The organism is Acetobacter musti (assembly GCF_011516835.1).
In the GTDB taxonomy this organism is placed as follows: Bacteria; Pseudomonadota; Alphaproteobacteria; order Acetobacterales; family Acetobacteraceae; genus Acetobacter; species Acetobacter musti.
The window spans coordinates 1-56,799 of sequence record NZ_WOTB01000011.1; the positions used below are offsets into that span (position 1 = coordinate 1).

Below are 56,799 nucleotides of genomic sequence, written 5' to 3' on the forward strand. Positions count from 1 at the left end.
GAGATTGTCATCGACCTCTGTCCGGGCGCTAAGGATGACAGCCTGTTAATCCGTAACCGCACCGGTCAGGGTGAAACCTCCATGACACTGTCATGGCACTTTTATGACAACGCTTTGCCCCGGCCTTCCGCCGGAAATGCTTTATGAGAAGAGCTCAGGCGAATGTGGCGCTGTCACGGTCCCAGACCCGCCGGCCATTTGCCCAGGTCGCCCGCACGCAGCGTTCGTCGCCCAGCGTCATCAGCACAAAAAGCAGCTCCTCAACGCTCTCGCAGCGCTCCGTGCGCCAGGCCAGAAGCGGTGTCGCACGCGGGTCGAGGATGCAGAGATCGGCTTCATATCCGGGAGCGACCGTGCCGATCATGTCATCCAGATGAAGAGAGTGCGCCGCACCTGCGGTGGCCAGCCAGAAAGCCTGTGCGGCATGGAGACGGTGGCCCGACATCAGCGCCACTTTATAGGCCTCTCCCATGGTGCGCAGATGCGAGAGCGATGTGCCGGCGCCGACATCCGTGCCGAGCCCGGTCCGCACCGGACGGCGCGGATCCAGCGCGTCGAACAGACGGAAAGCGCCACTGCCGAGGAAGAGATTCGATGTCGGGCAATGCGCCAGCGCGGCATCACTCTCGTGGCACCGGCAGAATTCCGTCTCACCGATATGCACGGCATGACCAAAAACACTGCGCGGACCAACAAGGCCGGCATGATCGTAGACGTCGAGATAGGAGGAACGTTCAGGGAAAAGGCGGCGGACCGTTTCGATTTCCTCCGTGTTTTCCGCAAGATGAGTCTGCATGAAAACGCCGGGATGACCGCGAAACAGCTCCCCGGCCGCCTCGAGCTGCTCGGGTGTGCTCGTAATCGCGAAACGGGGCGTGACGGCATAGAGCTGCCGTCCTTTGCCATGCCACCGTCCGATCAGAGCCGCGGAGTCGTCATAGCCCTGTCTGACAGTATCACGCAGGTTTTCAGGCGCATTGCGGTCCATCAGGACCTTGCCGGCGATCATGCGCGTGCCGACCCGCTCTGATTCGGCGAGAAAAGCATCCACTGACCGGGCGTGAACCGTGCAGTAGACGGCTGCCGTGGTGGTGCCGGAACGCAGGAGTTCGGCCATGAACCGCTTTGCAGTGTCTTTTGCGACTTCCGGATCGGCGAAAGCGGCCTCGGCAGGAAACACATAGCGTTCCAGCCACTCCAGAAGCTGCTCTCCCCAGGAGGCGATGACCGGGAGCTGCGGGTAGTGGACATGGGTATCGATGAAGCCGGCGGAGATCAGTGAATCGCCGTAACTGATCACCTTCGTGTCGGGCGGGAGCGTGTCCGTCAGAACCGCCGCCGGGCCCACGGCGCTGATTTTCCCATCGACGATCAGCACCAGCCCGTCTTCTTCAGTAAGCAGACTGTCGGATGGCGCCACCACGAACGGACTGGCGCGAAATGTGACAACACGGCCGCGCAGAGCGACCGGACGGGATGCGGAATTCACGTGACACACGCTCCATGGAAAAATCCGCGCGCTGGCGGGACTGAAAGACACGATGCGTTGAATGGTCGCCTGTTAGCCTGAACAAACGCGGGTGTTCCATGCATAAACGACCCGTGGTCGGTATTTTAACCGCCGCCTAATGGAGAGACCGAAAGCAGACCTGTCGGAAAAGGCTCTGCACGACGGGAGAAGAGACGGTGAAGCGGATCTGGCGGCGCCTGAATACGCAGCAGGCAGCATCTCATGGCAGAGGCAGGGAGCGGACTGACAGGACGGACGCGGAAGATCAGACGGAAACCGGCGAAACGCAAAGTGCCGCGGATGGGAAAAAGACACGCTCGATCACCACGAAAGAGGCTGTCCGCCGGTTCAGGACACATGGTCTCAACGGCAGGGAGGAGGCACATGACAACGTCGTCAGAGTCGGGCTTAAAGATGCCCTGTGGTCCGATCTTTACCATCACGCTCTGACCGCAAACTGGGTCACATTCACACTCTGGGCCGTCGGTTCTTATATAGCGATCAATCTTTTCTTCGCCTTTCTCTACGCCATGGTGCCCGATCAGGTCTCGGCGCCCCATCCGCCCACTCTGGCCGATCTGTTCTTTTTCAGCGTACAGACGCTTTCCACCGTAGGTTACGGCGTCATGGCCCCGTCAGGTCCGGTGGCGAATACGATTGTCTCGGCGGAAGTGCTGATCGGGATGATGATCAATGCACTCGCCACCGGCGCGGTCTTTGCAAGAATTGCGCGTCCGCGTGCCCGGATCATCTTCAGTAACAAAGCGGTCATTTCAGATGAAAACGGCGTGCCGGCCCTGTGTATCCGGATCGCGAACTGCCGCCGGAGCGTCATTCTGTCGCTCGACGTGGAAGTGGCGCTTTCACGTCTGACAGTGACGCAGGATGGCCATCTCGAACGCCAGTTCGAACCGCTGCTGCTGGTGCAGGCGCATGTTCCGGTCCTGCGCCATGCCTTCGTTCTTGCGCATGTCATCACCGGGATCAGCCCGTTGCATGTGCACAGCATCCAGGAGCTGGATGCCGAGGAAGGCGAGATCATCGTCACCGTGACCGGAACGGACGAGGCGATGGGCCAGACAGTGTTCGCCCGGACGTCCTATGCCTTTGACCGTGTCATGAATCATCATCGCTTTGTCGACATCGTACACAGCACCCCTGGCGGCACGATCTCAGTCGACTATTCACGCTTCCACGATATTGAAACACATGCGCCAAAAGCCGACGCAGAACCGGCGCACGCTGATTAAGAGACTGTTTCAGAAGCCTGATCGTGAACCTTCTGGTTAATTATAAAGAAGTTTCAGAAGACGCCGCCTTTTTGAAAAAAGGCGGCACCCAAAAACTTTTGTTATTTCGTCAGAGATTTATTGCTAAGCGCCCTTTGATCCTGCTGAGGTGAGCAGAGCTTTTCAGATCAGCAAACCGGGATCAAAGGGACCGCGTCCCTTTGCGGGGCCGGAGCAAAGCCCCGAAACCTCGGACGCCCTGATTAAAACATCGGGAGAACCGGGTTTAATCCTGTCCACCATTGCCTTCAGGCGGGGCTTCGGAAAAAACATCCTCCGGCAGCAGTCCGGAAAGCGGGCCGTCCGGTCCTGGCTCCGAAGAGGCCGGTCCATCGCCGGCAGGCACACCATAAACCTCCACCTGTTCCAGGCTCAGGGAATCCCGGCTTTCAAGGAAGACCTTCACCCAGCGTGCCGTAATCCTGCTTTCCCTCCGGTGGCTCGCGGGCTCACGGAGGTGACCCGGCCGCCAGACAAGCGGGGCACCATCCGCTCCGCCAAAAAGGCCGTGATCGGTCGGGGTCATGATCGTGGTCCAGTCCGTGCCATTGCGCGAGACTGCAATGCCCAGCGCCGCAACCCGCGCCATCACATCGGCCGTGCCCATCCGGTTGAAAAGCCGGATTTCCCGCAGATCGAAAAGACCGCCGAGATCGACCTGCCACCAGGGGCCGTTTTCCACCTTTGTCTGAAAACAGTTCTTCCCGCTGATAACGCCGTTGACGCCCTGAGCGGCGTCCTCTTCCCGCGTGGGCGCCACCGACCAGAACGAAATGGAACTCTGCATGGCCGGACGGTGACGGGCTATGTTCGGGCATTCTTCGTTTTCCGCCGTCAGCGTCTCCTTCCGGAAATTGGGATGGCTGAACTGCTCGTCGAGACAGGCACGGAAAGGGGGAGCATCGAACCTGATCCCGGTCGGGTCATCCGGCACGGATTTTCCGAAAATATAGCCCGTGATCTGCCCGATGCGCTCGCTGATCCCGGATTGCAGAACATCGAATGTCTGGGGAAGCTGCGCGTGAATGGCGGCGACTTTCGCGCCTGGCCGGCTGAAGATCGAGGAATGGAGCGCCGATCCGTAGGGACCGACGATCTCCCGCGCTCCCCGGAACAGGGCGATCTGTTCGGAGATGGGCAGTTCTTCAGGCCGGACGATCGTGAAATCGTGCGCGCGGGCAATCTCCTCGGCCTCCACGATCCCGTAAAGCCGCCGTCCGAACTGGGGACCCCGGGTGACGAAAATCCGCCGCAGGGACGCATCCGGCACGGCGCGCGTCCGGTCGATCATCTCATTGATGGTGGCAACGGCATCCGCATACATCGGATGGCAGCGTCCGGCCTGCCGCAGGGTGGTCGGCACAATCAGCGTCCGGCACTGAAGCACTTCCGCGTCGGGATCGTGCTCCAGAAGCTGGTCTTCCCGGATGCCCATGGTCAGCATCATGTCGCGGGCAAACGCGCCCATATTCGTGGGCAGAAGAATGCGCACTTCGTTCAGGCTGATCCCGGCGAGGGCCAGGAGATGGAACTTGGGAAGGAAATCCACCAGCCAGTGGCCGAAAATCTGATGACCGTTCGTGGCCAGCAGCACAACGGGTTCGTCGATCGCGCGCAGCACGCGATTGCCCGCGCGTCGCTCAGCGATGTCCTCGCTGAATCGCTCAAGCGAGGCTTCATCCTCCGGATTGAGCGCAATATCGTTGCATTTCAGCCGGATGCCGTTCTGCACCAGCAGCGCGCCCGACCGGAACCACGGACCGATCACCGTCACGTCGCGCAGGCCATAGACGTACACGTCCGGCATGCCGTCCTGGCCACGATAGTGGCGCAGCGACTCCTCAGGAAATTCACCGTAAATAAAGGCCGGATCAGGGCGCGGGCTGCGCAGTCCGCGGGCCAGAAGCAGACTCTCCGCGACCGGCGGTTCCGCCTGGCGGGGTGGCCGGGTACCGAAATGAATCTGGTTGTCTCCGGCGACCTCGCGGATATCGGCGACCCCTTCGAATCCTTCCGTCACAGATTTTCTTTCCCTGTTGTTACGGTCTTCCCGCGGACCATACCCGCCGCAGGACCATCACCCGATATGGGGGTTATATGTCATGCCCGGTGTGATACGTCACCGGGCCGCGGCCCCAGGCTTTCCCCAGGCTCAGTTCTGCCATCCGCCCATCTGGCACAGCAGATTCCAGTGTTCCGGTGAAACCGGCACGACGGACAGGCGTGACTGACGGACGAGCGCAAGATCGGCCAGGGCAGGCTCAGCCCTGATCCCGGCCAGCGTCACCGGACGGGGCATCGGTCCGACGGCCTTCACATCAACGCAGACCCATGAGCCGCTTTCCGCCGTCGGGTCCGGGTAGCCCTCGCGGACGATTTCCACCACGCCGACAATCTCGCGTCCCTCATTCGAATGATAAAAGAAGGCGAGATCCCCCTTTTTCATCGCCGCGAGATTCTTTTTCGCCTGATGGTTCCGGACCCCGGTCCAGGGTTCAACATCATTGGCAACCTGCTCATCCCAGGAAAACGCGTCGGGTTCCGATTTGACCAGCCAGTATGACCGTGAAGCGGCCTCGCTCATTCAGCAAGAGCCCCGTCACGGAAGACGGTGCGCAGAGGCCGGACGATCACGCTCTCGAACAGCCCGACTTTCGCATAGGGATCGCTCTCGGCAAAACCCTCAGCAGAGGCCTTGTCGGGAGCCTCCAGCAGAATCATGCTGCCCGACGGCCTGCCGTCCGGCCCCATCATCGGTCCGGCGAACTGAATCCGGGCTGCGTAAGTCTTGAGATAGGCCAGATGGTCCCCACGTGTGGCGGACCGGGTTTCGAACAGGCCGGGTTTGTCGGTGCAGATGATTGCGAACAGCATATCGGGCTCCGTGTTGAGATCAGGGAGGGCCGCCTATGCGCCGGACGACCCGTGCCAAACGTTTTATGATAGTGTAGGAGAAGCCTCCGCACGACCCCCGGCCCTGTTCACGTTCCGTCTTTCGCGTCTGCGGGCGGTCCGCCATACAGGAACAGCATTCTAACGGGCGTCCTCTCTCGCCCAGGCAGGAACGGACAGATTTTGAGCGCGACGCCGACACTGACAGAGCGGGCAGGAGCCCTGTTTCACCGCTATGCCAATCCCGGTCGTTTCCTGCGCCTGGGAGTGAAGCTGCAGCCCTGGCTGACATGGCCGGCTCTCATCCTTAGCGTGACCGGCCTCGTCTGGGGCCTGTTTTTCTCTCCGGCTGACTGGCAGCAGGGCGATTCCGTGCGGATCATGTATGTCCATGTCCCCTGCGCCTGGCTCGCCTCCTCGGGTTATTTCGCCCTGGCTGTCTGTTCGGTGCTGTCCCTCGTCTGGCGTCATCCGCTGGCCGATCTGGCCGCCATGGAAATCGGTCCGGTCGGCGCCTGCGTCACCGCGACCTGCCTTGCGACAGGATCTCTCTGGGGGAAACCCATGTGGGGCACCTGGTGGGTGTGGGATGCTCGGCTGACCTCCGTACTGGTGCTTTTCTTCCTCTATCTCGGCCATATCGCGCTGATCCGCGCCTTCGATGACCAGCAGCGCGGCTACCGGGCCGCCGCCATCCTGGCTCTCGCCGGCGCCGTCGATCTGCCGATCATCAAATTCAGCGTCCAGTGGTGGAACACCCTGCATCAGCCGGACAGCATCACCCTGCGCGGTGCGCCGACCATGTCGCACGCCATGCTCTGGCCCCTTCTGGTCTGCACGCTGGGCTTTACGCTCGGCTTCGCCGCCATCGTCGTGGCCCGTCTGCGGGCCGGCGTGATGGAAAGCCGGATTCGCAGCCTCCTCTCAAGCCCGCGCCGGGGCATGCAGTCCTCCTCCGGCAGCGCCGTCGGGGAATACGCGGCATGACCCATCTGCCTTACATCGTCGCCTCATACGGCCTTGCGATCGGCCTTGCGACTTTTCTCTCCGTCGGCGCGGCTGTGCGTCTGCGCCGTGACCGGGTCCGCCTCGCCACCCTTGAGGCTGCGCGCGGCGGTGATCGCCGCTCCGCACGGGAAGAGACGGTATGAAGCGCAAAACCCGTCGCCTCTGGCTGGTCATCGCCTGCGTCGGTGCGCTCGGAACAGCCGCCGGCCTTACCCTGACGGCCTTTTCCTCCAACATTCAGCTTTTCATGACCCCTTCGCAGGTCGCGGCGAAACCGCCGCCGGCCGACCGGACGGTCCGTCTCGGCGGCATGGTCGTGGCCGGGTCCGTAAAGCGGGACCATAAGGGCGATACCCCGATCAACCGCTTTGACGTGACCGACGGCCAGTCCGCCGTGACCGTGAGCTTCGAGGGAATTCTGCCCGATCTGTTCCGCGAGGGACAGAGCGTGGTGGCTGTGGGGTCCATGGCGCCGGACGGGGGCTTTACCGCCTCCGAAGTGCTGGCGAAGCATGATGAGACCTACATGCCGAAAGAAGTCGCCGAGGCCCTGCAGAAATCCGGCAAATGGGACCCGAAATTCGGCCCGCCGCCAGATGCCGCCAGCTGGAACACGATGACGCAGAAAGAAGCTTCAGCCACGGTGCAGGGTAAATGAGCCTGATGATGACTGCTCCTGTGATTTCAGTGCTCCGGAAACGGAATTCAGCCATATGAGCCCTGAACTCGGCCGGTTCGCCCTGTCTCTGGCCTGCGTCTTCGCACTGGCTCAGGCCATCCTGCCCCTCATCGGTGCTCAGCGCCGTGACCGGCGCCTGATGGCCATCGCGCCGGGGCTGGCCGTCGGTCAGCTGGTCGCCCTCGCGGCCTCGTTCCTGTGTCTGGTCAACGCCGCGATCACCAACGATTTCTCGGTGTCCAACATTCTCGAGAACAGCGCCGTCGCCAAGCCGCTGCTCTACAAAATCACCGGCGTCTGGGGAAACCACGAAGGCTCGATCCTGCTCTGGGCCATGATCCTCGGCATCTGCGGCGCCGCCGTCGCCGCATTCGGGCGCAACCTGCCTTCCGCTCTCAGAGCCCGCGTGCTTGCCGTGCTCGGCGGTGTGGCGGCCGGATTCGAACTGTTCTGCCTCACGACATCCGATCCGTTCGACCGTGTCTGGCCCGCGCCACTGGACGGGCAGGGGATGAACCCGCTGCTCCAGGACCCGGGCCTGGCCTTCCATCCCCCCATTCTCTACACCGGTTACGTCGGATTCGCCGTCCCCTTCGCCTTCGCCATCGCCGCCCTGATCGAAGGCCGTGTCGACGCCGCCTGGGGCCGCTGGGTCCGTCCCTGGGCCGTCGCCGCCTGGGCCTTCCTGACCTGCGGCATCGCGCTCGGCTCCTGGTGGTCCTATTACGTGCTCGGCTGGGGCGGTTACTGGTTCTGGGATCCTGTGGAAAACGCATCGCTGATCCCATGGCTCTCCGGCACCGCCCTGATGCACTCCGCCATCGTGGTCGAGAAGCGCGAGGCGCTGAAGATCTGGACCGTGCTGCTCGCCATCGGCACGTTCTCCTTCTCTCTGTCCGGCACCTTCCTCGTCCGTTCCGGCATCCTCAACTCCGTCCATGCCTTCGCGCAGGACCCGGCCCGCGGCATCTTCATCCTCGGCCTGCTCGGTCTCGTGATCGGCGGATCGCTGGTCCTGTTCGCCTGGCGCGCCCCCTCGCTCACGGCAGGCGGCCTGTTCGCGCCCGTTTCGCGTGAAGGCGCGCTGGTGCTGAACAATATCCTGCTCTGCTCGCTCTGCGCCGTGGTGCTGACCGGCACGATGTATCCGCCCTTCATGTCGCTGCTGTTCGGCAAAACGATCTCAGTCGGCAAACCGTTCTTCGACGCCGCCACCATTCCGCTGGCCATCCCGCTCTTCGCGGTCATGGGCTTCGGCCCGATGCTTCCCTGGAAGCGCGCGCAGCTCTGGCCCGTCATGCGTCGCCTCTGGGTCGTCGCTCTTGTCACGCTCGCGGCTTTCGCCGTCAGTCTGTGGGGTCTCTCCGGCGTCCTGCCGGTCCTCTGTGCGACCTTTGCCGTCTGGGTTATCGCCACCAGCGCCACCGATGTCGCAAACCGTATCGCCCTGTTCCGTGAGCCGTTCTCACGCAGCCTGCAGCGCGCCCGCTCCCTGCCGCGTTCGGCTTTTGGCGCGGCCCTGGCTCATGCCGGCGTCGGTGTAACGGTGCTCGGGCTGGCGGCGATGTCTCAGGCGCAGCATCGCGTCGTCGAGGTTCATATCGGGCAGACCGAACGCCTGGCCGGATATGACTGGACCCTGACGAACGTGCAGACCGAGCCCGGCCCGAACTATGTTGCGATGGTGGCGACCATCGAAATTCGCCACAACGGCCATATCGTGACGGTGATGCATCCCTCGAAACGCAGCTTCAATTCCCAGAATCAGACCACGACCGAGGTGTCGATTCACACCAACGGCCTGTCCGATCTGTACGGCGTGATCGGCGACAGACACGGTACGGATGCAGATCCGACCTATGTGCTGCGTCTGCATTACAATCCGCTGGCGCCATGGATGTGGTTCGGCGCCCTGATCATGGCGATCGGCGGTGCCCTCTCGCTCTCCGACAGGCGGATGCGCATCGGAGCGCCCCGTCGCGCCCCTCTGGCTGACGTGGTGGCCGCGGAATGAGCAACGATATCTCCCCGTCAGACAAAATCTCCCCGTCTGGCAGATCGGGCGGCGTCACACGACGGCGCGTCATGATGGGGCTCCCGCTCGTCGGTGCGGGCGTGTGCGGCGTCGCGTTCTGGAAGATGCTGGCCGGAATGCAGACGGGCTCCTTTAATCCGCATGACATCAACGCGCCGGTCACAGGCCGTCCGGTTCCCTCCTTCACCCTGGCCGATCAGCCGCCGGGAGCCGGTTTCACCGCCGCGGACCTGAAAGCGCTGTCGAAGCCGGTTCTGATCAATTTCTTCGCGTCCTGGTGCATCCCCTGCATCGCGGAAATGCAGGCTCTGCTCACGGTGCAGAAGCGCCTGCCCGTCTGGGGCGTGGCCTATAAGGACAAACCCGACAATGCGGCCGGCCTGCTGAAACATGCCGGCAACCCCTATGCGCGGATCGGCAGCGATCGCGAAGGCCGCGTCGCCATCGACTGGGGCGTCTCCGGCGTGCCGGAAAGCTTCCTGATCGCCCCCGGCGGCACGATTATCTGGCACAGCGCCGCGGGGCTGGATAATGACGAGGTCATGGCCGGTCTGGACGCGACGCTGAAAAGGATCGGCGGGTGAAGACCGCCTTACGTCTTCGCCGTTTCGCGGCACCGTTTCTCGTGGTGGCGCTGACCGGCGCTCCGCTGGTGGCGCTCGCCGTCGATGACCCGGCCGAAATGCTGCCGGACCCGAAGCAGGAAGCCCGGGCCGAAGCCATCGGGTCCCAGCTCCGCTGCCTCGTCTGTCAGAACGAGTCCATCGAGGACAGCAGCGCCAGCCTGGCAAAAGATCTGCGCAAGGTCGTGCGGGAGCACGTGGCCGCCGGTGAAAGCAATAAGCAGGTCGTGGACTGGATGGTCGCCCGCTATGGCAACTTCATCCGGCTCAGCCCCCCCGTCACCGTCGCCACCCTGCTGCTCTGGGGAATGCCCGTGCTCGCGCTGGTGACCGGCCTCCTCGCCGCGTTTCTCGTGTTTCGTCGCCGGCCGCAGGTCGCGCCCCTCAGCGATGCCGAACGCGCGCGTCTCGACGAGCTGACGCGTGGCCGCTGATCGCCACTGGCCGCACTTCCTCCCTATGGTTTCCGGACTGCTTCATGATCTGGCTTAGTATCGCCTGCCTGAGTCTTCTCGCTCTGCTTCCCGCCGCCTTCATTCTCTGGCGGCGTGCTGTCGCGCGGGATGAGCGCAGCGCCGCGCTGGAACTGCATGAGGCCCAGCTTGCCGAACTCGACAGAGATCTCGCCTCGGGCATGATCGCGCCGGCGGAACATGCGGTCGCACAGCTCGAAATCCAGCGGCGTATTCTCGTCGCGGACCGTGCGCCGGCTGAAATGGCTGATCGCTCGGCCAGAAACCGGGTCATCATCGCCCTGGTCCTGCTGCCGGTCGTCGCGACCGGCCTTTATCTGGCCGGCGGCGGTCATCCGCGATTCCCCGCGCAGCCCCTGGAGCCGCGACTGAAGGAAGTCCAGGCGCGTGACGCGCGGGCCGCGAAAGCGATCGCCCAGCTCAGAGAGGCACTCGCCACGATCCCGCCGGGAGACCCGAGCCTGCGCCAGGGGTATCTGCTTCTGGGCCAGGCCGAGGCATCCCGTGGCCATGACGCCGATGCGGCGGCCGCCTGGCGAAAGGCGCTCGATCTCGGATTCGATCCCGAACTGGCTTTGCAGGTCGCGGAAGAGCAGGTCCGGTCCGAAAAGCACATCAGCGCCGACAGCCTGTCCCTCTACCGGCGCGCCCTTGACGCGGCTCCGAAGGACGCGCCCTGGAAACAGGCCGTTCAGCAGCGCATCGCCCAGGGTGAACACGATCAGGAACAGCCCTGATGGAGACCGGTCCTTCAGACCCCGGCGGCAATCCTCAGCCCGGACGACCCTCCCTGCCGATGAGGGCGCCGGAGGTGTCCGGTATCCAGCTCTGCCCCGTCTGTCACGGCAAGATGCGTCAGACCGCTGAAATCTGCCCACATTGCGGTGCCGAGAAACATTTTGGCGCCACACCGTGGGAAGCGGTCCGTTTCACGCTGGGTGGCCTCGTAATCGGTATTCTGTTCACGATTGTAACACGAGCCGGCTGGGCCGTCGGAGCGGTCGCAATCCTGGCCTGCGTGACCATCGCATTCATCGTCTGCCAGAGCCGTCACGGGCATCGCTGGATGAAACGGCCATAATCCCACTGACGTTTCACTCTGGCCGGAAAGCGGATGCCAGCGGCTGAATGCGAAACAGTGAAGACGCTGACGGAAAATCAGGTCAGACGCATCAGGACTGCCGAAGCCCGGCCGGCTCCGCCGCGGCGACCGGATTGTCCGTTCCGGCAGGCCGCGCGGGCGCATCCGTGACGGGTGGTCCAGGCGCGAAGTGCCGCGCCACGTCCTCAAGATAGGCCTTCTGGCGTTTCCTGAGTGTCCTGTCCGGCCTGACGACATCATGGATCAGCCGGTGAATGCGGCTGATCTCAGCCAGATGCGCGTCCGGCGCCAGCTTCCCCGTTGCCGATCCCTGATGACGACGATGCACGTTCAGGGTATCCGCAACGTAAGCCACCTGCGTTCCGGGCTGACTGAGCAGTTCGATATAAAGACGCCAGTCGCCCGCGATCCGGAAGCTTTCAAGATCCGCGCATCGTGCCAGCGCCGCCCGGAGCGCGTCACAGCGGAAAAGGACAGCACTGGCATTGAGAATCAGATTCCGCTCCCCGAGACAGCCGGCCACGAAGGCGGGGCCGTCATGAATGCCGTCATTCTCAAGCGCTGAGGCCACAGCAGCCGCATAATAAGGCTTGTAACTCTCATAAAGCGGCGCACCGTCAGCATCGATGGCGCGGCTGTCGCAGAACGCCATGACGGCCTGTGGCGCAGCATCGAGCGCCGCGCCGAGACGGGTCAGAAAGGCCGGCTCGGCGATATCGTCGGCCTCCGCAATCCAGATCAGGTCGCCACGCGCCATATCAGCCGCGCGCCGCCACTGCGCGAAGACAGAGCCGGAACCCCTGCGCGAGGAAACGATGCGGACCTGCCGGTCCCATTCCGCCGCCGTCGCCTTCGCGACCGCCACGCTGTCATCCGTGGACGCATCATCGAGAACGATGATCTCCTGCACAGGACTGGTCTGGGCGAAGACCGAACTGAGCCGCGCCGCGAGATAGCGGGCGTAATTCCATGACAGCACAACAACCGAGATCCGTCTGCGGTCGGGGACGGCCAGATCAAGCAGGCGCCCGGCATAGTGATCGAACGGGAAAAGTCCGGCTGTCCGCCGCGCAAGGCGACCCCGCTCGCGCAACCCGTCATTCAGACTGCGGGTCGCCAGCGCCACCGCCCGTCGCGTCAGGCGGGTCGTGTCGGCAAGCGGCACGACCGCCGCGATATCGTCAGTGCCCAGCTCATCCGCGACCCTGGCAAGAAGATCCGGCGTGCCGCCGGTTCCCTGGAAAGCAACGCAGGGAAGCCCGGCGGCGAGCGCTTCCATCACGACGGAGGGGTATGGATCTTCACGCGACGTCAGCACGAACACGTCGGCGGCGGAAAGATAATCCTGCACGATATCCACATGACCAGGCAGGTGAAAGCGGCCGCTTTCAAGAGCCCGCCCGATCTCCGGTCCGAGCCAGTCCCGCAGGCCGGGATCTGTCTCGCCCAGCCAGACCAGATGGGTCACGCCCCGGATGTTTTCATCGACGGAATCGGTCTGACACCAGAGCTGAAGGAACAGATCGAAGCCCTTGCGCATGTCGCCATAGCCGGACCCAAGAATCAGCCGGTCCGCCGGCCCGATCCCCAGCGCGTTCCGAATGGCCTGACGTCGTTTCGGAAGGAACTGTACCGGCGTGCAGAGTCCCTGAGGAAGAATCTCAGTGGCTCGCGGCGTGGCCGGCAGCATGTCCAGGACGCGGGCCGCGACATCCGCCGCAGGAAAGACGGTCACGCGCGCGGCCGCGACAGAGCTGGCAAGAGGTTCGGTCAGCCGACGGCTGGCCAGGATCGCCGGCAGCTCATGCACAAGCTGGACAAAGCGGATGCCCGCCTCCGTCAGAGCCTCCGCCAACGGCGAGGCGCCGGCGGTATTGACGATCGCACTGACGTAACCTTCCCTCGCCAGCTGCTCCAGCCGGCAGGGCGTGGCCGGGTCATCGGGTGAGAGGAACTCCACGCCGCCGACCTCGCGGTAGCGCCCGGTCAGAGCCCCGCCGTCCAGCAGCACAAAAAGAATATCCAGCCCGTGATTGCGGCGCAGGGTCCGGCCGATCTGCAGAAGCAGCATCTGCGCGCCCGCCGGGAATGTATCGTGACCGACAAGCATCAGCCGCCGTGGCGCGGCATCCGCAAAAAAACCGGTCACAGCCCTGGCCGTTGCATTCAGATAAGCCGCCCCGAAATGCTGATCGGGTTCGAGATACGCTCCTTCGGCCCATTCGTTCCAGGCGTTGATGCAGACCAGAGGCTGCCCGAAAAACGGCGTCCGCCGGGCCTGTTCGATCAGCCCGGACAGCCATCGCTCGTACTGCGCCGGCGTGGAGCCGTGCAGGACCAGCCCTTTCCCCTCACGCCGCGCATCGTTGTCCCATGACGGGGCCGCGGTGCGGATCAGCGGGAAAGACGGCGCGGGCATATCGAGAGCGTTGTCGACGACCTGGCTGTAATCGTAGATCTGCCCGGTAAACTCCGTATCGAACAGCGCCATCTGCGGGTTGATGCAGGAAAGGCCGCCAACGACCTTATGCGGCGGAAATTCAATGGCGCCGTCAATGCCGAATTCACCCGGATCGTGATCGCCGAAAGACTGACTCATCACGAAAACCGGGTCTGCGCCACAGGCTTCGCGGAACAGGCGTCGCCAGCGGGCGATGGTGATCGCGCAGTCGGGAATGACTCCCGGCCGGTAGAGCATCAGCAGCGGCCGGCCATCAACATGGATGTAGCGCGGGTCCCGGAAATGGCGAACGAAACACGCGATGAGCGCCGCTTCGTCACCGGCCCGGAAATCCTGGGCGATCAGCACATCGTCCTCGGACCCGTCCCAGCGCCGGCTCCAGTTCTCATTCGCCCACATCAGACAGAAAGGCAGATCGATGTCCGGGCTGGCCAGCAGCATTTCCAGCGGGCTTTCGAGCAGCCGCGTCCCGTTGAACCAGTAAAAGTAAAAGACGAATCCCCAGATCCCGGCTTCACGCGCCATTTTCGCCTGCTCACGCAGAATGTCGGGATTGTCCAGAGTGTAATGCCCCAGATCCCGGGGAATGCGTGGCTGATAATGTCCCAGGAAACGCGGCATTCCGCGCGCCACATTGGTCCATTCCGTAAAGCCGGTGCCCCACCATTCGTCATTCTGCGAAATCCGGTGGAACTGCGGCAGATAGTAAGCAAGGACACGCGCCCGCCGGACCGCGGAGGATGGCAGCGGCCGGCGTGTTTCGAACAGCGGCCTCGGTCTTGTGTTGCGCCGCTGTTCACTGAACACGCTGGATTCGTCGGGCGGCGCGCTGGCATGCACGCCCGGACGGTGGCGATGCTCCAGATAATGCAGCAGCGGGTTGGCGTCCGGATCGGTGGCCAGGTAGCGCGCGCGATAGAACAGCGGATCGAATCCGGCGAAGGGCCGCCGCGCCTCACGGAAACCCTGGACCATGTAATGCTCAAGCGGGTCCACGCCCGCCTGAGCGATATCGGGATAAATCCTGAGATAAAAGGCCGGATCAAATCCCGGCAGCGGGCTGACATCGCTCCGGTGCCTGTTCAGCAGATAGTGCCGCAGAAGCAGCATGCCGTCGGGCACCGGATATGTGTCACGATACCAGACCGGATCAAACCAGGGGATCGGGCGCCGTCCTTCGGCCTCGCCCGTCGTGATGTAGTGCAGCAGAGGATCGCCGGTCACGTCCGGGTTTTCGGCGACATACCAGTGCGGATCGAAATATGGATTGGGGCGTCGCCCCTCGCGCCAGCCATGCTCGATATAGTGCGTGAGAGCGCCGGTGCCGAGGTCGGAAAGATCAGGATATGTGCCGGTGTAATACGCGATATCAAAGAGTCCGGAATGCCCGATGATCCGGAGAAGCGTGATGTCCGGCTCCTGCTGCGGAGATCCGGAGGCATCCGCGGTGTCGCGGGACTCACTCATTGTCGCTCACAATCGCGCCAGTTACAGGCGGTCTCTGTAAATCGTTAATTAACCGTTAAGCAAAAAGCGGTCAATCAGCCCTCTCCGAGCGAAAAAATGCTTCACTCCCTGTTGTTCTTGATCCTGACGGCGTTCGCCCGTATGTCGCTCTGTCTCAAGGGGTCGCCGGGTTTATGGACCAGACTGACATTTCCGCGCCGGTCGAGCATGATCGCGCCGTGTTTCCTGATGGACTGATGCTCGACTGCGGCACCGTTCTGGCGCCCGTCGAGATTGCGTACCGCACCTATGGCGTTCTGTCCCCGGACCGGAATAACGCCATTCTGGTGTGCCATGCCCTGACGGGCGATCAGTATCTTGCCGAAACGCATCCGGTGACAGGCCGCAAAGGCTGGTGGGACCGGATGGTCGGTCCGGGAAAGCCGATAGACACGAACCGTTTTTTTGTCATCTGCTCGAACGTGCTGGGCGGCTGCATGGGGTCCACCGGCCCGCGTTCGCCCAGGCCTTCCGCCATCGGGGCGCAGGACGACAGCGGGGCCGCTCCTGTCGCTGAACCGTGGGGAACGGATTTTCCCCCCATTACGATCCGCGACATGGTCCGCGCGCAGAACGCGCTCGTGCGCCATCTCGGCATTGAGCGGCTCTTCGCTGTCGTCGGCGGATCAATGGGGGGTATGCAGGTGCTCGAATGGGCCGCGACCTATCCGGACATGGTTTTCGCGGCCGTGCCGATCGCCACCGCGCCTTTTCACTCCGCCCAGAATATCGCCTTCAACGAAGTCAGCCGTCAGGCCATCTTCGCCGATCCGGAATGGCACGGCGGCCGTTACTGGGAAGTCGGAGCCGTCCCGGCCCGCGGACTGGCGGTCGCCAGAATGATGGCGCATATTACCTACCTGTCGGAAGAAGCGCTGACCCGGAAATTCGGCCGCCGCGTCCGTCGGGAGAGCATGCCGCCCGCGACACCCTGCACGGTCGCGGAACCGCAGTCCCTGTCTCTGTTCGGTGAGATTTTCGAGGTGGAGTCCTATCTGCGCCACCAGGGGTCCAGCTTCGTTCGCCGTTTCGACGCCAATTCGTACCTGACCATCACCCGGGCCATGGACTGGATGGACCTCGGCGCAGAGCATGACGGCGATTATGGCGGTCCGTTTGCCGGTACCCGGACGCGGTTCTGCGTCATCTCGTTTTCCTCGGACTGGCTGTTTCCGACATCCCAGTCGAGGATTCTCGTCCGGGCTCTGAACCGTGCCGCCGCCAACGTTTCCTTCGTGGAAATCGAAAGCGATAAGGGGCATGACGCCTTCCTGCTCGACGAGCCGGATTTTGACCGGACCGTGCGTGGCTTCCTGTCCGGAGCGGCGGAACATGCCGGGCTGGAATGCAGTGTTGCGAAGGCAGAGGGCATAAGAGGCGACGGTGTTGTCCTGCCGTAAGGGAGCGTTCTGACATGCGGCTTGATCAGCGCCTGATCGCCGGGATGATCACACCGGGCACACGGGTCCTGGATATCGGCAGCGGCGATGGCACGCTGATCGATCATCTGTTCCGGACCAGAGGATGTGACGCGCGCGGCATCGAAATCGACATGGGGGAAGTGACACGCTCCGTGGCGCACGGTCTGCCCGTTGTGCATGGCGATGCGGATCACGATCTCGCGCATTATCCCGATGGCAGTTTCGATTATGTCGTGCTGCAGCGGACTCTTCAGGCCGTCGAACGCCCGCGCGAGGTTCTGCGGCAGATGCTCCGTATCGGTCGTTACGCCATCGTGTCCTTCCCGAATTTCGGACACTGGGAACTGCGGCTGAAACTGCTGACCAGTGGCCGCATGCCCAATACGGCCGTGTGGAACACGCCCTGGTACGCCACACCCAACATTCATCCCTGCACAATCAGGGATTTTCTGGCTCTGTGCACGGAAGAAGGATATCGCGTCCATAACTGGATGGCCGTTGACGAAGAGGGAGAGCGGGCGCCGTGGCGGCGCTCGATCCGTCTCGCCAATCTGTTTGGTGAGCAGGCGCTTTTTCTGCTCGGCAAGGAATCCGGAGAGACGGATGAAAATCATCATCGCGTGAACACGTCCCGGCCAGACAGGGCGAAGAAAAAGTGACCATCCCGTCGTCCCTGTCATCGGTTTCGGGAATTCCGACACTTCTGGCGGCCATTGACGGCGGCGCCACGAAAACAATTCTCCGCCTTGCCCTGCCCGACGGGTCGGTAATCGGAGAAGGCCGCGGCGGGGCTGGCAATATCGCAAGCGATATCGACATGGCCCGCGCGTCAGTCCGGACGGCGCTTGACGACGCGCTCCGTGCTGCCGGACTGTCCTGCGCCGATCCTGCTTCCGGCGCTGTCCGGATTTTTGCCGGAGCCGGCATGGCCGGAGCGGAAGCCGCGGACTGCGCGCAGCGATTCACCCGTCTGTGCGATGATTTCGCGAAGCTTGAGGTCAGAAGCGATTCCTATACCTCCTGTCTCGGTGCGCACGGCGGAGAGGATGGCGCTGTCATAGCGGTCGGAACCGGAAGTGTTGCTTATGCCATCTGCGGTCCCGAGGAGCGCCGTGCCGGCGGATGGGGATTTCCTCAGAGCGACGAAGGCGGAGGTGCATGGGTCGGTCTTGAGGCCATACGCCATATGCTGGCTGTGCAGGACGGCCGGGTTTCCGAAACCGGCCTGTCCCTGGCGCTGCGTGCGCATCTCATCAGCGCGGGTCATGATCCGTTGTCCTGGAGTGTGGGTGCGTCCGCCACGCGTTTTGCCTCGCTGGCGCCGGTGCTCGTGAAGGCCGCACAGGCAGGGGATGCCGCCGCCATGGATATTCTGAATCGCGCCGGGGACGAGCTGGGGGCTCTTGCGGATTCGTTGCTGTCGGAGAACAGGTTTTCGGCATTGCCCCTTTGCCTGCTTGGCGGCCTGGCGCCGGTGCTGATGCCCCGTCTGCCCTGCGGCGTGCGTGAAAAACTGGTTCCGGCGCAGGGAAGCGCCGTCGATGGCGCGATGATGCTGGCACGCAGAGTCTGTGGAAACCCGCTCTGAAGAGTGGCCCCGCGTGTTGCGCTGACTGAAAAGTTTCGTTGGATTCACAGGATAAATAGCAACGCCCTGCGGCGTGTAAAATAAAATATATGAGACCAGGCCCGTCAGAGGGCAAAAACCCCTGGCGGAGCGCTTGAAAATCATGCCAATTCGGCATAGGATAAATGCGTTTGGCGAGGTCGATATTCTTGCCGGTTCGGAAAATCCGGCTCTGTTTCTAAAATTGGTAATGTCGCACAAGGATCAGCATTCGCGCCGGAACAGGCTGTGACTGCTGTCAGCCTCGCAAAGCCGGGCTACAGACATAACCCTACTTTGAAAAGGTGAAGGCGTCAGATAAGCCTCGCCGTTTCTTGCGCACCAGGAGGCGTTCTACCTAAATGACGACGTTTGCCGATCTCAAGCTTGCCGAGCCGTTGCTGCGTGCCCTCAATGAGGAGGGGTACACGACCCCGACCCCGATTCAGGCACAGTCTATCCCTTATCTTTTACACGGCCGCGACCTTCTGGGACTTGCCCAGACCGGAACAGGCAAGACGGCTGCGTTCGCGCTGCCCATTCTGCAGCATATTCTGACGCACCGGCATGCCCCGACCCCGAAGGGCGCGCGCGTGCTCGTGCTCGCGCCCACCCGCGAACTCGCATCACAGATCGATGCCAGTTTCAAGGCTTATGCGCGTCATATGAAGTTCTCGCATGCCGTCATCTTCGGCGGCGTGGGACAGGGGCGTCAGGTCGAGGCGATGCGGCGCGGGGTCGATGTCCTTGTCGCTGCTCCGGGGCGTCTGCTGGATCTTATGGGCCAGGGCCATATCGATCTGCATAGTCTGGAAATTCTCGTCCTCGACGAGGCCGACCGCATGCTCGATATGGGATTTGTGCGCGATATCCGGCGCATCGTTGCCGCTCTGCCACGCGAGCGTCAGACATTGCTGTTCTCGGCCACCATGCCGCGCAGCATCTCCGAGCTGGCGAATTCGCTTCTGCGGGACCCGGCCACGGTCGAGGTCACGCCTCCGTCCAGCACCGTCGACCGCATCCGTCAGGCTGTGATGTTTGTCGAGCAGGACAAGAAGAAAGACGCGCTCCTCCTGCTGATGAACTCCCCGAAGGTCGCCAGAGCCGTCGTGTTCACGCTGATGAAGCATGAAGCAAATAAGGTATCGGAATTCCTCAATAAAAACGATATTTCCGCGGAAGCCATCCACGGCAATAAGTCTCAGGGCGCCCGTGAGCGCGCGATGTCCGGCTTCCGTTCAGGCAGCGTAAAAGTTCTCGTTGCGACGGATATCGCGGCACGCGGTATCGATGTTGACGATGTCAGCCACGTTTTTAACTACGATCTTCCGAATGTCCCGGAAAGCTATGTGCACCGGATTGGGCGGACAGCCCGCGCCGGCCGGGAAGGCTGGGCCGTCTCGTTCTGTGACCCGGAACAGCGTGCATGGCTGCGCGATATCGAAAAGACGATCGGTAAAAACGTGCCGGTCGTAAGAGATCATCCGTATCATTCCGATGCCGCCGAAAACTCGACGATGCGGCCACCTGTTCTGGGTGGCGGCGGCCGGGGTCGTGGTGGTCCGCCAAGAAATGGCGGCCGTCATGGCAGATCCGGCGGCGGAGCACGTCGCGTCGCCTGATCCGAACAGACCGGCGGCCCTGTGCCGTCCGGCTGTATTTCGGTAAATATCCTGAAGACTGTTTCAAAAATCTGCCCGTAAGATCTCCTGCAGATTACAAAAGTTTTTGGTGAAGCTTTTTTCAAAAAGCTTCAGAAGACGCCGCCTTTCTGAAAAAAGGCGGCACCCAGAAACTTCTGTTTTTAAGAATCTGTCACTAAAAGCTCTCAGATCCTGACTGAAACGAACAGGTGCCGGGACTCAAAAACCATAACATCGTCAGTTTGTTAAAAAAATTTTTGTCCATTGAGACTGTTTAAACCAGTCTCTCTATATAATCAGAGGTTCACAAGGGCGCCCGCTGTTTCAGCGCGGCGCCCTTTTCTGTTGTGAAGACAGGCAGAATGTCGCCTCGTGTTCACAGGATCTGACAGTTACATTTGTGTATCATCCCCGAATCTCATTCGTTATTTTTTCGTTTTTATGCTGTCTGATCTGTAGCGGCTGTACCCCTTTCCTGCCAGAGCACGCACGCACCGCGCTGGTCGCCATGCCATTGCCCGATCTTCTGTCATGTGCAGGAAAACCATCTCATACAATGCAGATTTCGGAAGCAGACTGGATTCTGTCCTACGATCAGAGCGAACCCGTGCAGCCAGCCATTACTCTTTCTTCCGTGCTTCCCGGCGGTATCACGCCAAGCATCTCCCTTGGCGCAAGCGGCACCTGTCATACGATCATCCGCGTTCACGGCGGTTATGTCGCGGCAGTACATTTCACCGGTGTGACGCTGACCATGGCAGGTCCGACAGCCGCCTGCGTGCCGCTCATCCGTGAGTGCGTCAGAAATGCCGACAGAACATCCATGCCCGCCGGTTACGATGCCGGGAGATGGCTGCGATGACGTCCTGGTGCACGGGCGGCTGGTATGCCTGGCGAACTCCCGAAGGAAAGAGAGTCCTGCTGCGCTACGTCGCCGGAGACTGGTCGGATGAGCATGGCAGACTCTCTGACGAGCCGGCTCTTCTGGCGCAGGGATGGCGGCCCGAAGCCTGACTGCGCGTTCCCGGCCAGGCTTTGCCGGAACGGACAGTGTGATACGATGTCCGCATGACGAAGACCACGCCCGCGACAGCTTTTCTCAGACGCAGGAATATTGCCTTTGAGACCTTCGTCTATGACTATGACCCGTCCGTGGAGAAACTCGGCGTGCATGCCGCCGCAGCCGTGGGCGAACCCCCGGAGCGGGTGTTTAAGACCCTGATGGCCGAAGTGGACGGAAAACCCGTCTGTGTCGTCATCCCGGTAGCCCGGGAACTCAGCATGAAAAAACTGGCCGCCGCTTTTTCGGGCAAGAGCGCGAAAATGATGAAACCCGCCGATGCCGAACGGATCACCGGATACAGGGTGGGCGGCATCAGCCCGTTCGGGCAGCGAAAGCAGATCCCCACGGTCCTGGCGCAGGAAGCGCTGGAACTGCCTTATATCCTGACAAACGGAGGCGGCAGAGGCGTGCAGGTGAAACTCTCTGTTTCCGACGCGCTGACCGCCATGGACGGAAAGACAGCCGATCTTCTGGCTTCCGCGGACTGACACTCCGTCATTCCTGTCCGGAAAAACACTTTTCTGTAAAGGACATAACCCGGAGACCGGGGACAGTTACGATCGGGCTTCGACGACCGGCGCACCGTTAAAACGGTGCGCCGGTCATCCCAGCCAGATCCGGAGATTCCCCTTTTGACCGGCCAGAATTTTGATGCCTGCCTCGATTTCGTGCGCACCGCGGAAGGCGGGTACAGTGATGATCCTAAAGACACGGGTAACTGGCTGCCCGACGAAAAGGGTGAGGACACCCTGATCGGGAGCTGTTACGGCGTATCCGCCCCTCTGCTCGCGGCATGGATGAAACCTGCGAAAGTTACCGCAGAGGACATGAAGAATCTCGATCTCGGGACATTCGACGCCATCGCGCGCTCCCGTTTCTGGAATCCGCTGTCCTGCTCGGCCCTTCCCGCCGGAATCGATCTCATGGTGTTCGATTTCGGATGGAACTGCGGCGTCGGGACATCAGCGCATCTCCTGCAGCGCATGGCCGGCACGACACCGGATGGCCAGATCGGCAACCGGACCCTGGAAGCGCTGAACCAGGCGGAAATCGACGACATCCTGCCCCAGATCGACCCGGACGCCCTCTCGGTCCTTCATGCCCGCCTCGGCCTGCCTCCGAGCAGCGGCATCGGACCCGAAGTGCGCCGCGCCCTCGCCCGGCGGGGCGGGATGACTCTCCTCATGGTGCTGGTGCTCTCCGGGATGCAGGAGCGCGAATATCGCGCGCGCGCGGATTTCAGACGCTGGGGAAAAGGATGGCTGGCCCGCACACGGCGTCGCACCGAGACGGCGCTCGCCATGGTGACAGCCGCCGCCGTGCGTGACGCCCAGCCCTCCTGATTTCGAAACCGATATGATACGCGGTGCGATTGACCGCACCGCCACCCCCTCGTCATGATGCTGCCATGACGAAGCCCGCCACAGATGCCGCCGCACGCCTCACGACCCTGCTGACCCGTCTGGCGGAGGACGTCAGGGCAGAAGACGTCAACGCAGAAGACGGAAGGACAGCGGACGCCAGGACAGACGACAGGCCTGGCGCCGCCGCCGGGTTCGGGGCCGTCTCCGTCGAATGCGCCATTGCAGCGGTCGCGGGGGATCGTCCCGGCGTCGTGCGCGGCAGCGCCGCCTTTATGGAGGCTCTGTTCAGACTCTGGGCCGAACAGGACCTCGATCCCGAAGCCGTATGGAATGAACTCCACGCACGGATCGAAATGGGCGAACTCAGTCTCCGTCTGAGCCGCGCGCCCGGACGGCACCGGACAAGACGGGTCGGGCCATGGAGAGTGGCGACAAGTAAACTTCCTTAAAGGGTTTATGTGGCATTAGCTGTCTCCTGATGGCATAAGCGGCCCCGGCGCGGAGGTCGCCGGCTTTGTGTAGCGACACGATGCGTCGTGTCGGAACCGTCCTGCGCGCATGGACACTGTCGTAGCTGCGAATATCGTGAACATGTGGTCTCGTTTTGTGCCGGACTGGGCCTCGGTGGGAGCCGCGGCTCAGTATTCCATAACCGTCATCAGGACGGACCCGACAGGCGCGCCATCCGTTTTTATCTGCCTCATTCTGCTCGTTTCCATCTTCTTCGGCGCAAAGCGGGGACTGTCACGTGAACTGATTTCAGCGGCGGGCTGGATTTTCGCGCCATTCGCATCCATGTACTGGCAGAAGCCTTTCGCACAGTGGGCCTTTCCCGGAATCCAGCCTGCCATGATGGCTGATCTGATGGGCTTCTGTTCAGTGTTCGTGATCGTTCTGGTCGTCTCGTCCCTGCTGAGCAGTCTGTTTTCGCGGATGATCCGCAAATCGGTCCTGGCCAGCACCGATGTCTTTCTCGGAGGCGTATTCGGAGCCCTGCGGGGCTCTGTCATCGTTGTGACGCTCTATTTCGTCAGTGCCTGGATCACACCGGGCGGCGCGCTGCTCTCCAGCCTGGAAGGAGACACGTCCACGGCGGGGCTCTCCACGGCGCTGACCTATCTTGCGCCATTGTTGTCCAGAATCGTGCCGTCTGATCTTGCGCAGCAGGCCGGCACGCGTCATGACCTCGACGGGCAGCAGGACCTGCCCGATCCGGCGCATACACAGAACCCCTGACGTTACTGACGCGTGATGCGTGGCAGACGGTCAGGGAGGGATTAATGATCAATGTCCGACACGCTTTCCTCCAGGCATGCTCTGACCACTCATCCCTGGTCCGGCGCCACAGCTGACGGTGACGACAAATTCCACGAAGAATGCGCCGTCTTCGGCGCATGGAACGTGGCGGACGCATCCGCGATCGCGGCACTGGCCCTGCATGCCCTGCAGCATCGTGGCCAGGAGGCGTCCGGCATCGTCAGTTATGACGGAGAGAAATTCTCATCCCATCGCGGGCTCGGCCTGGTCGGCGACGTGTTCAGCGATCCGCGGGTCATGGCCGGACTGCCCGGCTCTAACGCCATCGGCCATAACCGCTATTCGACGACCGGCGACACCCTTCTGCGAAACGTACAGCCGCTCTTCGCCGAATTCGAGTTCGGCGGTCTCGCGGTCGCCCATAACGGCAATCTGACCAACGCCAATACACTCCGCCGGGCTCTGGTCCGCCGGGGCTGCCTGTTCCAGTCGACAACCGACAGCGAGGTGTTCATCCACCTCATCGCCATCTCGCTCTACGCCACCGTCGAAGACCGCCTGATCGACGCGCTCAAGCAGGTGCAGGGCGCCTATTCCCTCGTCGTCCTGTCACAGAATGCACTGATGGGCGTGCGCGACCCGCTCGGTGTACGTCCGCTGGTGCTCGGCAAGATGCCCGGCGCCGCCGACAACGATGCCTCCGGCTGGATTTTCGCCTCCGAAAGCTGCGGCCTGGACATTGTCGGCGCCGAGTTCGTCCGCGATGTCGAACCCGGCGAACTGGTCATCATCGACCGCGACGGAATCCGCTCGGTTCGTCCGTTCTCCGCTGAACGCCCCCGGTTCTGCGTGTTCGAATACATCTATTTCGCCCGCCCCGACTCGGTGCTGGACGGCGTCCCCGTCTACAGCGCCCGCAAGCAGATCGGCGTCGAACTGGCCCGCGAAAGCGCCGTGCCGGCGGATGTCGTCGTACCGGTGCCGGATTCCGGCGTGCCCTCCGCCATGGGATATGCGCAGGAAAGCGGCATCCCCTTCGAGCTCGGCATTATCCGCAACCACTATGTCGGGCGCACCTTCATCGAGCCGACGGATCAGATCCGCAATCTCGGCGTGCGCATGAAGCACTCCACCAACAGGCCCGTGCTGGATGGCCGGCGCGTCATTCTTGTGGACGATTCCATCGTTCGCGGAACCACGTCCCGCAAGATCGTCGATATGGTCCGCGCCGCCGGAGCGAAGGAAGTCCACATGCGGATTTCCTCACCTCCGACCCGTCATTCCTGCTTCTACGGAATCGATACGCCGGAACGCAGCAAACTGCTCGCGGCCCAGTACGATATCGAAAAAATGGCCGAACTGATCGGTGTCGACAGCCTGGCGTTCATCTCGCTCGACGGGCTCTATCGCGCGCTCGGTCACAAAGGCCGCGACGCGGAGCGTACCCGCTACTGCGATGCCTGTTTCACCGGCGATTATCCCATTCCTCTCGTCGATCACGATGCCGAATTCGGACCCGGAACAGCCTGACACAGTCATGCCCGGTCAACCCGGTCATGACAGCAGCGCTCCTCTCTCCGGCCGTGTGGCGCTCATCACCGGCGCAAGCCGGGGGATCGGGCGCGCCACCGCGATCGCCCTCGCCGGATACGGCGCGCACTGCGTCCTCACAGCCCGGACAGCGGGCGGTCTTCATGAAACGGATGACCTGATCGCAGCCCGGACCGGACGTCGCGCGACGCTGCTGCCGCTCGATCTGGCCGACGGCGCGAAAACCGATCTGCTCGGTCCATCCCTCGCGGAACGTTTCGGCCGGCTCGATATCCTCATCCATGCCGCCGCGCATTTCACAACACCCACACCCGTCGCCCATATCCGCGACAGCGACTGGACGCGCGCGCTGACAGTCAATGCCGGCGCCACCATGCGGCTGCTGCGGACCACCACCCCGCTGCTCCGGCAGGCGCCGGCAGGGCGGGCGATCGTTCTGACGAACGACAGCCTGAACAGACCGGCCCCCTTCCACGCCATCGGCGCGGTATGTGGCGCGGCGGTGACGGCGCTGGTCAGCACATGGCGGCTGGAAATGGCCGACTGCCCGTCTTTCGCGGCGCATCTTTTTGATCCCGGCCCGACGGCAACGCGCCTGCGGGCTCAGGCGTTTCCGGCGGAAGAGAACGATACCCTGGCCACACCCGAAAGCGTCGCCCGTCATATCGCCGGTCTCTGTGTCGAAACAGTTCCGGGATAGCCCTGCCCGGAGGAAAGAGGTCACATGTTCCTCCGACGTCTCGCCGCCGATATTCCGATTATTCAGGCGCCCATGGCCGGCGTTTCCAGCCCGGCTCTGGCGGCCGCCGTGTCTGACGCCGGCGGCATCGGCTCGCTCGGCATCGGCGCCATGACGGTGGAGACGGCCCGCGCGGCGATCCGGGAGACACGCCGCCTGACCAGACGCCCTTTCGGCGTCAACGTCTTCTGCCACCGGTCCGTCACGCCGGACGCGGAATGCGTGACGCGCTGGCTGGACTGGCTGCGACCGGAATTCGCGCGTTACGGAGCATCCCCTCCGCAGACGCTGCGCAGGATTTACCCGTCATTTTGCGACAGCAACATCCCGTGTGACATGCTGGTGGAGGAACGCCCGGCGCTCGTCAGCTTCCATTTCGGACTTCCCGGACCCGCCGCGATTTCCGCCCTGCGCCATGCGGGGATCATGCTTGCGGCAACAGTGACATCGCCGGCGGAGGCGCTTCAGGCGACGCAGGCCGGCATCGACGCCCTGATCGTGCAGGGTTATGAAGCCGGCGGCCATCGCGGAATATCTGACCCGGCTGCGGAAGATCTCAGGTCCGACACCCACACCCTGCTGCGACAGGTCGCGGCCTGCACAGCGCTGCCTCTGATCGCCGCGGGCGGTATCATGGACGGCCATGACATCGCCGCCGCCCTGCGGAGCGGTGCCGCCGCAGTGCAGATGGGAACGGCGTTCGTCGCCTGCGATGAGAGCCTGGCCAGCCCCGCTTACCGCGCCGCGCTGCTGACCGCCGGACAAAACGGAACCGCCATGATGTCCGCCATTTCCGGCAGGCCGGCCCGCGGTCTCATCAATCGGTTTACGATGCTCGATACACGACCGGACAGACCGGCGATCCCGCCTTATCCCTATACCTATGATGCAGGGAAAGCCCTGGACGAAGCCGCACGCGCCGTCGGCGAGACAGGTTATGGCGCATTCTGGGCAGGACAGGGCACCGGGCGCGTCCGGCCGATGCCCGCCGCGCGCCTGATCGCCCTTCTCGCCGCGGAGACCGGAACGCCATAAAGACGGATCGTTTTCTGAGACGATTAAGACCCGATCCGGCTGGACGATGTTATCAGAATGTTGAATATCCGGAGCTTAAATCGCTCCTCCGCGGGTGTTGTTGCACCCTGGTGCTAAAGGCAATAAAGATCAGATCATGGCAGCTGAACCTTCTGAACCGGCAACATACCTGACGCTTCCGATCGAAAAGACTTCCGATTTTACACTGGAAGACTTCGCCGGCAATCATCAGGCGATGAATTATTACCACACCTATAAAGCAGACACGCTTCAGCATGTGTTTACTCTCGCAAATATTCTGCACATGCATAAACTCGTCAGAGAGGCCGCGAATTTTTACGGCCTCGCCTATAATATGCATTCGAAAAAGCCGGATGATTATCCACTGGCCTCCTCACTGCTGCAGGTCCGGCTTCTCTGTCTCCTAAAAGCGGGAATGGAGCCGCCACGGGATGAGCTCGAACAGCTCCGCGCGCTGTCGAAGACCATGTACGACTACATCAGCGGCATCGAAATCGCCTGGCGCGGCCATGATCCCGTCGCCGCGCTGAAGCGTATGGATAACTGCTTCGAAATCTTTCACACAGGCGAGGAAGTCGACGTCCTCTATCTTGAGACGGCGCTGTCGGTCCTGCCGCCCGCCACGCCAGCAGAATCCCAGCCTGAAGCTCAGAAAATTCCGCGCAAAATCTACATGTACTGGGATAAAAACCCGCCGCCGGAAGTCGAGGAAAATTACGACTATCATTGCGACCTCGGGACGTTCGACGTCCATCTCTTCGACCGCGAGGAAGGGGCCGAATGGATCTGGGATTATTACGGCAAGGAAGCGCGGGATCTGTTCCTGGGCGCGAAACACGCGGCCGAGGCCGCGGACTTCCTCCGCGTTCATGTCATTCAGGAATTCGGCGGATGGTGGCTGGACGCCGATATCCGGATCACATCGCCCGAAACGCTTGAGAACTACATCGCCAGAGACCCGTCACATCTGTTCTTCGTGACGGACAATTATTACGTCCATAACGATTTCTTCGGAAGCCGGCGTAACAGCCCGATCCTGCAGGACTGTCTCCTGTCGCTCTACCGGAACAGTTACCTGCATCACGGGCTGTATATCGCCTACAAAACCGGTCCCGGCGTCTTCAACCGCGCCCTGAACCGAAAACTGCATACCGCCTTCCGGACCGGCAAACCGTTCGATCCGACGGTCATGATTCAGCGCTCGCCGGAGTTCGACAGCATCATCCAGGACATGGATATGGCATATAAAAAGGGCGGCGGCTGGCACGCGGCCTGATGCTTTAGCTGACGCGGGATGGTTTTCCGGCTATAGGGCGCCCACATCAGCGGGTACAGCGTTCCTGCGCTGAACCCCAGGCCCCTGTTCAAGAGCAGAAAGACCTTCTCATGTCCGGTTACCGTTCCCGCACGACCACTCATGGCCGCAACATGGCCGGGGCCCGCAGTCTGTGGCGCGCCACCGGCATGACGGACAGCGATTTCGGCAAACCGATCATCGCCGTCGCCAATTCCTTCACCCAGTTCGTCCCCGGCCACGTCCACCTGAAGGATCTCGGCCAGCTCGTCTGCGGCGCCATCGCCGAAGCCGGCGGCGTCGGGCGCGAGTTCAACACCATCGCCGTCGATGACGGAATCGCCATGGGCCATGGCGGCATGCTCTACAGCCTGCCATCGCGCGAACTGATCGCCGACGCCGTGGAATACATGGTCAATGCCCACTGCGCCGACGCGCTGGTTTGTATCAGCAACTGCGACAAGATCACTCCCGGCATGCTGATGGCCGCGATGCGCCTGAACATCCCGACCGTCTTCGTCTCCGGCGGCCCGATGGAAGCCGGCCGCGTGATGGAAGGCGAGATCGAGAAACACGTCGATCTCGTCACCTCCATGGTCGCCGCCGCCAGCCCCGCCGTCAGCGAGGCCGAATCAGAGATCATCGAACGCTCCGCCTGCCCGACCTGCGGCTCCTGCTCGGGCATGTTCACCGCCAACTCCATGAACTGCCTCACCGAAGCCCTGGGCCTGTCCCTGCCCGGCAACGGCAGCCTCGTCGCGACACACGCGGACCGGAAAGAGCTGTTCCTCCGCGCCGGCCGCCTCGCCGTCTCCCTGGCGAAGCAGTTCTATGAGAATGGCGACAGCCGCGTCCTGCCCCGTTCGATCGCCACATCAGAGGCGTTCGAAAACGCCATGACCGTGGACATCGCCATGGGCGGCTCCACGAACACGGTCCTGCACCTGCTCGCCGCCGCGCATGAGGGCGAGGTGCCCTTCACCATGGCCGACATCGACCGCCTCTCCCGCCGTGTCCCCAATCTCTGCAAGGTCGCACCCTCGAAAGCCGACGTGCATATGGAAGACGTGCATCGCGCCGGCGGCGTTCAGGCCATCATGGGTGAACTGGATCGTCTCGGCCTGCTGCATCGCAACGTCCCGATGGTCCATGCGCCTTCTCTGGCGAACGCCCTGGTCGAATGGGATATCGGCAGCGAGACCGCCACGGATGCTGCAAGAGACTTCTACCGCGCCGCCCCCGGTGGTGTTCGCACAACGGAGGCTTTCTCTCAGGCCAGCCGCTATAAAGAGCTGGATACCGACCGGAAGTCCGGCGCCATCCGCACCGGCGAACATGCTTTCAGCAAGGATGGCGGTCTGGCCGTTCTTTACGGCAACATCGCCGAAGACGGCGCCATCGTAAAAACCGCCGGCGTGGCGCCAGACCTTCTCACCTTCTCCGGTCCTGCCCGCGTCTTCGAAAGCCAGGACGCCGCTGTCTCCGCCATTCTCGGCGGCCGGATTATCGCGGGCGATGTCGTCGTCATTCGTTACGAAGGCCCGAAAGGCGGTCCGGGGATGCAGGAAATGCTTTACCCGACCAGCTACCTGAAATCGAAAGGTCTGGCCGAATCCTGCGCCCTGATCACCGATGGCCGCTTCTCCGGCGGCAGCTCCGGTCTCTCCATCGGCCATATCTCGCCGGAGGCCGCCGAAGGCGGCGCCATCGGCCTGATTGAGGAAGGTGACATCATCGAGATCGACATTCCGTCCCGCGTTCTTCGCACTGCCGTGCCAGACTCAGAACTGTCCACCCGGCGAGCCAGAATGGATGATCGCGGCACTGAAGGCTGGAAACCGGTGCGTGACCGGGTGGTGTCAACAGCGCTGCAGGCTTATGCGGCTCTGACGACCAGCGCCGCCCGCGGCGCCGTGCGGGACCTGGCCCAGCTGGCCCGACGCACACCCCGGTAAAAGGAATCCGGGCTCTCGCCGGCCTTGGCAAAGGTCAAAAACCTTTGCCAGCCATTTTATTAAACAAACCGGGATCAAAGAGGCTGCGCCCCTTTGCGTGTTTCAGGGCAGAGCCCTGAAACACCCGGACAGGATCAGCTTCTCCTCAGACAGCGTGAACCTTACTCTCACGCTCCCAGAACCGGACCGCACGACAGGTCGTAATAAATCCGGCCGCATCGCCCGGCGCCGTAAGAGTGACAAAGCCCTTATCCATATCCGACGGCTGAAGCCCGGCGCGTGCAATCAGCGGGGTCGCATCCGGACCGACACCGATAAACTTGGCATGCGCATAGGCATCGTTGATGAAGTCCCGCGCCGTCGCCTCATGACTCAGCAGCTTCGCCCCGGCAGCGGAAGGCAGCAACACCACGGCATCGTAAAGAACCGAAGGACCACCGTTGATCTTCTGACCGAGCGGTACCATCGAACCATCCGACAGCTTCACACCACCAACCTGAGGTCCGACCAGCTCGACATTGGTTCCCTCCGCTTTCGCAGCATCGCAGACAGCTTTCAGCAGCGCCGCATCCGTTCCGTCCGTCACCAGAATGCCGATCTTGCGCCCGGCAAAGGTCTTCGGACCATTTTTCAGAATACTGAGCGCCGGAGACGGAGGCAGATCATCGATCACCGGGCGGGCAGGGGGAGCCGCTTCGGGCAGCTTCTCAAGTCCGATCCCTTTCGCCACAGTCAGAGCCAGTTCCTTATCGATATTCAGCAGATGTGACACAACCCGCGAACGGATTGCCGGCGTCTCCACCTTGCTGAGCTCGAACGTATAGGCCTGCTGGATATGCACCTGCTCGGTCTTCGTCTGACTGATGTAAAACTGCCGTGTCTGACTGTAATGATCGGCAAAGAGTTCCGCCCGTTCCCGCCGCGTCTCACCACTCTCCTGAGCGACATAAGATTTGTAACCCCGCGCCGGGTTCTCACGCGCTCCGCCGACTTCCGGACCCCAGGAGTTCGGTTCGTAGTTCGCCCGCCCTTTCGGATTATGCATCGCCGCATGACCATCCTGCTGGAAGGTATGGAACGGACATTTCGGAGCGTTAACCGGAATATGCGTGAAGTTAGGACCACCAAGCCGTTTCAGCTGCGTGTCGAGATAGGAGAAATTCCGGCCCTGCAGCAGCGGATCATTGGTGAAATCAATCCCGGAAACGACATTCTGGGTGCAGAACGCAACCTGTTCGGTTTCCGCAAAGAAGTTATCGACAACACGATCCAGAACAAGGCGACCGATCCGGCGCACGGGAACCAGCTCTTCGGGAATCAGCTTGGTCGCATCCAGAATGTCGAAATCGAAATTGTCTGCGAACTCGTCATCGAAAAGCTGAACGCCGAGTTCCCATTCCGGGAAATCACCGGAGGTGATCGCATCCCACAGGTCACGACGGTGGAAGTCCGGATCAGCGCCGTTGATCTTGAGCGCTTCATTCCAGACTACGGACTGGAGACCGGCTTTCGGTTTCCAGTGGAATTTTACAAAAGTCGAATTGCCTTCTTTGCTCACAAACCGGAATGTATGAACCCCGAACCCTTCGATAAACCGCAGGGAACGCGGAATGGCCCGGTCGGACATCGCCCACATGATGGCATGCATCGATTCCGGAGAAAGCGAGACAAAGTCCCACAGATTGTCATGCGCGGACTGCGCCTGCGGGAATCCGCGATCCGGCTCTTCCTTGATGGAATGCACAAAATCCGGAAACTTAATGGCATCCTGAACAAAAAAGACCGGAGCATTATTGCCCACGATGTCCCAGTTGCCCTCTTTCGTATAGAGCTTTACGGCAAAGCCCCGAATATCACGGGGAAGATCCGAAGACCCTCTGCCGCCGGCAACAGTCGAAAGCCGCACGAACGCCGGAACACGCTCACCCGGCCGCTGCAGCACATCCGCAGTCGTAATATCGGACAGCGAATCCGTCAGCTCGAAATAACCATGCGCCCCATAACCGCGCGCATGCACCACACGCTCCGGAATCCGCTCGTGATCAAAATGAAAAATCTTTTCCCGGAAATGGAAATCCTCGAGCAGGGCCGGCCCGCGCGACCCGACCCGAAGCGTGTTCTGGTCGTCGGCAACCGGAACGCCCTGCGCCGTTGTCAGCGTCGGCACCTCTCCCGTCGCCGTCTGATGGGTCTCCCCGCCTTCACCCCGTCCGAATGACTGATCGCCCACGGTTACCTGCTCGTAATCCGGTTTTTTCTCTTTTGTGCTCATGATGCCCTCCACTTCCGAAAGGCAACGCGAGCCCATGTCGGATGGTTCCGGTTCCGGAGGGGGCAGCAGATCTGTGAGCGGCAGATCTTTTTTCCTGAAAGAAAAAACGCTCCTGAGTCTCCGGACTTTGCACAGAGGCTGTGGCTTTCCATCCGGCCTTTACGCGGAACTTCCGTCCCATGAGCCAGCGGCTTCTCCCGGGTCCGTACTCTCCGGGATCAGTCGCTCAGCGCCCGCAGCAGACTTTCGGAAAACCGTTCCGGCGAAAACTCCGCCCGGATCAGGCGCCTGCCCTGATCCGAACGCTGCCGCCAGAGCGCATCATCCCGGATCAGGCTGATCAGGCCGGCGGCGAAATCTTCCGCCGTATCCGTGACGGTGCAGACGGCGCCGATCCCAGTCACCCCTTCCGCGCCAGTCGGCGTCGTGACAAGCGGCAGACCGTGATGCAATGCCTCCAGCACCTTGTTCTTCACCCCGGCTCCGAAGCGCAGCGGCACGGCCGCAACACGCGCGGCGGCATAAAGACGCTCAAGCTCCGCCTCGCTGACCGAACCGGTCACGACAGTCCGCTCATCCGCCAGCGCAAGAACGGCGGGAGCCGGATCCGACCCCGCGAGAACAAGCCGGACATCCGGCACATGCGTCCGGACCAGAGGCATGATCGTGTCTTTCAGCCAGAGCGCCGCGTCGACATTCGGCGGATGTGCGAATCCGCCAACAAAGAGAACGGTCGTTCCTTCGGTCACGGCTCTGGGTTCATGATCGGGAGCGAAGCAGAACGGCACGACAGTGCGTGCCGGCGCGCCGGGAACAAGCTCCCTGACAAGGTCGGCCTCATAACCGGACAGATAAATGACAGAGCTGAACTGCCGCCAGAGCCACGTTTCGAGACGCTGCATGGACTGCGCCTCATGGCGCACGCCCTCGTCCCCCGTCACCTCCGCCTCACGCATCATGCGCAGGAAATGAATGTCATGGCCGTAATAGGACCGCCGGGCGGCAGTGCCGGCCACGACAGCCGCCAGAAATTCCCGAGCAACAACCGGACGCATGATCATGACATGATCGAGATCCCCGCCATTCCGCTCCAGCCATTCCGGAAAAGACAGCGGGCAGGTGTGATCCAGCACCTCGACGCCGGCGCGTTCGGAAATATGCGCCTGTCCCGTGCGGCCACGATCCAGAGGCCAGAACTTCACCAGCCAGCCCGCCGCCACCAGAGCGCGGATGACACAGAGTGTCGCGCGCGATCCGGCATCCCGGTCCGGTTCGGGAACATAATGGTCGATAATCAGGATGGTGCGCCGGTGGCGGGCATGCGCGCCGGCCCGGAGCATATGAACGCCCGGCGGATAGTGGTCCCTCTCCAGAACAGTTTTCCATCGCCGGAACATGATATCCCGGTTGCGCGCCTGGTAAGCCTTGACGCCGCTGCTCTCGTCAGTGCCGTGCGAGACGCCTTCATGGTGAATGACAACCGAATCCGGCTCGAACACCACCCGGTATCCGGCGGCGCGCACACGAAAAGCCAGATCCGTATCTTCGTAATAAGCCGGAGCAAAGAGTTCATCGAACCCGCCAAGCGACCGGAAAAGCGCGCCCGGAATGGCGATCGAAGCTCCGGAAATATAATCGACCTCCCGCCGCCAGCGATAGGCAGCCCGGTCCGGATCGGAATCACCGCGCCCGAAATTCATGCCGGATGCGTCGGCCCAGACAATCCCGCCCGCTTCCTGCAGAGTGCCGTCCGCAAACAACAGTTTCGATCCTGTCAGCCCAATGGTCGGATCTGAGGCAAGGAGATCCACAAGCGCGTCAAAAGCGCCGGGCAGAACCTCCGTGTCGTTGTTAAGAAAATGCAGATACGTGCCTGCTGCCGCGCCGGCCGCATCATTACAGTTCCGCAGAAAACCGAGATTGGTCTGCCGTTCCAGAAAGATGAGCCCCGGAATCGTCGCGAGCACGGCAATATCGGGATCGCCCGAGGCATCCTCCGCGACAAGAACCTCCCAGGCGCAGGATGGCGGGTTCAGCATGATCGAGCGCAGACAGCGCAACAGCACCGGAACCTGTCCATAACTCGGAATGATGATGCTGAGCACCGGATCGGCATGACGGGGAAACTGCAGAAGACCGGCATTCTCAGCGCCATCTGGCCCAACAGCCACCGGATCTGGCGACGATGCCGCCGGCGCCCCGTCATCCGTGTTCCGCGCGGAGACAGGAGCACGGCTGAAGCGGGCCGCGACGCCCCGCAGCCTGCGCATCTGCCCGACCGCCACACGCGCCGGATAACTCAGACGCCAGAACGTGCTGCGCTCATAGGCTTCGATGCGCCGGCGCAGATCCGCGATCGTCGCCTCAGGATCAGTGCCGGAAGTGTCCGGATTGAAGTCGGAAGAAACAGTCACCAGGAGCGGCCCGTCTGTCAGAATACGGAAATCATGCTCCCGGCCGCCCTTCTCCAGGCGTCACACCGGCTGTGTTGCCCGGCGTGACGGAAGCACCGGAACGGGCAATACAACGACAGACCCTGATGGGGAAATACCGGAGACCGGGCCAGAGCCCGGCCGTCAGGCCGTGCCGGCGCGTCCGTGACAGTGAGTGATGAGTTCCAGTTCGATCTTCACATCGGGAACATCGAAATCCTCGACGACCATCACCGTCGCCGCCGGGCGGTTGGCGCCCAGCGCGTTACTGACGAACGGCGCGCACGATGTCAGCTGACCGGCGTCCTTGACGACGTAGATAACGCGCACCACGTCTTCCAGCGAAGCGCCGCGCGCGAGGAGAGCGGCGCTGCCCGCCGAGAAGGCCAGCCGGCACTGATCGGCAATCCGGGCGGGGAAACATCCGGAATGGCGGTCATATCCCCGGACCCGGCGAAGACGCAGACCTCCGCGCGCCTGCTCGCAGCAGGGCAGGATCGATTCGGTCGTCCGGGCCGGATCAGACGGATCGCGGCTGTTTCCGGCTGCTGTTTCCATGGCTGGTCGCCCCTTCCGGAAGGTCACGGAATTGTCATAATTCCCGCCGGTCGAAAATGAAAGATGTTTCTCTGCGGTAATGCTTCAGGGTCGTAACGGTCTGGTGAGGAGTCTCCGATGTCACTTACGCGACTTCATGCCTGCTGCGCCGCGCGCGATGAGGCCGGCGTGCTGATTTCCGGCGTTGCGGGAGCCGGAAAATCCGACCTGCTGCTCCGGCTGATCGGGCGCGGTTACAGGCTGGTGGCGGATGACAGGGTGGAGCTGGAGGACGGCCTTGCCCGTGCGCCGGCCGCCCTGCGCGGGCTGATCGAAATACGTGGATGGGGTGTTATTCGTCGCCCGTTTATCGAAGCCGTCCGGCCGGTTCTGATGGTCAGGCTGGTCAGAGCGGGCGCCGGCGTGCCGCGCCTCCCGGACTGCCGCGAGGCGCATGACCCGGAAACGGATCTGCCGGTGCTCTGGCTGGACGGCATGCTGGCCTCGGCTCCGGACAGAATCGACGCCGCTCTGGACTGCCTGACCGGCCGGGCTTTTCGTCTCCCGCAGGGGGCCATGCTGACCGGCGATGACTGATACAGACAAAAGAGTGTCAAAGGTATCCGGATCTGATATATTATGTCCAAACATTACGGTATGCGTTATCGTGGCGCGGCCTCATGACAGGGTGCCGTATGCGGTTTGTCTCTGAAACCCGGTGAGTCATGCGGCTGCCGGTCCGGCTCAGACCGGGTTCCCAGTTTTTGTTCCTCGTGCAGAGTGCCTGTCCGGTTCATGGTGATACCTCAGACTGCTGACGATACACTGACGCCACGCCATATTCTGCTCGTTACCGGTCTGTCCGGTGCCGGTAAATCCTCGATTCTCAGGATACTCGAGGATCTCGGGCATGAGGTGATCGATAACCCGCCTCTCGGCATGCTTGACGAGATCGTAACCCGCGGCGACCGGCCGATTGCGATCGGTGTCGATTCACGGACCCGCGGCTTTGACGCGTCAGCCGTTCTGGCCGCCATCGCGCGGTTGCGGCTCAATCCGCATCTGCGGACGGAACTGCTCTATGCCACCGCGGATAAAGGGACGCTGCTGCGACGGTATACGGCAACCCGTCGCAGGCATCCTCTCGCGCCGCATGGCAGCGTCAAGGAAGGGATTGAAGCCGAAACCCGGCTGACCGCCGAACTGCGCGGCTGCGCCGATATGGTGATCGACACATCGGACCTGTCGGCCCCGGAACTGAGACGTCTGGTCGAAACCCGCTTCGGAACATGGCACGGCGGTGCCGATGAAGGTCTTACGGTAGTGCTCATGTCCTTCGCCTTTCCGGCAGGACTGCCCCGCGAGGCGGACATGGTTTTTGATGCCCGTTTCCTGCGTAATCCTTATTATGATCCGGATCTGGCCCCCATGACAGGGCTGGACCGGCCGGTCTCCGCCTACGTTGCCGCTGATCCCGATTACGAGCCCTTTCTGCGCCAGATCAGCGATATGCTTCATCTCGTGATCCCGCGTTTCGTCCATGAAGGAAAAAAATACGCCACCATCGCCATCGGATGTTCCGGCGGCCGGCATCGTTCGGTCACGCTGGTCGAGGCTCTGGCGGGAAAGCTCGTTGCCCCCGGGGCCAGCGGAACGGATGGTGAGTGGCCGATCGCGGTTGTGCATCGTGAACTGGCGCGGCAGGGAATTGCCGGACCCGGTGCGGCCGCCTGGCGGTGGGTCAGAAAACCATCCGAAACCGTGTCCGGGGAGCCGGTCGCGGACAGGATGAACGGGAATGATTTAAAGGTAACCGACGCGGCCGGAGAGGCCTCAGACGAAAGGAACGGGCACCTTTCAATGGTGCGGGGAGACGCATGATAGGAATTGTTCTGGTAACGCAGGGCGCACTGGGTGTGGCCCTGCGGGAGACCATGGAGCATGTTGTCGGTCCGCAGACGCAACTCGCAACTGTCAGTGTCGGAGCGGACGACGATCTGCAGCAGCGCCGGCTTGAACTCGAGGCGCGGATCGCCGAGGTCGACCATGGCGACGGCGTGATGCTGGTCACGGACATGTTCGGCAGCACGCCCTCCAATCTCGCCGTCGCCATGACGCTGCCCGGCCGCATTGAGGTCCTCGGCGGAGCCAACCTGCCAATGCTGGTCAAGCTCGCCCAGATGCGCGAGACGCATACGCTGGGCGAATGCACGGTCCTGGCCGAGGAGGCCGCGCGGAAATACATCAACTGCGCGTCACACCTTCCGCAGCAATGTCTCGACGGCGCCCGTCGCTGCGCCGAGGAAGCCGCCAGCCGGATTCACACCTTCCGCCCCCAGGTCGCCGGTTCTCCGGAACTGCCGGTCATCGCGCCACGCCGGATCGCCGGCTGAATGAACGCTCTGGCACCAGCCCGGCCGGAAGAACGCGAGCGGCCGGTCACAATCGTCAACGCGAAAGGTCTGCATGCCCGCGCCTCGGCGAAATTCGTGTCCGTGGCCGAGCAGTGGGACGCCGATATCAGCGTGGCCTACGGCGAGGAGACGGTTCCGGCCTGCTCCATCATGGGGCTTATGATGCTGGGCGCCGGCGCCGGCGCCACAATCACGCTTCGGGCCACGGGCGAACAGGCCGAAGAGGCCCTGTCCGCCCTGGCCACGCTTGTCGAATCGGGTTTCGGCGAAGGCGAATAGGATAAAATGGCGGATACAGGCGCCGGCCGGCCCGGAACCTGTAACCCGAACCCACGGACCGGTACCGCCACGGGAACTGCAGGCTGAAGACCCATGAGAGAGGCAGGACGCGGCGCATCGGAACGGAACGGGTCTGAGCGGCTGTTTGAAGGCGAACCGGTCGGTCCGGGTTTCGCAATCGGTCCCGCGTTCATCACGGGGGAAACCCCGGTGCCCGAACCCGAAATCCGTCAGAGCACCCGGACACCGGACCAGGAGCGTGACCGGTTCAACGATGCTGTCGGGCGGTCAATCTCGCAGCTGACAAAACTTCGCGGCAGACTGGCCCTTCTCCCCGAGGAAAGTCAGCTCGAGATCAGTCCCCTGCTGGACGTCTATCAGCGGATGCTCGGTCCCTCGCGGCTGCAGCGAGGCGTCATGGCCCGGATCGATGACGGGCTGACCGCGGAAGCCGCCGTGCATGATGAGACAGAAGCACTGGCTCTGGCCATGCTTGCCCCGCATGACGGCAAAAAACCTGTCGGAGAAGATGCCGCCGCCGCGGAGCGGCGCGCCGGCGAATTCCGTGAAGTCGGCCGCCGCCTGATCCACAATCTGACCAGAACTCCGTTTCTGGCTCTCAGACACCTTCCGGACGGCGCCGTTCTGGTCGCGGAAACACTCCGCCCCTCGGACGCCGCACTGATCGATCCGTCCCGTGTCGCTGCCGTCGTGCTGGAAGGGGGGGGCACCACCGGGCATACAGCCATCATGCTCCGCGCACTGGGCATCCCGTCAGTCCTGGCAGTCCACGGTCTCCTGGACGGGCTGGCCGACGGAATGGCACTGGTGGTAGACGGCGACACCGGACAGGTCATTCGCGACCCCGACGCCAGAACCGTCAGACAGGCGCGCCGGCATGTCGCAGCCTATGCCCGGGAGCGACAGGAGCTTGGCCGCCTGAGACGGCTGTCCTCGCGCATGGCCAGCGGAGAAAAAATCCAGCTTCAGGCAAATCTCGAACTTCCGGGGGAACTGCCACTCATCGCCCAGTCCGGCGCCGCCGGAATAGGACTTCTGCGCACCGAATTTCTGTTTATCAATGCCGAAACCCTTCCTGACGAGGCCACCCAGTACGAAGTTTATTCCGGCGTTGTCTCCGCCATGGGATCCGACCCCACAACGATCAGAGTGCTCGACTGGGGTGGCGAAAAACAGAGTGATGCCCTCGCACAGGTCGGTTTTTCAGGCGACGGTGAGGATGAAAACCCGGCTCTGGGCCTGCGCGGCATCCGCCTGCTTCTGCGCCATCCCGCCCTGCTGGAAGCACAGTTCGCCGCGATCCTGAGGGCCGCGGCGAAGGGATCGGTGCAGATTCTGCTGCCCATGGTCACGCTGGCCGGAGAAATCGTCGTCGCGCGTGAAATCTACGAGCGCGTGGCGCGCCGTCTTAAAAGAAAAGGGATCGAAATCGGCGACCCGCTGCCCCCGCTCGGCGCAATGATCGAAACGCCGGCCGCCGCCCTGATGGCCGGGACCCTGGCCCGTCATGTCGATTTTCTCGCAATCGGCACCAACGACCTAACCATGTACACGCTCGCCGCCGACAGAGCTTCCGCGGAAGTGGCATCGCTCTACGATCCGCTGCATCCGGCAGTCCTGACAATGATTTCAGGTGTGGTCACGGCGGCCCTTCACGAGAGAAAACCGGTTTCCCTGTGCGGTGAAATCGCGGGCGATCCACGCATTACGCCGCTGCTGATCGGTCTCGGCCTCAGGTCCCTGTCGATGACAGCCTCGGCCGTGCCGCGCGTGAAACAGGTCGTTCGCTCCTCCCGTTACGAGGACTGTCACCGCCTTGCCCGGCGCGTTCTGGCGGAAACGGAAAAAGAAGATATCAGACGACTGCTTGAGGAATTCCGCGAGAATTAAAGACCCTTTCATAAGTCTTCTCGTGAAATTTCCTGTAAATTATAAAGAAGTTTTTGGTGAAGCTTTTTTCAAAAAGCTTCAGAAGACGCCGCCTTTTTGAAAAAAGGCGGCACCCAGAAACTTTTATTGTTTTTTATGATTTGCAGAAGATTTTGCAGACAGGAGACAAAGCAGGGCTCTGCCCTCACGCCACTTCAGCCCGACCGCCACCCCGGCGACCGTTCCGCAAGCCACCGCCGCAACGCCAGCACGCCCGAGAGATCCGGCGTCAGGCTCCGGAAGAGCGTCGCCACATCCGGGCCAGTGACCACGCGGGTGCCATACTGCCTTGCCAGAGCCGTGACCTCCGGACGAACCGCCGCAAGCTGAGCCGCGTGCCGCCAGCGGGCCGTCTGAGCGGGCGGCGTCAGCATCGGCAGGACGAGCGCGGCATCAATCCCCGCCGCCATCGCCGCGCCATAACAGGCCTGATACAGCGGGTGCTGCGGCGCATGTCCCCGCAACGCCGTGAACCGGCTGGTAAAATCGGGAACCGTACTGTCCGTCTGCTGCCCCAGCGCAAAGAGCGCCTCAAAACCCTCCCGCGCCAGATCCTGCAGCATCGCAGGCCGCGCCGCGTCCGGAGGCAGCTGCACGACATCGACCTCGCCTTTGCGGAGCGCGTCGAGCGCCGCTGCAGACGATGCGATACCGCTGACCGGAACCGGCCGCATCGACAGGATCGTCATGGCGAGAAGGGTCGGCAGCTCAGGGCCGTCCGGCGTCGAGACCGCGACCCGAACCGGATGATCACCGATCAGCATCCGCAGGGAACGCCGGAAATCGACCCGCCCGACAACGACAGGGGAGCCGATACTCAGAAAAACCGGAAGCCAGCGCTGATAATCGAAATGTACCCGTGAACTTCCGGTAAGCGCCGCCACGATCGCCGTGCCCGGAACCAGAAGCGTGGTGCCGTTCTCGCCCGCGTTCTGAGATTCGAACTTGTTGGCGCCGGTGACACCATCGCGCCCCGCAGTGGGCTGCAGCGTGATGGCGCCGTCAGTCGGCAGCGTCTCGGAAAAAGCCGGAGCCAGCACGGGCGCCCAGAGGGCCGGACCGCTGGTTCCGGCCACGATCATCGTGGGCGCCACAACTGTCGGAGCGGGCCGGATATCGGCAATCGTCTGCAGATCGGCCAGACGGTCCGCCTGGGCGGCGCGGGCTACTCCCGCTGTCAGGGCGGTGGCCCCCGTTATCAGGGAGAGGGAGGCGCGAAGCACCGAACGCCGCGTCGCCGGAGGAAGCGGGCGGGTCACGGAGGATGCGCTCTGGATGTCCGGGCCGGGCGCGACGGCATTGCTGCTCCGATTCTGTTCGACTGATGTCCGGCCTGAACGGGCCGGATGCTGGTACCGTGAAATCGCTGAATTCTCCTAATATCCGATCAAGGCCGGATCATGGCCATTTCACCTCAGGCGGAAGACTCATGAGAATCGCCTCCGTGTGACCTCCGGTTTTCAGGCCGAATAACGTGCCCCGGTCATGAAGCAGATTGAACTCCACATACCGGCCCCGGCGAATAAGCTGTGCTTCCCGTTCTTCCGCTGTCCAGGGCTCCATCATGCGGGACCGGATGATCTCCGGATAGACATCGAGAAAGGCAAGCCCCACGTCCCGGGTAAAGGCGAAATCCATGCCCGGATGACCACTGCTCAGATGATCGTAGAAAATCCCGCCAAGCCCGCGCGGCTCCATCCGGTGAGGAAGATAGAAATACTTATCGCACCAGGCCTTAAAGCGGGGATAATATTCCGGACTGTGCCTGGCGCATGAACGCTCGAAAGACGCATGAAATTTCGCCGCGTCGTCCTGTGCCGCCCCGCTCTCCGGAAACATCGGCGTGATGTCGCCGCCCCCGCCGAACCAGCCCCGCGTGGTCACGATCATCCGCGTGTTGAAATGCGCGGCCGGCACCAGAGGACTGCTCATATGCGCCACGAGGCTGATCCCGGTGGCGAAAAAGCGCGGATCTTCGGAAGCGCCCGGAATATTTTTCCGGAATTCAGGGCTGAATTCACCCTCGACGGTCGAGACGTTCACGCCAACCTTCTCAAAAACCCGCCCGCGCATCAGACTCATCACGCCGCCGCCTTCGGTGTGGGCGCCCTCATCCGGCACGCGCTGCCATGGCGTGCGTTCGAAACGTCCGGCCTTCTCCCGGCCCGGCAAAGTCTGGGAACGACGCGCCGTTCCCTCGTCCTCAATAGCCTCAAAAACCCCACATATCCGGTCGCGAAGTGTCTCGAACCACTCCCGCGCCTGCGGTCTGAGGGCTTCGTAATCCTGCCTCGTGGCCCCGGAGTCAGCGGATTCGGCGGCATATGACTGCCCGCTCCCCGTGTTTTCCGTTTCCGCCATGGCCGGTTTCCTCCTGCTCTCGTCTCACCCGCTCCGGTCGCCGCCATGCGCCCGGCCCGTCTGTCCGCACCCCTGTCGTCCGCGTCCCTGCTGCCAGATGACAGGCTGCCCAGGGTCATCCGCCCATGACCATCGCCAGTGTGGCTGACTGCCCGTGCCAGACGGCGTCCGGTGCGTAAGGGCGACAAGGGGTGCGCTATCCCGTAAATCATTGCAAGAGCAACGTTGCCGCCGCTAAAGACACGGCGACCGGATCGAAACCGGAACAGGCAGACCGGTCGCAGAGGCGACCGGAGAACGGGGAGCAGCAATGGCGGGTTCGCCTTCCAGACACGAAACAGGGCCTGGTGTAACCGGCGAAGACATCCCGCAGAGCAGCAGAACCACCGGATTCACCGGCTGGCTCGATGCGCGCCTGCCGGTCATCAGCGCCTTCCGCAACGAGTATGTCAGCTTCCCGATGCCGCGTTCCCTGAACGCGCTCTGGACCGTCGGCGCCATGCTGACGGTCGTGCTCGTCCTGATGCTGCTTTCCGGCCTGGCGCTGGCCATGAACTATACCCCTACCGCCGCCGGCGCTTTCGCCTCCGTCGAGGCCATAGAGCGCCGCCTGCCCGCCGGCTGGCTGCTCCGGTCCATGCACATGACCGGCGCCAGCCTCTTTCTCGCCGCGCTCTACGTTCACCTCTTTCGTGGCCTCTATTACGGCTCCTACAAAGCTCCGCGCGAAGTGCTCTGGCTCGTCGGCGTCGCCCTGCTGGCCATGGTCATGGTCACCGCCTTCGCCGGCTACGTCCTTCCCTGGGGCCAGATGTCCTACTGGGGCGCGGATGTCGCAGGCAAAGCCATCGGCGCCGTTCCCGGCGTCGGACCGTTCATGGAGCGCCTCTTCCTCGGCGGCGACCAGCCCGGCGACACCACGCTTCATCACCTGTTCGTGCTGCACTTCACCCTGGCGTTCGGCGTCCTCGGCGTCGTCGGCATCCACGTCGCCGCCCTCCACGTCGCCGGCCCGGGAAACCCGACCGGCGTTCCGGCGAAAGTCCCCGAACAGACCCTGCCGTTCCACCCGTATTTCACCGTCAAGGACGGCCTCGGCCTTGTCGTGTTCGCCATCCTCTTCGCCGGCGTGATGTTCTTCCTGCCCGGCCTCATCACCGAGCCCGAGAACTACCGCCCCGCCAACCCGCTGCACACGCCCGCCGATATCGAGCCGGAATGGTATTTCCTGCCCTTCTACGGCATCCTCCAGTCGATCCCCTCCAAATTCGGCGGCCTCCTCGCCTCCGTCGGCGCCATCCTCGTGCTGTTCATAACCCCGTGGCTCGACACCTCACCCATCCGCTCCGCCCGCAACCGCCCGGTCTATCGCGCCGGAATGGTCGCGCTGGTGATCGCCTTCATCCTCCTCGGCTTCGCCGGTAAACATCACGTCGAAGGCGTCTGGCTCTATGTCGGGCAGATCGCCACACTTTATTACTACCTGCATTTTCTCGTGCTGATGCCGCTCGTCTCCCGCCGCGAGAAAGCCGCCCTGGCCCACGCCTCCGCTCTCCGGACAGGAGAAGAAGCGTGAAAATCAGCCTGTTCCGCTCCGCCGCCGCGCTCTGTCTCGCAGCCGGTCTTCTCTCCGCGACCGGATCGTCCGAAGCCGCCGCGCCCGCCGCCGCAGGCCGTCTCGACCACGATCCGGTGCCGCATCAGCACTGGAGCTTCGACGGACCGCTCGGCAATTTCGACCTCGCCAGCGTCCAGCGCGGCTATACGGTCTATGCCGAAATCTGCTCTGCCTGCCACGGCATGCAGCATGTCCATTTCGGCGACCTGACCGGCATGGGCCTTACCGCCGCCCAGGTCCAAACCATCGCCGCCAGCCACAAAATCCCGGACGGCATCGGCTCCGACGGCAAACCCGCTCTGCGCGCCGCCACAGCGGACGACGCCTTCCCGACGCCGCCCGTCGCTCAGGGCCTGATCCCCGGCGCCGTCATCCCGCCGGACCAGTCGCGTCTCGCTGAGGTCTATCCCGGCGGTCCCGACCGTATTTACGCCCTGCTGACCGGTTACGGACCGCCCCCTGCCGGCGTGACGCCGGCGCCCGGCCTGTTCTACAACCGCTTCGCCCAGGGCCGCGCCATCGCCATGCCGCCACCTCTGAGCGACGACGCCGTCGATTATCCGGACGGCACAAAAGCAACGACGGAGCAGGAAGCCCGCGACGTCACGACCTTCCTCGCCTGGGCCGCGCAGCCGCATCTCGCCGACCGTCACCGCACCGGCGTCCGCGTCATGATCTATCTGGTGTTCCTCGGCGTTCTTCTCTTTGTCCTGAAACGGAGACTCTGGTCCAATGTCCACTAAAGCCGCCCACGAGGTTCACCCGGTCATCGGCATTATCGGCGGCTCGGGCCTCTACGACATCGCCGGCCTCGAAAACAAGGACTGGCGCACCGTGGTCACACCATGGGGCGCCCCGTCCGACAAGCTGCTGTTCGGCACGCTGGACGGCGTTCGCTGTGTCTTCCTGCCCCGGCACGGTCGCGGCCATCCGCTGCCGCCGTCCCGGCTGAATTACCGCGCCAATATCGCCGCGATGAAGATCGCCGGCGTGACGGACATCATCTCGCTCTCCGCCGTCGGCTCCCTGCGCGAAAACCTGCCGCCCGGTCATTTCGTCATCGTCGATCAGTTCATCGACCGCAGCTTCGCCCGTGAGAAAAGCTTCTTCGACACGGGCTGCGTCGCCCATGTCTCCGTCGCCGATCCCGTCTGTCCCCGCATCGGAGACGTTGCCGAGGCGAAGCTGAAAGAACTCGGCATCGCCCACACCCGCGGCGGCACCTATCTGGTGATGGAAGGTCCGCAATTCTCCACCCGCGCCGAAAGCGAACTCTACCGGAGCTGGGGCTGCGCCGTCATCGGCATGACCAACATGCCCGAAGCCAAACTCGCCCGCGAAGCCGAGCTCTGCTACGCCACCGTCGCCATGGTCACCGATTACGACTGCTGGCACGAAGGCCATGACAGCGTCACCGTGGACGCCGTCGTCAAGGTCATGCACGCCAACGCCGACCGTGCCCGCTCCCTCGTCAAAGCCATGATTCCCGAGCTCGGCAAAACACGCGGCCTGTGCCCCGCCGGCTGCGACCGGGCGCTCGAACATGCCCTGATCACCGCTCCGGCAAAACGCGATCCCGCACTGCTCAGCCAGCTCGAAGTCATCGCCGGGCGCGTGTTATCGGTCTGAAGGTTTCCGGGGCTCTGCCCCAGACCCCGCAAGGGACGCAGTCCCTTTGATCCGGGTCTGTTAAACAAAATGGTGTCCAGAGGTCCGCGACCTCTGGCGGGTTTCAGGGCAGAGCCCTGAGAAAACGCAGGGACACCTATCCTCTCCACGTAACAACGCACCGTTCCGCACGTGGAGAGAGAATGACAACACCCCATCGCAAACTCGGCAAAAAGCCTGCCCGCCTCGACCCGAGAACATACAAACTCACCGCCCCCATGGCCTTCCGTCTGCCGGAGCCCCCGCCTGCCGCCAACTGGGCGAAGGACGTGCAGTGGCCGATGTGGTGCAACGATACGCTCGGATGCTGCACCCAGGTCTCCGTCGCTTCCGCCATCCGGACCTGGACCGGCGCCGCTCTGACCCCGGTCGAACTCAGCGACCAGGAGGTCATCGACAATTACAGCGCCGAATCCGGTTACGTCCCCGGCAATCCCGCCACCGATCAGGGCGGCGTCGAAGTCGATGTCCTCTCCCGCTGGTGCCGCGCCGGCTACGAACGCCCCGGCCAGACCCGCGATTACCTGACCGCCTTCGGGTATATCAGCCCACGCGACACAGCCTCCGTTCACCGGGCCATCGCCATGCTCGGCGGCCTGTATATCGGCCTCTCGCTGCCGAATTATGCCTGCGAAGGGAATGATGACTGGGTCATTGACCCGCAGGCCGACAACACCATCGCCGGCGGCCACGCCGTCTGGCTGCACGGCTACGATTCCGACTGGCTCTACCTCAACACCTGGGGCGCGCCGAGACGGATGTCTTACGAGTTCCTCGCCACATTCTGCGACGAAGCCTACGGTCTTATTTCACGCCAGAACTGGACAACGATTCAGGGGGCATCGCCCGAACATGAAACGCTCGACAGCCTTGTGGAGGAACTGAAGGCAACCGCCGGCTGAACGGACAGAAAGACCGGCACAGGTCGCCGGCCTCTGCCGGACCCCCGACATTGAGAACGGCCACTGAAACGGGGCACCGATCCCGGATCGTTCTCAGACCGGGCCGGGCGTTACAAACGCCGGATCAGCCCTCTTCACCCTGCGCAATGGCTCTCAGCCGCGCGGGTGACGGTACGCTGATCGTATGGCCGGCATTCATCGTCACCAGACCATCCCGCCGCAGCCCGCTCAGCGTGCGGCTGACAGTCTCAACCGTAAGACCCAGAAAATCCGCGATATCGGCGCGGGTCATCGGAAAGCTGATTCGCGCGTCGGCGGGAATCACATCGCCATGATGATTTTCAAGCTGGCCATACAGAAAACTGGAGACACGCTCCCGCGCCGTCTTGCGGCCCAGTAACAGCATCTGGTCCTGAGCCGCCACAAGCTCATTGGCAGCCTCCGACAGAAGCCGCCGCTCCATGCGGGGAAATTCTTCCGTCAGGCTGTCAAGCTTAGGGCGGGAAAAGCGGCACAGCTTGACCTGATCAATCGCTTCGGCCCCGAATGCGTAGCGGTCGGAAACCGCAAGCCCGAGGAAATGACCGATACTGACAAATCCCGTAATCTGACGCCGCCCGTCAGGCAGAGATTTGAAAAGCTTCACCGTTCCGCCGGTGATGTTGAAGAAATCCGTCGCGCGCGACCCTTCCTCAATAAAAATATGGCCAGGCGGAACCGTTATGCGGACCGCAGCCCGCGCCAGACGCTCAAGCTCGTCATCGCGCAGCGCGCTGCAGATTCCGTTGGCGCGGACCTCGCATACCGAGCAGTTGGTGCAGCCCTCCATCCCCGCAATGACAAGGCGCCTCGGGCGGACCGGCATGTTTTCAGCAGTCAGGGAAGGCGGCATCGTGTTTTCCTTCTCCGCGCCATGTGAGGGAACGAACCATCAGTCTTTAGCGCGAACGGCCGCAGATCACATCCCCTGTGTGCGGATAACAGCGTTGACCTAAGTCATTGCGGATTCCGAAGCATCCCGGCACCCGGTTCACAATATCCGGTGAAACCCGATGGATCCGCAGGAGTGCAGGACGCAGTGAACGGAGACGAGGACGATGTTTCTATACGGGTCGCCCCGATGTTCCCGGCAGACATTCCGCTTGTTTTCCCGCTGCTGCAGCTTCATGACCCATGCCTGACCCAGCGCGTCTGGCAGCGCAGGGGAATGCGGCTCGCACAGGCCGGTGAACTGAAGAAAAAAGGCGTTATTCTCGCGCGTTACGCGGAATGGCCCGGCCCGTGCGCCGCCGCTTTTTATCAGGTGGAAGCTGAAAACACCCGGCGAAAACGCCTGCTCAGCGTCGAAATGGTCACCGCGGCCATGCTCGGAACCGCATGGCCCGCCATGCGCGAACTCGCCCGCGCCAGCACCCGGATCGCCACACGGTTCGGATGCGAAGAAACCCGTCTGCAGATCACGACGGACAACCCGGCGCTGATTTCCAGATTTCGGACCGAAGGTTTCGCCGACGGTGTGATTCTGTTGCATAAAAATCTCACTTCTCCGGAACTTTCGAAGAATTGATTCAGATCAAGGCCGCCCCGGACCAGACATGGTTTCCACCGCCCAACGTTCAGTTTTCGAAAGACGAGTGACAAGATGATCAGGAAGTCCCGTTCCCTGCTGGCCGCAGCCCTTCTCGCGGGCAGCGCTCTCTGCGGTGCTGCAAAGGCACAGACCGCCAGCCCTGTCGCTCCGGCGCCCGCAGCCTCCGCCTATGTCAATGCCCCCGTCGCGGCCCCGGTTTCGGCTCCGGTCACACATAGCGGTCACTGCGGCCTTTTCGAAACCTGCTCGAGCACAAAGATCGGTCTCGGCAAGGGTGACTTTCTGATCCGTCTGTCGGCTCTCGGCGTGCTTCCGGAAGACCGCGACAGCAAGATCTGGCTGAACGGCGCAGCCATCCCGGGCCGCGTTAAAACCACCCGTCAGGTCATGCCGGAACTGACATTCGAGTATTTCTTCACCGACAATCTCTCGATCGACCTCATCGCCGCCAGCACCCGGCATGAAGTCGCCGCCGAAGGCACGCCGCTCGGCAAGATCGACGTCGGCAGCGCATGGGTTCTGCCGCCGACCGTCACCTTCGCCTGGCATTTCCGTCCGCATAAGCGCTTCAACCCGTATGTCGGCGTCGGCGGAACCCTCGCCTGGTTCCATAACGTCTCCCCCGCCGGCGGCGTCGTTCAGAAGCTGAATGTCGGCGTCACGGGCGGTCCGTCCTTCAACGCCGGTTTCGATTACCAGCTCGTCGGCAACTGGTTCTTCAACTTCGACGTCAAGCAGATGTTCATGCGGATGCACGCCTGGGCCAACGATCGTGGGTCGGGAGCCTTCATCAAGGCGCATGATTCTCTCGATCCGACCGTCGTCGGCGCCGGTATCGAATACCGCTTCTGATCATGAACGCGGCCCTGCCGGCGCTCCTTGCGCGGTACGACGGCAATCTGCCGCGTTACACAAGTTATCCGACCGCCACCCGTTTTTCGGATGCGGTCGGCCCGAAGCAGGCGGCTGACTGGCTGGAAGCTCTCCCGGCCGGTGAGGCGCTTTCGCTTTATCTGCACGTCCCCTTCTGTGACGAACTTTGCAGCTTCTGTGGCTGCAACACCACCGTCATGCGTCAGGAAAGCGCCCGCGCCGCCTATGCCGGCCTTCTCCGCGAGAACCTGCGCCGCGCCGCCCGCCTCATTCCGCGTACTGCCTCAGGCAGCCCGCCGCTCACCCATATCCAGTTCGGCGGCGGCACCCCGACCACCCTCCCGGAAGCCGCTTTCCATGAAATCCTCGCCAGCATCCGCGATCTCTTCACCATCCGTCCGGACGCCGAACTGAGCATCGAACTCGACCCCCGCCATTTCAGCCCGGCAATGGCCACCATGCTCGCCACGCTCGGTTTCACCCGCGGCAGCCTCGGCGTTCAGGATCTCAACCCCGCCGTTCAGCACGCCTGCGGCCGCATCCAGAGCGCCGGTCAGACCCGCGACTGCGTCGAATCCCTCCGCGCCGCCGGTATCGCCGGCATCAATATCGATCTCATCTATGGCCTGCCTCTCCAGACCACGGAAAGCGTCCGCGACACCGCCCGTCAGGTCGCGGACCTCCGCCCCGACCGCCTTGCCGTGTTCGGCTATGCCCATGTTCCCTGGAAGGCGAAACGCCAGCAGCTCATGCCTGAGGCCGACCTCCCCGGCGCCCCGGAACGCATCGCCCAGCGTCAGATGATCGATCTGGTTCTGTGCGATGCGGGTTACATTCCCGTCGGCCTCGACCATTACGCCCTCCCCGAAGACAGCATGGCCCGCGCCCAGGCGAACGGTACCCTGCACCGCAATTTCCAGGGCTACACCACAGACACCGCACGCTGGCTCATCGGTGTCGGCGCCTCCGCCATCTCATCGCTTCCGGGCGGTTTCACCCAGAACATCGTCAGCCCCGCCGCATACGCCCGCGCCCTGTCCGACTCACCGGACCTTCCCGTTGCGCGGGGCGTCGCCTGCACCGAAGACGACCGCAAACGCGCCGCTCTCATCGAACAGATCATGTGCGGCCACACCATCGACCTGACCGGCCCCGACGATTACACGCCCGAACGGGAAAGACTCAGACAGTTCGCCGCCGACGGCCTCGTCGAACTTACCCGAACCACTCTGCGTGTTACCGAAACCGGCCGCCCGTTCCTCCGCAACGTCGCCGCCGTCTTCGACCGCTACCTGCCCGCGACCGGCGCCGGACCAGGCCAGCATTCCCGGGCGATCTGACGCGCTTCTCAGTGCGGCCCGGCATTTCACAATCAGTTTTTGATAAAAAAGAAAGTTTTTGGGTGCCGCCTTTTTTCAAAAAGGCGGTGTCTTCTGAATCTTTTTGAAAAAAGCTTCACCAAAAACTTCTTTCGACGGATCTGTTCTGTCCGCCCGGAAAGATGACACAGCAGGAGAAAACCCGCTCCGTCTGCCGGGATGCAGGAAAAGCGAAAATACAGTCGGGAAACGCTGTGGCAGGCTCAGGCCTTCCTGCGTTCCGGAGCAGTGCGGCCGCAGCATCCGGCGCAAACGGACCGCATCGTTGTCTGTTCCTGGAACGTGCATCACACTTGGCAGCCAGCCAGAGATATTGCACGGTAGATCAATGAAAAATTCAGGTCCCCGAAAGGATATCCCGGGCAGCTGGACAGTGCGTTCATCGAAGTATGTCCTGAAAGACCGGTGGATTTCGGTGCGGGCGGATGACTGTCTGACGCCGGACGGGACGGAGATCGCGCCGTTTTATGTGCTGGAGTATCCGGACTGGGTTCAGGTCGTGGCGCTGGACGGGGAGGATCATGTCATTCTTGTCGGGCAGTACCGGCACGGTCTGGGCGGGATGTCGCTGGAGCTCCCGGCGGGCGTCATGGAGCCCGGGGATGACGGTCCGCTGAGCGCCGGGGCGCGGGAGTTGCGGGAGGAGACGGGTTATGGCGGGGCGGAGTGGCGCTGTGTCGGCAGGCTTTCGCCCAATCCCTCGACGCATAATAATTTCTGTCATGTTGTTCTGGCTCAGGGTGTCAGCTTTCTGGGAGAGCCGGTCGATGATCCGACGGAGCGCATTCGTGTCGTCCGGGTGCCTGTTGCCGAAGCGGTGCAGCTGGCGATGAGCGGTGGGATCGTGCAGGCGATGCATGTCGCCTCGCTGCTGATGGCGCTGAATGCGGCGGGGAAGGGGGTGTTTTAGGCCTCAGGGCTCTGCCCTGCACCCGGAAGGGGTCGAGGACCCCTTCACCCCTTTAGTGTTTTAACAGACCGGGATCAAAGGGACTGCGTCCCTTTGTGGGGTGCGGGGCAAAGCCCCGTATAAAGTTACGCTTTCCTGTCACCGATCTGAAAATCAAGCTGATAGGATGACTGATTTTCCGTGCGTGTTTGCCGGACAATATGAATAGCGGGGTCCTGCGGAAGCAGGCAGTTGACCAGCCATACGGTCTGTGGGCCGGAGACTTTGTTTGTATAGCTGAGACGATACGATCCGTTGCTGAGTGTGGTTTGGGTGACGAACTGAAGGTCGATCGTGCCGTTGCCGGCGCGCATGGCGGCTTCGGAGGGGAAAGCGCCGGCTTCCGGTTGCAGGGACAGCGCTTTTCCGTTCAGGGACAACGAAAGTCCCTGCGCGACCGTGGCGGCGTAGGTCTGCTGTTCTTCCGGTGACAGAACTCCGTCGCCGTTGCGGTCGATGGTCCGGATGACCTGATCCGCGACATTGACGCCGGGTGTGAGGCGCAGATGCAGGGTGAGACCGTCCTGCGTCAGAGCGATGGTCGTTGCCTGGAGATACTGGTTCAGACGGTGCGCGGCCGCCGGGGAGGCGGCGGCCGTCAGGGCGAGGACGGCACACAGGGTCCGGATTTTTGCTGATATCATATCAGGGCATCGTGAAACGGTTGCCGTAGCTGTTTGTCGGATCACGATAGACGGTGTGGACGTGCATGGTCGGATCGTCGCCCACGCCCTGCGGGGAAAATTCGATCAGCAGATGCGGGCCCTGGATGCGGTAATAGGAGGAGCCGTTGCGGTCGGGCTCGTGGGTGAGGGGGCCGCTCCAGGCGAACCATGTCTCGTCAAGATCGTCGCGGATTTCCTTCAGGCGGGGGGCGGCGTAGGCGTCGGAGATGATCCCGGCCCATTCGCCGATGATGCCCATCAGCAGGTCTTTCTGCGCGGCCGTCAGGGAAGAGCCTTTTATGCCTTCGGGAACGATCACTTCGCCGTCATGGCCGGGGCCGGAAACCAGATCCTCGACCTTATACGACAGGATGGCCTGTTTTTTCTGCGTGGCATTGAGGGAGTCCAAAAGGGCGAAGGCCTTGTCGTTTTCGCCTGCGAGCACGCGCACCGTTTTGCCGCCGGTCTGATAGACCGCGGGCTGGGCGCCGGTCAGGGTCGGGGTCATGACGCCGTGCGCGCCGTCGATGACCAGGTTGAGGCCGAGATGATGGCCGCCGAACTGGACCATCCACGGGGCTGTCGCGGAGGGTTCACCGAAGAGTGCGATGGTGTAGACGGCCTTGCCGGACGCGAAGGGCGTGCCGCTGTCGGCCAGGGCCTGATCCGAGCCCATGATGTCGAGGACTTTCTGACAGCCCTTCGCGCTGAGCAGCGTTTGCAGGAGGTGCATGGCCGCCTCACGCTGCGTGGCTGTCAGATGGCCCATCTGCAGGCCGGGGCGCGGTACGTCGCTGACCGGGAAGTTCGACCAGACGGATGTGCCGTAACGCTCGCCGATGAAGCCGCCGGGAGGCCCCATGCCGGGTCCGCGCATGGTCGGGGCCGCGGCCTGTGCGTCCGTGACCGGCAGGGAGGGGCCGTCGGGCGTGGTGCGGCGGAAGCGGGCCAGGGTGCCGTGTTTCGCGGCGACGAAGGGGAACTGCACCGTGGCGCGGCTCTGTGCGTCGAACGTGGCGAGGAAGGCTTTTGCGGCGGTCACGGCGGACTGTGTCTGGCTGACTGACATGCTTTCTCCCGTGGATGTGGAGGCTGTTTCCGCCTGCGCCGGACGGCTCTTGCCGATAACGGGCATTGTGACGAGAAGTAACGCGCCCGCGACGAAAAAAGTCTTTTGCATCAGAACTTTGCTTTCTCTCCGGTCTCCCGGGATTCTCTGCGTCTGGCAGCCCGGCGCCCGAACCCTGCCCTGCTGTGAGGGTATGATCAAGGGCTTTACCCGGGCCCGGATTCTGGGCTCTGAATAGGCTGAATGTCGTGCCGGAGCATGACACTGTGTCCCTTCAGACCGTCAGAAAACGGGAGATCTGTCATGCCCCGACTTCAGCACCGTTCCCGCCCGGCAGCCGGCCGGAATGCTCTTTTCTGCGCGCTTGCCGCCGGAACGATGCTTGTCACTGCCGCGCCGGTTCTGAAGCCGGTCAGCGCCCGTGCGGCGACCTGCGCTGATCTGGCGCATCAGGCTCTGCCGGACGCGACGTTCACCACGGTGGAGACGGTGGAGACGGTGGCTGCCGGTGCCTGGCGGTCGCCGCAGACGCATCTGTCCCGGATCATGACGTCGCCGGGGATGAATCTGGCCGGTCTGCCGGCGCAGCCTGCGAACCCGACCTTTTGCCGGGTGGCGGTGACGCTGCATCCGTCATCGGACTCGCTGATCCGGACGGAGATCTGGCTTCCGTTGCAGGGATGGAACGGAAAGCTGCTGGGTGTCGGCAATTTCGGCTGGGCCGGTTCGCTGATGTATGACGGCATGGCGACGGGGGTCGGACAGGGCTACGCCGTGGCCAGCACTGATACCGGGCATGATGATTCCACGCCGGAAGGGCAGGGCGGGCGTTTTACGCTCGGCCATCCGGAAAAGCTGATCGACTATGCCTGGCGCGCCGATCATCTGATGACGGTGACGGCGAAGTCTCTGATCCGTGCTTTTTATGGCAGGGCGGCGTCGCATGCGTACTGGATCGGCTGTTCGCTTGGCGGCCTGGAGGGGCTGATCGAGGCGAAGCGTTATCCTGAGGATTATGACGGCATTGTTTCCGGCGCGCCGCCCAATCCGATCGTCAGCTTCAACGCCGAGCAGCTCTGGGCCGGGTGGATGAGCTATCACAATCCGGCGCTGCGGGTAGCGCGGGCGAAGTTTCAGCTTCTCAACAGGGCGGTGATGCAGGCCTGCGCCTCGCCGGTCGGGAAAAAGCAGGGTTTTCTCGATGAGCCTGACAAATGCACCTTCGAGCCGCGTCAGCTTCTCTGCAAAGGGGCGGACAGCGCGGATTGTCTGACGGCTTCCGAGGTTCAGGCGGCGGAACAGATTTATCGCGGGCCGGTCAATCCGCGCACAGGGAAGGTGATTTTCCCCGGACCGGCGAAGGGGAGCGAGGACGGTTTCTCAGCCGATGGCAAAGCGTTTCCTGTGGCGCTGGATCTTTTTAAATACGCGGCTTTTCAGAATCCGGACTGGGACTGGACGACACTGAACTGGGATACGGACATTGCGGAGGCGACGCGCAAAGTCGGGCCGCTGCTGCATGTGGATGACGATCTCAGTCCGTTCTTCCGGCATGGTGGCCGGCTGCTGATGTATATTGGCTGGAATGACGGGCATAATCCTGAGCAGCTTGCCGGCTATTATCAGGCGCTCGTCAGACATGCTGATGCTGACAACAAAAATTCCATGCGTCTGATCACCATTCCGGGGATGGGGCATTGTTACGGCGGGGCCGGGTGCGACACGTTCAGCAAGCTTGGCGCGATCGATGACTGGGTGACGGCGAACCGGGCGCCTGACACGCTGGTTGCGTCCCGTGTGGTGGACGGGAAAGTCGTTCGCACCCGTCCGCTCTGCGCCTGGCCGGCGGTGGCGCGCTATGACGGGCACGGGGATATGGAGAAGGCGGAGAGTTTCCGCTGCGTTACGGCAAGCCCCTCAGCCGGCCCGTGAAACCTCTTCTGAATTACAAAGAAGTTTTTGGTGAAGCTTTTTTCAAAAAGCTTCAGAAGACGCCGCCTTTTTGAAAAAAGGCGGCACCCAGAAACTTTTATTGCTTTTTATCAAAGGTTTACCGTGAAACGCTTCTTTGCAGGCGGATTCTCACCGGCATCACATGCCATCATGAAGATGGAGAGGCTGCCGATAGCGGGAAGTGCAACTGACGTCATCACCGTGTATACGCAGCCCTGCATGCTGGCCCGCCGGACGGGCCTGAACAAGAGGTATCAACACTGATGAACAGGTCCGCCCGCTCCGCCTCCGGCACAATCCCGACCGTACGGCGTATGCAGGATCAGCCTGGAGCCACTCATGCTGAAAAAATACGCGAACAGCTTGAGCGTGAAGTCGCGTCCGGACATCTGCTGCCCGGCACGAGACTGGATGAGAGCGAAATCGCCGAACGGTTCGGCGTTTCCCGAACCCCGGTCCGGGAGGCCTTCCGCCTGCTCGCCGCCAACGAAATGGTGGAGCTTAAAGGGCGGATGGGAGCCACTGTCCGCAAACCCAGCGCTCAGACCGTCATCGAGATGTTTCAGGTCATGGCTGAACTGGAAGGCCTGTGCGCCCGCCTCGCGGCGCGGCGGATAACGCCTGAGCTGAGAAGCAGAATAGAACAGATTCACACGGCGCTGACCGACGCATCCCGTGAATCGGATGTCGACGTCTTTTACGACATCAATCAGGCGTTTCATGAGGCGATTTACGAAGCCGCCGGGAGCCATTATCTGGCGGAGCAGACACGCCGGCTCCGAAACAGGACCGCGGCCTATCGCCGCCGGGTCACGTTTCAGCCCAACCGGTTTGCAAGCACGATCGATGAGCACAGACGTGTCATGGAAGCGATCTTCTCGCATAACGAGGAAGAGGCGCATTCCACAATGCGCGATCACGTCAATCTGCTCAGCGACGACATGCGGGATTTTATTGCGTCTTTTCAATAAAAACTATGTATGCATTATTATGCATTGCGTATGCTGAATATGACGTGAGGACGGGAAAATGAAAATCCAGGGTGACGGGGTCGGTCTGTACGTCGAAGAGGACGGAAAAGGGACTCCGATCCTGTTCATCCATGAATTCGGAGGCACCTGGTCCAGCTGGGAACCCCAGATGCGATATTTCGCCCGGCGTTATCGCTGCATTACGTACGCAGCGCGGGGATATCCGCCTTCAGACGTCCCTGAGACGCCGGACGCCTACTCACAGGACCTCGCCGTGTCCGATGCGATCGCGGTTCTTAACGGACTCGGCATTGAAAAAGCGCATATTGTCGGGCTTTCCATGGGCGGCTTCACGGCGCTTCATCTGGGCCTGCGACACGCTGACCGAT

The 56,799-nt window shown here is 62.5% G+C and carries 55 protein-coding genes (1 of these 55 only partly in view); 42 read left to right on the forward strand and 13 right to left on the reverse strand.

Features of this window, described 5'->3' with window-relative positions:
• Positions 1-154 precede the first annotated feature (154 nt).
• Entirely contained in the window at positions 155-1,489 is a 1,335-nt protein-coding gene (gene guaD, locus GOB93_RS09610) for a guanine deaminase (protein ID WP_173583296.1), read from the reverse strand.
• A 197-nt stretch (positions 1,490-1,686) separates the two neighbouring features.
• Between guaD and GOB93_RS09615 the strand changes: the two genes are divergently transcribed.
• Both GOB93_RS09615 and GOB93_RS21985 read left to right on the forward strand, forming a co-directional pair.
• Positions 1,687-2,760: an ion channel gene (locus tag GOB93_RS09615; protein WP_173583297.1), complete on the forward strand. Its 1,074-nt coding sequence runs from the start codon at positions 1,687-1,689 to the stop codon at positions 2,758-2,760.
• Positions 2,761-2,783: 23 nt separating this feature from the next.
• Positions 2,784-2,912, forward strand: a complete 129-nt coding sequence (locus GOB93_RS21985) for a hypothetical protein (RefSeq protein WP_277877238.1) — start codon at positions 2,784-2,786, stop codon at positions 2,910-2,912.
• A 113-nt stretch (positions 2,913-3,025) separates the two neighbouring features.
• On the opposite strand, the gene GOB93_RS09620 is transcribed toward GOB93_RS21985, so the two are convergent.
• The 3 genes from GOB93_RS09620 to GOB93_RS09630 all read right to left on the reverse strand — a co-directional run bounded on the left by GOB93_RS09620 (position 3,026) and on the right by GOB93_RS09630 (position 5,673).
• Positions 3,026-4,819, reverse strand: a complete 1,794-nt coding sequence (locus tag GOB93_RS09620; RefSeq protein WP_173583298.1) for a glycosyltransferase 61 family protein — start codon at positions 4,817-4,819, stop codon at positions 3,026-3,028.
• A gap of 132 nt (positions 4,820-4,951) precedes the next feature.
• Positions 4,952-5,383 carry an EVE domain-containing protein gene (locus GOB93_RS09625; protein ID WP_173583299.1) on the reverse strand — a complete coding sequence of 144 codons (432 nt, stop codon included), beginning with the start codon at positions 5,381-5,383 and terminating at the stop codon, positions 4,952-4,954.
• Positions 5,380-5,673: a YciI family protein gene (locus GOB93_RS09630; protein WP_173583300.1), complete on the reverse strand. Its 294-nt coding sequence runs from the start codon at positions 5,671-5,673 to the stop codon at positions 5,380-5,382. Before GOB93_RS09630 ends, GOB93_RS09625 begins: the two co-directional genes overlap by 4 nt.
• Before the next feature lie 201 nt (positions 5,674-5,874).
• On the opposite strand from GOB93_RS09630, the gene GOB93_RS09635 reads away from it, so the two are divergent.
• Genes GOB93_RS09635 through GOB93_RS09670 form a run of 8 tightly spaced genes read left to right on the forward strand, consistent with a single transcriptional unit; the run spans position 5,875 to position 11,590 of the window.
• The gene (locus GOB93_RS09635) at positions 5,875-6,678 is read left to right on the forward strand and encodes a heme ABC transporter permease (protein WP_173583301.1); all 804 of its coding nucleotides are present in this window, start codon (positions 5,875-5,877) and stop codon (positions 6,676-6,678) included.
• Positions 6,675-6,842, forward strand: a complete 168-nt coding sequence (locus GOB93_RS09640) for a hypothetical protein (RefSeq protein WP_173583302.1) — start codon at positions 6,675-6,677, stop codon at positions 6,840-6,842. Before GOB93_RS09635 ends, GOB93_RS09640 begins: the two co-directional genes overlap by 4 nt.
• Positions 6,839-7,357 carry a cytochrome c maturation protein CcmE gene (gene ccmE, locus GOB93_RS09645; protein ID WP_173583303.1) on the forward strand — a complete coding sequence of 173 codons (519 nt, stop codon included), beginning with the start codon at positions 6,839-6,841 and terminating at the stop codon, positions 7,355-7,357. Before GOB93_RS09640 ends, ccmE begins: the two co-directional genes overlap by 4 nt.
• Positions 7,358-7,412: 55 nt before the next feature.
• A complete protein-coding gene (locus GOB93_RS09650; RefSeq protein WP_173583304.1) occupies positions 7,413-9,392 on the forward strand; it encodes a heme lyase CcmF/NrfE family subunit in 1,980 nt (659 codons plus the stop codon).
• Positions 9,389-9,997, forward strand: a complete 609-nt coding sequence (locus GOB93_RS09655; protein WP_242010679.1) for a DsbE family thiol:disulfide interchange protein — start codon at positions 9,389-9,391, stop codon at positions 9,995-9,997. Before GOB93_RS09650 ends, GOB93_RS09655 begins: the two co-directional genes overlap by 4 nt.
• Positions 9,994-10,470 carry a cytochrome c-type biogenesis protein gene (locus tag GOB93_RS09660; protein ID WP_173583305.1) on the forward strand — a complete coding sequence of 159 codons (477 nt, stop codon included), beginning with the start codon at positions 9,994-9,996 and terminating at the stop codon, positions 10,468-10,470. Before GOB93_RS09655 ends, GOB93_RS09660 begins: the two co-directional genes overlap by 4 nt.
• A gap of 44 nt (positions 10,471-10,514) precedes the next feature.
• The gene (gene ccmI, locus GOB93_RS09665) at positions 10,515-11,246 is read left to right on the forward strand and encodes a c-type cytochrome biogenesis protein CcmI (protein ID WP_173583306.1); all 732 of its coding nucleotides are present in this window, start codon (positions 10,515-10,517) and stop codon (positions 11,244-11,246) included.
• The gene (locus tag GOB93_RS09670; protein ID WP_173583307.1) at positions 11,246-11,590 is read left to right on the forward strand and encodes a hypothetical protein; all 345 of its coding nucleotides are present in this window, start codon (positions 11,246-11,248) and stop codon (positions 11,588-11,590) included. Before ccmI ends, GOB93_RS09670 begins: the two co-directional genes overlap by 1 nt.
• 91 nt (positions 11,591-11,681) lie before the next feature.
• Here the strand turns inward: GOB93_RS09670 and GOB93_RS09675 are convergent, their stop codons facing one another.
• Positions 11,682-15,539 carry a glycoside hydrolase family 99-like domain-containing protein gene (locus tag GOB93_RS09675; protein WP_173583308.1) on the reverse strand — a complete coding sequence of 1,286 codons (3,858 nt, stop codon included), beginning with the start codon at positions 15,537-15,539 and terminating at the stop codon, positions 11,682-11,684.
• Positions 15,540-15,712: 173 nt separating this feature from the next.
• Between GOB93_RS09675 and metX the strand changes: the two genes are divergently transcribed.
• The 15 genes from metX (at position 15,713) to ilvD (ending at position 30,527) form a co-directional block, all read left to right on the forward strand.
• On the forward strand, positions 15,713-16,978 hold the full coding sequence (gene metX / locus GOB93_RS09680) for a homoserine O-acetyltransferase MetX (protein WP_173583309.1): 1,266 nt from the start codon (positions 15,713-15,715) through the stop codon (positions 16,976-16,978).
• A 14-nt stretch (positions 16,979-16,992) separates the two neighbouring features.
• Positions 16,993-17,658, forward strand: a complete 666-nt coding sequence (metW, locus tag GOB93_RS09685; RefSeq protein WP_242010680.1) for a methionine biosynthesis protein MetW — start codon at positions 16,993-16,995, stop codon at positions 17,656-17,658.
• Positions 17,655-18,587, forward strand: a complete 933-nt coding sequence (locus GOB93_RS09690) for a BadF/BadG/BcrA/BcrD ATPase family protein (protein ID WP_338422336.1) — start codon at positions 17,655-17,657, stop codon at positions 18,585-18,587. Before metW ends, GOB93_RS09690 begins: the two co-directional genes overlap by 4 nt.
• A gap of 380 nt (positions 18,588-18,967) precedes the next feature.
• Positions 18,968-20,227, forward strand: a complete 1,260-nt coding sequence (locus GOB93_RS09695; RefSeq protein ID WP_173583310.1) for a DEAD/DEAH box helicase — start codon at positions 18,968-18,970, stop codon at positions 20,225-20,227.
• 577 nt (positions 20,228-20,804) lie between these two features.
• Positions 20,805-21,110, forward strand: coding sequence for a hypothetical protein (locus GOB93_RS09700; protein WP_173583311.1), 306 nt, complete (start codon positions 20,805-20,807; stop codon positions 21,108-21,110).
• Complete coding sequence (locus GOB93_RS09705) at positions 21,107-21,262, forward strand: chitin-binding domain-containing protein (RefSeq protein WP_173583312.1); 156 nt, start codon at positions 21,107-21,109, stop codon at positions 21,260-21,262. Before GOB93_RS09700 ends, GOB93_RS09705 begins: the two co-directional genes overlap by 4 nt.
• 54 nt (positions 21,263-21,316) lie before the next feature.
• A complete protein-coding gene (gene ybaK, locus GOB93_RS09710; RefSeq protein ID WP_173583313.1) occupies positions 21,317-21,799 on the forward strand; it encodes a Cys-tRNA(Pro) deacylase in 483 nt (160 codons plus the stop codon).
• A gap of 144 nt (positions 21,800-21,943) precedes the next feature.
• Positions 21,944-22,654: a glycoside hydrolase family 108 protein gene (locus GOB93_RS09715; RefSeq protein ID WP_173583314.1), complete on the forward strand. Its 711-nt coding sequence runs from the start codon at positions 21,944-21,946 to the stop codon at positions 22,652-22,654.
• Positions 22,655-22,719: 65 nt separating this feature from the next.
• On the forward strand, positions 22,720-23,124 hold the full coding sequence (locus GOB93_RS09720; RefSeq protein ID WP_173583315.1) for a nucleoside triphosphate pyrophosphohydrolase family protein: 405 nt from the start codon (positions 22,720-22,722) through the stop codon (positions 23,122-23,124).
• 109 nt (positions 23,125-23,233) lie between these two features.
• A complete protein-coding gene (locus tag GOB93_RS09725; RefSeq protein ID WP_173583316.1) occupies positions 23,234-23,911 on the forward strand; it encodes a CvpA family protein in 678 nt (225 codons plus the stop codon).
• Positions 23,912-23,962: 51 nt separating this feature from the next.
• Positions 23,963-25,462 carry an amidophosphoribosyltransferase gene (gene purF, locus GOB93_RS09730; RefSeq protein ID WP_173583317.1) on the forward strand — a complete coding sequence of 500 codons (1,500 nt, stop codon included), beginning with the start codon at positions 23,963-23,965 and terminating at the stop codon, positions 25,460-25,462.
• A gap of 7 nt (positions 25,463-25,469) precedes the next feature.
• The gene (locus GOB93_RS09735; RefSeq protein WP_173583318.1) at positions 25,470-26,183 is read left to right on the forward strand and encodes an SDR family NAD(P)-dependent oxidoreductase; all 714 of its coding nucleotides are present in this window, start codon (positions 25,470-25,472) and stop codon (positions 26,181-26,183) included.
• 24 nt (positions 26,184-26,207) lie between these two features.
• Positions 26,208-27,257 carry an NAD(P)H-dependent flavin oxidoreductase gene (locus tag GOB93_RS09740; RefSeq protein ID WP_173583319.1) on the forward strand — a complete coding sequence of 350 codons (1,050 nt, stop codon included), beginning with the start codon at positions 26,208-26,210 and terminating at the stop codon, positions 27,255-27,257.
• A gap of 136 nt (positions 27,258-27,393) precedes the next feature.
• Positions 27,394-28,554 carry a glycosyltransferase family 32 protein gene (locus tag GOB93_RS09745; protein WP_173583320.1) on the forward strand — a complete coding sequence of 387 codons (1,161 nt, stop codon included), beginning with the start codon at positions 27,394-27,396 and terminating at the stop codon, positions 28,552-28,554.
• Positions 28,555-28,664: 110 nt separating this feature from the next.
• A complete protein-coding gene (ilvD, locus tag GOB93_RS09750) occupies positions 28,665-30,527 on the forward strand; it encodes a dihydroxy-acid dehydratase (RefSeq protein WP_173583321.1) in 1,863 nt (620 codons plus the stop codon).
• 145 nt (positions 30,528-30,672) lie between these two features.
• Here the strand turns inward: ilvD and GOB93_RS09755 are convergent, their stop codons facing one another.
• The 3 genes from GOB93_RS09755 to GOB93_RS09765 form a co-directional block, all read right to left on the reverse strand.
• A complete protein-coding gene (locus tag GOB93_RS09755; protein WP_173583395.1) occupies positions 30,673-32,799 on the reverse strand; it encodes a catalase in 2,127 nt (708 codons plus the stop codon).
• Between the two features lie 218 nt (positions 32,800-33,017).
• Positions 33,018-35,213, reverse strand: a complete 2,196-nt coding sequence (locus GOB93_RS09760; RefSeq protein WP_338422337.1) for a glycosyltransferase — start codon at positions 35,211-35,213, stop codon at positions 33,018-33,020.
• A 162-nt stretch (positions 35,214-35,375) separates the two neighbouring features.
• Positions 35,376-35,789: a Rid family hydrolase gene (locus GOB93_RS09765; protein ID WP_173583322.1), complete on the reverse strand. Its 414-nt coding sequence runs from the start codon at positions 35,787-35,789 to the stop codon at positions 35,376-35,378.
• A 117-nt stretch (positions 35,790-35,906) separates the two neighbouring features.
• Here GOB93_RS09765 and GOB93_RS09770 point away from each other — a divergent pair, with 117 nt between their 5' ends.
• The 5 genes from GOB93_RS09770 to ptsP all read left to right on the forward strand — a co-directional run bounded on the left by GOB93_RS09770 (position 35,907) and on the right by ptsP (position 40,372).
• Positions 35,907-36,365, forward strand: coding sequence for an HPr kinase/phosphorylase (locus GOB93_RS09770; RefSeq protein WP_173583323.1), 459 nt, complete (start codon positions 35,907-35,909; stop codon positions 36,363-36,365).
• 198 nt (positions 36,366-36,563) lie between these two features.
• Positions 36,564-37,649 carry an RNase adapter RapZ gene (gene rapZ / locus GOB93_RS09775; RefSeq protein WP_173583324.1) on the forward strand — a complete coding sequence of 362 codons (1,086 nt, stop codon included), beginning with the start codon at positions 36,564-36,566 and terminating at the stop codon, positions 37,647-37,649.
• Complete coding sequence (locus GOB93_RS09780) at positions 37,646-38,161, forward strand: PTS sugar transporter subunit IIA (protein WP_173583325.1); 516 nt, start codon at positions 37,646-37,648, stop codon at positions 38,159-38,161. Before rapZ ends, GOB93_RS09780 begins: the two co-directional genes overlap by 4 nt.
• Complete coding sequence (locus GOB93_RS09785; protein WP_173583326.1) at positions 38,162-38,461, forward strand: HPr family phosphocarrier protein; 300 nt, start codon at positions 38,162-38,164, stop codon at positions 38,459-38,461.
• 93 nt (positions 38,462-38,554) lie between these two features.
• Positions 38,555-40,372, forward strand: a complete 1,818-nt coding sequence (gene ptsP, locus GOB93_RS09790) for a phosphoenolpyruvate--protein phosphotransferase (protein ID WP_173583327.1) — start codon at positions 38,555-38,557, stop codon at positions 40,370-40,372.
• A 194-nt stretch (positions 40,373-40,566) separates the two neighbouring features.
• Here ptsP and GOB93_RS09795 read toward each other — a convergent pair whose 3' ends face one another.
• Both GOB93_RS09795 and hemF read right to left on the reverse strand, forming a co-directional pair.
• Complete coding sequence (locus tag GOB93_RS09795) at positions 40,567-41,670, reverse strand: hypothetical protein (RefSeq protein ID WP_173583328.1); 1,104 nt, start codon at positions 41,668-41,670, stop codon at positions 40,567-40,569.
• Between the two features lie 139 nt (positions 41,671-41,809).
• Entirely contained in the window at positions 41,810-42,772 is a 963-nt protein-coding gene (hemF, locus tag GOB93_RS09800) for an oxygen-dependent coproporphyrinogen oxidase (protein WP_173583329.1), read from the reverse strand.
• Positions 42,773-43,082: 310 nt separating this feature from the next.
• Between hemF and GOB93_RS09805 the strand changes: the two genes are divergently transcribed.
• The 4 genes from GOB93_RS09805 to GOB93_RS09820 all read left to right on the forward strand — a co-directional run bounded on the left by GOB93_RS09805 (position 43,083) and on the right by GOB93_RS09820 (position 46,960).
• Positions 43,083-44,348 (forward strand): cytochrome b, encoded by a 1,266-nt coding sequence (locus GOB93_RS09805; RefSeq protein ID WP_173583330.1) that lies wholly within the window; start codon positions 43,083-43,085, stop codon positions 44,346-44,348.
• Positions 44,345-45,133: a cytochrome c1 gene (locus GOB93_RS09810; RefSeq protein WP_173583331.1), complete on the forward strand. Its 789-nt coding sequence runs from the start codon at positions 44,345-44,347 to the stop codon at positions 45,131-45,133. Before GOB93_RS09805 ends, GOB93_RS09810 begins: the two co-directional genes overlap by 4 nt.
• Positions 45,123-46,019 carry an S-methyl-5'-thioadenosine phosphorylase gene (locus tag GOB93_RS09815; RefSeq protein ID WP_173583332.1) on the forward strand — a complete coding sequence of 299 codons (897 nt, stop codon included), beginning with the start codon at positions 45,123-45,125 and terminating at the stop codon, positions 46,017-46,019. Before GOB93_RS09810 ends, GOB93_RS09815 begins: the two co-directional genes overlap by 11 nt.
• A 182-nt stretch (positions 46,020-46,201) precedes the next feature.
• Complete coding sequence (locus GOB93_RS09820) at positions 46,202-46,960, forward strand: C1 family peptidase (protein WP_173583333.1); 759 nt, start codon at positions 46,202-46,204, stop codon at positions 46,958-46,960.
• Positions 46,961-47,084: 124 nt separating this feature from the next.
• Here GOB93_RS09820 and GOB93_RS09825 read toward each other — a convergent pair whose 3' ends face one another.
• Positions 47,085-47,852: a Crp/Fnr family transcriptional regulator gene (locus GOB93_RS09825; RefSeq protein WP_242010681.1), complete on the reverse strand. Its 768-nt coding sequence runs from the start codon at positions 47,850-47,852 to the stop codon at positions 47,085-47,087.
• 186 nt (positions 47,853-48,038) lie between these two features.
• On the opposite strand from GOB93_RS09825, the gene GOB93_RS09830 reads away from it, so the two are divergent.
• From GOB93_RS09830 to GOB93_RS09845, 4 genes are all read left to right on the forward strand, one after another.
• Positions 48,039-48,527 carry a hypothetical protein gene (locus GOB93_RS09830; protein WP_173583334.1) on the forward strand — a complete coding sequence of 163 codons (489 nt, stop codon included), beginning with the start codon at positions 48,039-48,041 and terminating at the stop codon, positions 48,525-48,527.
• A 78-nt stretch (positions 48,528-48,605) separates the two neighbouring features.
• Positions 48,606-49,403, forward strand: coding sequence for an OmpW/AlkL family protein (locus GOB93_RS09835; RefSeq protein ID WP_408742385.1), 798 nt, complete (start codon positions 48,606-48,608; stop codon positions 49,401-49,403).
• A gap of 2 nt (positions 49,404-49,405) precedes the next feature.
• Entirely contained in the window at positions 49,406-50,764 is a 1,359-nt protein-coding gene (gene hemN / locus GOB93_RS09840) for an oxygen-independent coproporphyrinogen III oxidase (protein ID WP_173583336.1), read from the forward strand.
• Between the two features lie 412 nt (positions 50,765-51,176).
• A complete protein-coding gene (locus GOB93_RS09845; RefSeq protein WP_198912686.1) occupies positions 51,177-51,713 on the forward strand; it encodes an NUDIX domain-containing protein in 537 nt (178 codons plus the stop codon).
• A 125-nt stretch (positions 51,714-51,838) separates the two neighbouring features.
• On the opposite strand, the gene GOB93_RS09850 is transcribed toward GOB93_RS09845, so the two are convergent.
• Together GOB93_RS09850 and GOB93_RS09855 are read right to left on the reverse strand one after the other, a co-directional pair.
• Positions 51,839-52,396 carry a hypothetical protein gene (locus GOB93_RS09850; protein WP_173583338.1) on the reverse strand — a complete coding sequence of 186 codons (558 nt, stop codon included), beginning with the start codon at positions 52,394-52,396 and terminating at the stop codon, positions 51,839-51,841.
• Between the two features lies 1 nt (position 52,397).
• On the reverse strand, positions 52,398-53,486 hold the full coding sequence (locus GOB93_RS09855; protein WP_408742386.1) for a DUF3500 domain-containing protein: 1,089 nt from the start codon (positions 53,484-53,486) through the stop codon (positions 52,398-52,400).
• A 303-nt stretch (positions 53,487-53,789) separates the two neighbouring features.
• On the opposite strand from GOB93_RS09855, the gene GOB93_RS09860 reads away from it, so the two are divergent.
• The 4 genes in view from GOB93_RS09860 to GOB93_RS09875 are tightly spaced (at most 58 nt apart) and all read left to right on the forward strand, a layout consistent with a single transcriptional unit that may run on beyond the window.
• A complete protein-coding gene (locus tag GOB93_RS09860; RefSeq protein ID WP_173583340.1) occupies positions 53,790-55,418 on the forward strand; it encodes a tannase/feruloyl esterase family alpha/beta hydrolase in 1,629 nt (542 codons plus the stop codon).
• Between the two features lie 30 nt (positions 55,419-55,448).
• A complete protein-coding gene (locus GOB93_RS09865) occupies positions 55,449-55,703 on the forward strand; it encodes a hypothetical protein (RefSeq protein ID WP_173583295.1) in 255 nt (84 codons plus the stop codon).
• The gene (locus GOB93_RS09870) at positions 55,703-56,410 is read left to right on the forward strand and encodes a GntR family transcriptional regulator (RefSeq protein ID WP_173583341.1); all 708 of its coding nucleotides are present in this window, start codon (positions 55,703-55,705) and stop codon (positions 56,408-56,410) included. The genes GOB93_RS09865 and GOB93_RS09870 overlap by 1 nt, the downstream gene beginning before the upstream one ends.
• A 58-nt stretch (positions 56,411-56,468) precedes the next feature.
• Positions 56,469-56,799, forward strand: partial view of an alpha/beta fold hydrolase gene (locus GOB93_RS09875; RefSeq protein ID WP_173583342.1) — the beginning only. It continues 560 nt past the right edge of the window; 331 of the gene's 891 nt are visible here — the first part of the coding sequence; the start codon lies at positions 56,469-56,471; its stop codon lies beyond the right edge, outside the window.

What these genes read in the sequence shown, in the direction of transcription:
- GOB93_RS09625 (WP_173583299.1), bottom strand. Translation starts at nt 5,383, where the DNA reads ATGAGCGAGGCCGCTTCACGGTCATACTGGCTGGTCAAATCGGAACCC.
- GOB93_RS09630 (WP_173583300.1), bottom strand. Translation starts at nt 5,673, where the DNA reads ATGCTGTTCGCAATCATCTGCACCGACAAACCCGGCCTGTTCGAAACC.
- GOB93_RS09640 (WP_173583302.1), top strand. Translation starts at nt 6,675, where the DNA reads ATGACCCATCTGCCTTACATCGTCGCCTCATACGGCCTTGCGATCGGC.
- ccmE (WP_173583303.1), top strand. Translation starts at nt 6,839, where the DNA reads ATGAAGCGCAAAACCCGTCGCCTCTGGCTGGTCATCGCCTGCGTCGGT.
- GOB93_RS09650 (WP_173583304.1), top strand. Translation starts at nt 7,413, where the DNA reads ATGAGCCCTGAACTCGGCCGGTTCGCCCTGTCTCTGGCCTGCGTCTTC.
- GOB93_RS09655 (WP_242010679.1), top strand. Translation starts at nt 9,389, where the DNA reads ATGAGCAACGATATCTCCCCGTCAGACAAAATCTCCCCGTCTGGCAGA.
- ccmI (WP_173583306.1), top strand. Translation starts at nt 10,515, where the DNA reads ATGATCTGGCTTAGTATCGCCTGCCTGAGTCTTCTCGCTCTGCTTCCC.
- GOB93_RS09670 (WP_173583307.1), top strand. Translation starts at nt 11,246, where the DNA reads ATGGAGACCGGTCCTTCAGACCCCGGCGGCAATCCTCAGCCCGGACGA.
- GOB93_RS09675 (WP_173583308.1), bottom strand. Translation starts at nt 15,539, where the DNA reads ATGAGTGAGTCCCGCGACACCGCGGATGCCTCCGGATCTCCGCAGCAG.
- metX (WP_173583309.1), top strand. Translation starts at nt 15,713, where the DNA reads ATGGACCAGACTGACATTTCCGCGCCGGTCGAGCATGATCGCGCCGTG.
- metW (WP_242010680.1), top strand. Translation starts at nt 16,993, where the DNA reads ATGCGGCTTGATCAGCGCCTGATCGCCGGGATGATCACACCGGGCACA.
- GOB93_RS09695 (WP_173583310.1), top strand. Translation starts at nt 18,968, where the DNA reads ATGACGACGTTTGCCGATCTCAAGCTTGCCGAGCCGTTGCTGCGTGCC.
- GOB93_RS09700 (WP_173583311.1), top strand. Translation starts at nt 20,805, where the DNA reads ATGCAGATTTCGGAAGCAGACTGGATTCTGTCCTACGATCAGAGCGAA.
- GOB93_RS09705 (WP_173583312.1), top strand. Translation starts at nt 21,107, where the DNA reads ATGACGTCCTGGTGCACGGGCGGCTGGTATGCCTGGCGAACTCCCGAA.
- ybaK (WP_173583313.1), top strand. Translation starts at nt 21,317, where the DNA reads ATGACGAAGACCACGCCCGCGACAGCTTTTCTCAGACGCAGGAATATT.
- GOB93_RS09720 (WP_173583315.1), top strand. Translation starts at nt 22,720, where the DNA reads ATGACGAAGCCCGCCACAGATGCCGCCGCACGCCTCACGACCCTGCTG.
- GOB93_RS09725 (WP_173583316.1), top strand. Translation starts at nt 23,234, where the DNA reads ATGGACACTGTCGTAGCTGCGAATATCGTGAACATGTGGTCTCGTTTT.
- purF (WP_173583317.1), top strand. Translation starts at nt 23,963, where the DNA reads ATGTCCGACACGCTTTCCTCCAGGCATGCTCTGACCACTCATCCCTGG.
- GOB93_RS09735 (WP_173583318.1), top strand. Translation starts at nt 25,470, where the DNA reads ATGCCCGGTCAACCCGGTCATGACAGCAGCGCTCCTCTCTCCGGCCGT.
- GOB93_RS09740 (WP_173583319.1), top strand. Translation starts at nt 26,208, where the DNA reads ATGTTCCTCCGACGTCTCGCCGCCGATATTCCGATTATTCAGGCGCCC.
- GOB93_RS09745 (WP_173583320.1), top strand. Translation starts at nt 27,394, where the DNA reads ATGGCAGCTGAACCTTCTGAACCGGCAACATACCTGACGCTTCCGATC.
- ilvD (WP_173583321.1), top strand. Translation starts at nt 28,665, where the DNA reads ATGTCCGGTTACCGTTCCCGCACGACCACTCATGGCCGCAACATGGCC.
- GOB93_RS09755 (WP_173583395.1), bottom strand. Translation starts at nt 32,799, where the DNA reads ATGAGCACAAAAGAGAAAAAACCGGATTACGAGCAGGTAACCGTGGGC.
- GOB93_RS09765 (WP_173583322.1), bottom strand. Translation starts at nt 35,789, where the DNA reads ATGGAAACAGCAGCCGGAAACAGCCGCGATCCGTCTGATCCGGCCCGG.
- GOB93_RS09770 (WP_173583323.1), top strand. Translation starts at nt 35,907, where the DNA reads ATGTCACTTACGCGACTTCATGCCTGCTGCGCCGCGCGCGATGAGGCC.
- rapZ (WP_173583324.1), top strand. Translation starts at nt 36,564, where the DNA reads ATGGTGATACCTCAGACTGCTGACGATACACTGACGCCACGCCATATT.
- GOB93_RS09780 (WP_173583325.1), top strand. Translation starts at nt 37,646, where the DNA reads ATGATAGGAATTGTTCTGGTAACGCAGGGCGCACTGGGTGTGGCCCTG.
- GOB93_RS09785 (WP_173583326.1), top strand. Translation starts at nt 38,162, where the DNA reads ATGAACGCTCTGGCACCAGCCCGGCCGGAAGAACGCGAGCGGCCGGTC.
- ptsP (WP_173583327.1), top strand. Translation starts at nt 38,555, where the DNA reads ATGAGAGAGGCAGGACGCGGCGCATCGGAACGGAACGGGTCTGAGCGG.
- hemF (WP_173583329.1), bottom strand. Translation starts at nt 42,772, where the DNA reads ATGGCGGAAACGGAAAACACGGGGAGCGGGCAGTCATATGCCGCCGAA.
- GOB93_RS09805 (WP_173583330.1), top strand. Translation starts at nt 43,083, where the DNA reads ATGGCGGGTTCGCCTTCCAGACACGAAACAGGGCCTGGTGTAACCGGC.
- GOB93_RS09815 (WP_173583332.1), top strand. Translation starts at nt 45,123, where the DNA reads ATGTCCACTAAAGCCGCCCACGAGGTTCACCCGGTCATCGGCATTATC.
- GOB93_RS09820 (WP_173583333.1), top strand. Translation starts at nt 46,202, where the DNA reads ATGACAACACCCCATCGCAAACTCGGCAAAAAGCCTGCCCGCCTCGAC.
- GOB93_RS09825 (WP_242010681.1), bottom strand. Translation starts at nt 47,852, where the DNA reads ATGCCGCCTTCCCTGACTGCTGAAAACATGCCGGTCCGCCCGAGGCGC.
- hemN (WP_173583336.1), top strand. Translation starts at nt 49,406, where the DNA reads ATGAACGCGGCCCTGCCGGCGCTCCTTGCGCGGTACGACGGCAATCTG.
- GOB93_RS09850 (WP_173583338.1), bottom strand. Translation starts at nt 52,396, where the DNA reads ATGATATCAGCAAAAATCCGGACCCTGTGTGCCGTCCTCGCCCTGACG.
- GOB93_RS09855 (WP_408742386.1), bottom strand. Translation starts at nt 53,486, where the DNA reads ATGTCAGTCAGCCAGACACAGTCCGCCGTGACCGCCGCAAAAGCCTTC.
- GOB93_RS09860 (WP_173583340.1), top strand. Translation starts at nt 53,790, where the DNA reads ATGCCCCGACTTCAGCACCGTTCCCGCCCGGCAGCCGGCCGGAATGCT.
- GOB93_RS09870 (WP_173583341.1), top strand. Translation starts at nt 55,703, where the DNA reads ATGAACAGGTCCGCCCGCTCCGCCTCCGGCACAATCCCGACCGTACGG.